This window comes from Streptomyces sp. NBC_00490 (assembly GCF_036013645.1).
In the GTDB taxonomy this organism is placed as follows: Bacteria; Actinomycetota; Actinomycetes; order Streptomycetales; family Streptomycetaceae; genus Streptomyces; species Streptomyces canus_F.
Window position 1 is genome coordinate 3580460 of sequence record NZ_CP107869.1, and the last position, 56050, is coordinate 3636509.

The 56050-nt window shown below is 70.7% G+C and carries 60 protein-coding genes and 1 tRNA gene (2 of these 61 cut by a window edge); 31 read left to right on the plus strand and 30 right to left on the minus strand.

Annotation, left to right across the window (positions count from 1 at the left end; all coding sequences use genetic code 11):
• Positions 1-544 carry the start of an ATP-binding protein gene (locus tag OG381_RS16165; RefSeq protein WP_327716804.1) on the minus strand. The gene continues 1529 nt to the left of window position 1, outside the view, so only the first 544 of its 2073 coding nucleotides appear in the window; the start codon lies at positions 542-544; the stop codon falls past the left edge of the window.
• 105 nt (positions 545-649) lie between these two features.
• Positions 650-1294, minus strand: a complete 645-nt coding sequence (locus tag OG381_RS16170; RefSeq protein WP_327716805.1) for a phosphotransferase — start codon at positions 1292-1294, stop codon at positions 650-652.
• Between the two features lie 299 nt (positions 1295-1593).
• On the opposite strand from OG381_RS16170, the gene OG381_RS16175 reads away from it, so the two are divergent.
• The 7 genes from OG381_RS16175 to OG381_RS16205 all read left to right on the plus strand — a co-directional run bounded on the left by OG381_RS16175 (position 1594) and on the right by OG381_RS16205 (position 8640).
• Complete coding sequence (locus OG381_RS16175) at positions 1594-2829, plus strand: prenyltransferase/squalene oxidase repeat-containing protein (RefSeq protein WP_327716806.1); 1236 nt, start codon at positions 1594-1596, stop codon at positions 2827-2829.
• 23 nt (positions 2830-2852) lie between these two features.
• Positions 2853-3497, plus strand: coding sequence for an SCO2322 family protein (locus tag OG381_RS16180; RefSeq protein WP_327722472.1), 645 nt, complete (start codon positions 2853-2855; stop codon positions 3495-3497).
• Positions 3487-4578 carry an energy-coupling factor transporter transmembrane component T gene (locus tag OG381_RS16185; RefSeq protein ID WP_327716807.1) on the plus strand — a complete coding sequence of 364 codons (1092 nt, stop codon included), beginning with the start codon at positions 3487-3489 and terminating at the stop codon, positions 4576-4578. The genes OG381_RS16180 and OG381_RS16185 overlap by 11 nt, the downstream gene beginning before the upstream one ends.
• Positions 4575-6320 carry an ABC transporter ATP-binding protein gene (locus OG381_RS16190; RefSeq protein WP_327716808.1) on the plus strand — a complete coding sequence of 582 codons (1746 nt, stop codon included), beginning with the start codon at positions 4575-4577 and terminating at the stop codon, positions 6318-6320. Before OG381_RS16185 ends, OG381_RS16190 begins: the two co-directional genes overlap by 4 nt.
• A complete protein-coding gene (locus OG381_RS16195; RefSeq protein ID WP_327716809.1) occupies positions 6317-7120 on the plus strand; it encodes an ECF transporter S component in 804 nt (267 codons plus the stop codon). The genes OG381_RS16190 and OG381_RS16195 overlap by 4 nt, the downstream gene beginning before the upstream one ends.
• Positions 7121-7428: 308 nt before the next feature.
• On the plus strand, positions 7429-7848 hold the full coding sequence (locus OG381_RS16200) for a transglycosylase SLT domain-containing protein (RefSeq protein WP_307031552.1): 420 nt from the start codon (positions 7429-7431) through the stop codon (positions 7846-7848).
• Positions 7849-7947: 99 nt separating this feature from the next.
• Entirely contained in the window at positions 7948-8640 is a 693-nt protein-coding gene (locus OG381_RS16205; RefSeq protein WP_327716810.1) for a YoaK family protein, read from the plus strand.
• Between the two features lie 27 nt (positions 8641-8667).
• Here OG381_RS16205 and OG381_RS16210 read toward each other — a convergent pair whose 3' ends face one another.
• From OG381_RS16210 to OG381_RS16230, 5 genes are all read right to left on the minus strand, one after another.
• Positions 8668-8940, minus strand: coding sequence for a hypothetical protein (locus OG381_RS16210; RefSeq protein ID WP_327716811.1), 273 nt, complete (start codon positions 8938-8940; stop codon positions 8668-8670).
• Between the two features lie 440 nt (positions 8941-9380).
• Positions 9381-9851 carry a pyridoxamine 5'-phosphate oxidase family protein gene (locus tag OG381_RS16215; RefSeq protein ID WP_327716812.1) on the minus strand — a complete coding sequence of 157 codons (471 nt, stop codon included), beginning with the start codon at positions 9849-9851 and terminating at the stop codon, positions 9381-9383.
• The gene (locus OG381_RS16220) at positions 9848-10300 is read right to left on the minus strand and encodes a hypothetical protein (RefSeq protein WP_327716813.1); all 453 of its coding nucleotides are present in this window, start codon (positions 10298-10300) and stop codon (positions 9848-9850) included. The genes OG381_RS16215 and OG381_RS16220 overlap by 4 nt, the downstream gene beginning before the upstream one ends.
• A 67-nt stretch (positions 10301-10367) precedes the next feature.
• Positions 10368-10787 carry a hypothetical protein gene (locus OG381_RS16225; protein WP_327716814.1) on the minus strand — a complete coding sequence of 140 codons (420 nt, stop codon included), beginning with the start codon at positions 10785-10787 and terminating at the stop codon, positions 10368-10370.
• Positions 10788-10807: 20 nt separating this feature from the next.
• On the minus strand, positions 10808-11185 hold the full coding sequence (locus OG381_RS16230; RefSeq protein ID WP_327716815.1) for an ATP-binding protein: 378 nt from the start codon (positions 11183-11185) through the stop codon (positions 10808-10810).
• A gap of 131 nt (positions 11186-11316) precedes the next feature.
• On the opposite strand from OG381_RS16230, the gene OG381_RS16235 reads away from it, so the two are divergent.
• Entirely contained in the window at positions 11317-12144 is an 828-nt protein-coding gene (locus tag OG381_RS16235; protein WP_327716816.1) for a helix-turn-helix domain-containing protein, read from the plus strand.
• Complete coding sequence (locus tag OG381_RS16240) at positions 12125-12382, plus strand: DUF397 domain-containing protein (protein WP_327716817.1); 258 nt, start codon at positions 12125-12127, stop codon at positions 12380-12382. Before OG381_RS16235 ends, OG381_RS16240 begins: the two co-directional genes overlap by 20 nt.
• On the opposite strand, the gene OG381_RS16245 is transcribed toward OG381_RS16240, so the two are convergent.
• Both OG381_RS16245 and OG381_RS16250 read right to left on the minus strand, forming a co-directional pair.
• Entirely contained in the window at positions 12366-12608 is a 243-nt protein-coding gene (locus tag OG381_RS16245) for a hypothetical protein (RefSeq protein ID WP_327716818.1), read from the minus strand. The genes OG381_RS16240 and OG381_RS16245 overlap by 17 nt on opposite strands.
• A 38-nt stretch (positions 12609-12646) precedes the next feature.
• Positions 12647-13816: a steroid 3-ketoacyl-CoA thiolase gene (locus tag OG381_RS16250; RefSeq protein WP_266893136.1), complete on the minus strand. Its 1170-nt coding sequence runs from the start codon at positions 13814-13816 to the stop codon at positions 12647-12649.
• Between the two features lie 328 nt (positions 13817-14144).
• On the opposite strand from OG381_RS16250, the gene OG381_RS16255 reads away from it, so the two are divergent.
• Complete coding sequence (locus OG381_RS16255) at positions 14145-15380, plus strand: cytochrome P450 (protein WP_327716819.1); 1236 nt, start codon at positions 14145-14147, stop codon at positions 15378-15380.
• An 85-nt stretch (positions 15381-15465) separates the two neighbouring features.
• On the opposite strand, the gene OG381_RS16260 is transcribed toward OG381_RS16255, so the two are convergent.
• Positions 15466-17505 carry a bifunctional glycosyltransferase 87/phosphatase PAP2 family protein gene (locus OG381_RS16260; protein ID WP_327716820.1) on the minus strand — a complete coding sequence of 680 codons (2040 nt, stop codon included), beginning with the start codon at positions 17503-17505 and terminating at the stop codon, positions 15466-15468.
• A gap of 283 nt (positions 17506-17788) precedes the next feature.
• On the opposite strand from OG381_RS16260, the gene OG381_RS16265 reads away from it, so the two are divergent.
• Both OG381_RS16265 and OG381_RS16270 read left to right on the plus strand, forming a co-directional pair.
• Positions 17789-18931 carry a DUF2330 domain-containing protein gene (locus tag OG381_RS16265; protein WP_327716821.1) on the plus strand — a complete coding sequence of 381 codons (1143 nt, stop codon included), beginning with the start codon at positions 17789-17791 and terminating at the stop codon, positions 18929-18931.
• Positions 18932-18953: 22 nt separating this feature from the next.
• Positions 18954-19625, plus strand: coding sequence for an O-methyltransferase (locus tag OG381_RS16270; protein WP_327716822.1), 672 nt, complete (start codon positions 18954-18956; stop codon positions 19623-19625).
• Positions 19626-19648: 23 nt separating this feature from the next.
• Here OG381_RS16270 and OG381_RS16275 read toward each other — a convergent pair whose 3' ends face one another.
• Complete coding sequence (locus tag OG381_RS16275; protein ID WP_327716823.1) at positions 19649-20041, minus strand: hypothetical protein; 393 nt, start codon at positions 20039-20041, stop codon at positions 19649-19651.
• A gap of 104 nt (positions 20042-20145) precedes the next feature.
• On the opposite strand from OG381_RS16275, the gene OG381_RS16280 reads away from it, so the two are divergent.
• Entirely contained in the window at positions 20146-20571 is a 426-nt protein-coding gene (locus OG381_RS16280) for a J-domain-containing protein (protein WP_327716824.1), read from the plus strand.
• Here the strand turns inward: OG381_RS16280 and OG381_RS16285 are convergent.
• Together OG381_RS16285 and OG381_RS16290 are read right to left on the minus strand one after the other, a co-directional pair.
• Positions 20557-21162 (minus strand): hypothetical protein, encoded by a 606-nt coding sequence (locus OG381_RS16285; protein WP_327716825.1) that lies wholly within the window; start codon positions 21160-21162, stop codon positions 20557-20559. The two genes, OG381_RS16280 and OG381_RS16285, sit on opposite strands and share 15 nt — an antisense overlap.
• A gap of 5 nt (positions 21163-21167) precedes the next feature.
• Positions 21168-21878, minus strand: coding sequence for a hypothetical protein (locus OG381_RS16290; protein WP_327716826.1), 711 nt, complete (start codon positions 21876-21878; stop codon positions 21168-21170).
• A gap of 77 nt (positions 21879-21955) precedes the next feature.
• Here OG381_RS16290 and OG381_RS16295 point away from each other — a divergent pair, with 77 nt between their 5' ends.
• The gene (locus OG381_RS16295) at positions 21956-22456 is read left to right on the plus strand and encodes a GNAT family N-acetyltransferase (protein ID WP_327716827.1); all 501 of its coding nucleotides are present in this window, start codon (positions 21956-21958) and stop codon (positions 22454-22456) included.
• Between the two features lie 9 nt (positions 22457-22465).
• Here the strand turns inward: OG381_RS16295 and OG381_RS16300 are convergent, their stop codons facing one another.
• Positions 22466-24547 (minus strand): MDR family MFS transporter, encoded by a 2082-nt coding sequence (locus OG381_RS16300; protein WP_327716828.1) that lies wholly within the window; start codon positions 24545-24547, stop codon positions 22466-22468.
• A gap of 160 nt (positions 24548-24707) precedes the next feature.
• Here OG381_RS16300 and OG381_RS16305 point away from each other — a divergent pair, with 160 nt between their 5' ends.
• Positions 24708-25652 (plus strand): peptidoglycan-binding domain-containing protein, encoded by a 945-nt coding sequence (locus OG381_RS16305; RefSeq protein ID WP_327716829.1) that lies wholly within the window; start codon positions 24708-24710, stop codon positions 25650-25652.
• A 485-nt stretch (positions 25653-26137) separates the two neighbouring features.
• On the opposite strand, the gene OG381_RS16310 is transcribed toward OG381_RS16305, so the two are convergent.
• The gene (locus OG381_RS16310; protein WP_327716830.1) at positions 26138-26806 is read right to left on the minus strand and encodes an HAD-IA family hydrolase; all 669 of its coding nucleotides are present in this window, start codon (positions 26804-26806) and stop codon (positions 26138-26140) included.
• A 163-nt stretch (positions 26807-26969) separates the two neighbouring features.
• Positions 26970-27551: a TMEM165/GDT1 family protein gene (locus tag OG381_RS16315; RefSeq protein ID WP_327716831.1), complete on the minus strand. Its 582-nt coding sequence runs from the start codon at positions 27549-27551 to the stop codon at positions 26970-26972.
• A 347-nt stretch (positions 27552-27898) separates the two neighbouring features.
• On the opposite strand from OG381_RS16315, the gene OG381_RS16320 reads away from it, so the two are divergent.
• The 6 genes from OG381_RS16320 to OG381_RS16345 all read left to right on the plus strand — a co-directional run bounded on the left by OG381_RS16320 (position 27899) and on the right by OG381_RS16345 (position 34131).
• The gene (locus OG381_RS16320; protein ID WP_327716832.1) at positions 27899-28543 is read left to right on the plus strand and encodes an HNH endonuclease family protein; all 645 of its coding nucleotides are present in this window, start codon (positions 27899-27901) and stop codon (positions 28541-28543) included.
• 71 nt (positions 28544-28614) lie between these two features.
• Complete coding sequence (locus OG381_RS16325; protein ID WP_327716833.1) at positions 28615-30258, plus strand: alkaline phosphatase D family protein; 1644 nt, start codon at positions 28615-28617, stop codon at positions 30256-30258.
• A gap of 143 nt (positions 30259-30401) precedes the next feature.
• Positions 30402-30806 (plus strand): hypothetical protein, encoded by a 405-nt coding sequence (locus OG381_RS16330; RefSeq protein WP_327716834.1) that lies wholly within the window; start codon positions 30402-30404, stop codon positions 30804-30806.
• Positions 30807-30915: 109 nt separating this feature from the next.
• Positions 30916-32805 carry an FAD/NAD(P)-binding protein gene (locus OG381_RS16335; protein ID WP_327716835.1) on the plus strand — a complete coding sequence of 630 codons (1890 nt, stop codon included), beginning with the start codon at positions 30916-30918 and terminating at the stop codon, positions 32803-32805.
• An 86-nt stretch (positions 32806-32891) separates the two neighbouring features.
• Positions 32892-33344 (plus strand): DoxX family protein, encoded by a 453-nt coding sequence (locus OG381_RS16340; protein ID WP_327716836.1) that lies wholly within the window; start codon positions 32892-32894, stop codon positions 33342-33344.
• Between the two features lie 184 nt (positions 33345-33528).
• On the plus strand, positions 33529-34131 hold the full coding sequence (locus OG381_RS16345) for a DedA family protein (RefSeq protein ID WP_443062031.1): 603 nt from the start codon (positions 33529-33531) through the stop codon (positions 34129-34131).
• Between the two features lie 228 nt (positions 34132-34359).
• On the opposite strand, the gene OG381_RS16350 is transcribed toward OG381_RS16345, so the two are convergent.
• Positions 34360-34590, minus strand: a complete 231-nt coding sequence (locus tag OG381_RS16350) for a DUF2277 domain-containing protein (RefSeq protein WP_307031490.1) — start codon at positions 34588-34590, stop codon at positions 34360-34362.
• Positions 34591-34649: 59 nt separating this feature from the next.
• Between OG381_RS16350 and OG381_RS16355 the strand changes: the two genes are divergently transcribed.
• A complete protein-coding gene (locus OG381_RS16355; protein WP_327716838.1) occupies positions 34650-35405 on the plus strand; it encodes an MBL fold metallo-hydrolase in 756 nt (251 codons plus the stop codon).
• Between the two features lie 67 nt (positions 35406-35472).
• A complete protein-coding gene (locus tag OG381_RS16360; protein ID WP_327716839.1) occupies positions 35473-36378 on the plus strand; it encodes a ketopantoate reductase family protein in 906 nt (301 codons plus the stop codon).
• 43 nt (positions 36379-36421) lie between these two features.
• Here OG381_RS16360 and OG381_RS16365 read toward each other — a convergent pair whose 3' ends face one another.
• Entirely contained in the window at positions 36422-36613 is a 192-nt protein-coding gene (locus OG381_RS16365) for a hypothetical protein (protein WP_327716840.1), read from the minus strand.
• 115 nt (positions 36614-36728) lie between these two features.
• Between OG381_RS16365 and OG381_RS16370 the strand changes: the two genes are divergently transcribed.
• Entirely contained in the window at positions 36729-37058 is a 330-nt protein-coding gene (locus OG381_RS16370; protein ID WP_307031483.1) for a hypothetical protein, read from the plus strand.
• 48 nt (positions 37059-37106) lie between these two features.
• Here the strand turns inward: OG381_RS16370 and OG381_RS16375 are convergent.
• Positions 37107-37178 (minus strand) — tRNA-Val (locus tag OG381_RS16375).
• Between the two features lie 216 nt (positions 37179-37394).
• Here OG381_RS16375 and OG381_RS16380 point away from each other — a divergent pair.
• The 4 genes from OG381_RS16380 (at position 37395) to OG381_RS16395 (ending at position 40551) form a co-directional block, all read left to right on the plus strand.
• The gene (locus OG381_RS16380) at positions 37395-38162 is read left to right on the plus strand and encodes a DUF4097 family beta strand repeat-containing protein (protein ID WP_327716841.1); all 768 of its coding nucleotides are present in this window, start codon (positions 37395-37397) and stop codon (positions 38160-38162) included.
• Between the two features lie 74 nt (positions 38163-38236).
• Positions 38237-39607: a hypothetical protein gene (locus OG381_RS16385; protein ID WP_327716842.1), complete on the plus strand. Its 1371-nt coding sequence runs from the start codon at positions 38237-38239 to the stop codon at positions 39605-39607.
• A gap of 41 nt (positions 39608-39648) precedes the next feature.
• Entirely contained in the window at positions 39649-39870 is a 222-nt protein-coding gene (locus OG381_RS16390; RefSeq protein ID WP_046259209.1) for an FmdB family zinc ribbon protein, read from the plus strand.
• 51 nt (positions 39871-39921) lie between these two features.
• Positions 39922-40551, plus strand: a complete 630-nt coding sequence (locus OG381_RS16395) for a DedA family protein (RefSeq protein WP_327716843.1) — start codon at positions 39922-39924, stop codon at positions 40549-40551.
• Here the strand turns inward: OG381_RS16395 and OG381_RS16400 are convergent.
• The 3 genes from OG381_RS16400 to OG381_RS16410 are packed head-to-tail and all read right to left on the minus strand — an operon-like array spanning position 40526 to position 45051.
• Positions 40526-41338 (minus strand): HAD family hydrolase, encoded by an 813-nt coding sequence (locus OG381_RS16400; RefSeq protein ID WP_327716844.1) that lies wholly within the window; start codon positions 41336-41338, stop codon positions 40526-40528. The genes OG381_RS16395 and OG381_RS16400 overlap by 26 nt on opposite strands.
• Entirely contained in the window at positions 41338-43848 is a 2511-nt protein-coding gene (locus OG381_RS16405) for a phosphoribosyltransferase (RefSeq protein WP_327716845.1), read from the minus strand. The genes OG381_RS16400 and OG381_RS16405 overlap by 1 nt, the downstream gene beginning before the upstream one ends.
• A 36-nt stretch (positions 43849-43884) precedes the next feature.
• A complete protein-coding gene (locus tag OG381_RS16410) occupies positions 43885-45051 on the minus strand; it encodes an HpcH/HpaI aldolase/citrate lyase family protein (RefSeq protein ID WP_327716846.1) in 1167 nt (388 codons plus the stop codon).
• Between the two features lie 196 nt (positions 45052-45247).
• Between OG381_RS16410 and OG381_RS16415 the strand changes: the two genes are divergently transcribed.
• Positions 45248-46036, plus strand: a complete 789-nt coding sequence (locus OG381_RS16415) for a TerD family protein (protein ID WP_327716847.1) — start codon at positions 45248-45250, stop codon at positions 46034-46036.
• 109 nt (positions 46037-46145) lie between these two features.
• Here OG381_RS16415 and OG381_RS16420 read toward each other — a convergent pair whose 3' ends face one another.
• The 6 genes from OG381_RS16420 to OG381_RS16445 form a co-directional block, all read right to left on the minus strand.
• Positions 46146-46883, minus strand: a complete 738-nt coding sequence (locus tag OG381_RS16420; RefSeq protein WP_327716848.1) for a TerD family protein — start codon at positions 46881-46883, stop codon at positions 46146-46148.
• A 92-nt stretch (positions 46884-46975) separates the two neighbouring features.
• Complete coding sequence (locus tag OG381_RS16425; RefSeq protein ID WP_327716849.1) at positions 46976-48124, minus strand: DUF475 domain-containing protein; 1149 nt, start codon at positions 48122-48124, stop codon at positions 46976-46978.
• 127 nt (positions 48125-48251) lie between these two features.
• Entirely contained in the window at positions 48252-48827 is a 576-nt protein-coding gene (locus OG381_RS16430; RefSeq protein ID WP_327716850.1) for a TerD family protein, read from the minus strand.
• A 101-nt stretch (positions 48828-48928) separates the two neighbouring features.
• A complete protein-coding gene (locus tag OG381_RS16435; protein ID WP_327716851.1) occupies positions 48929-49504 on the minus strand; it encodes a calcium homeostasis/redox stress adaptation protein in 576 nt (191 codons plus the stop codon).
• Between the two features lie 113 nt (positions 49505-49617).
• Positions 49618-50076 carry a peroxiredoxin gene (locus tag OG381_RS16440; protein ID WP_307031459.1) on the minus strand — a complete coding sequence of 153 codons (459 nt, stop codon included), beginning with the start codon at positions 50074-50076 and terminating at the stop codon, positions 49618-49620.
• Between the two features lie 117 nt (positions 50077-50193).
• A complete protein-coding gene (locus OG381_RS16445) occupies positions 50194-50631 on the minus strand; it encodes a DUF3052 domain-containing protein (RefSeq protein WP_046259140.1) in 438 nt (145 codons plus the stop codon).
• Between the two features lie 363 nt (positions 50632-50994).
• Between OG381_RS16445 and aceE the strand changes: the two genes are divergently transcribed.
• Positions 50995-53727 carry a pyruvate dehydrogenase (acetyl-transferring), homodimeric type gene (gene aceE / locus OG381_RS16450; RefSeq protein WP_327716852.1) on the plus strand — a complete coding sequence of 911 codons (2733 nt, stop codon included), beginning with the start codon at positions 50995-50997 and terminating at the stop codon, positions 53725-53727.
• Between the two features lie 72 nt (positions 53728-53799).
• A complete protein-coding gene (locus OG381_RS16455; RefSeq protein ID WP_327716853.1) occupies positions 53800-54540 on the plus strand; it encodes a potassium channel family protein in 741 nt (246 codons plus the stop codon).
• Positions 54541-54590: 50 nt separating this feature from the next.
• On the opposite strand, the gene OG381_RS16460 is transcribed toward OG381_RS16455, so the two are convergent.
• Positions 54591-54905 (minus strand): small hydrophobic protein, encoded by a 315-nt coding sequence (locus OG381_RS16460; RefSeq protein WP_327716855.1) that lies wholly within the window; start codon positions 54903-54905, stop codon positions 54591-54593.
• 283 nt (positions 54906-55188) lie between these two features.
• On the minus strand, positions 55189-56050 hold the 3' portion of the coding sequence (locus OG381_RS16465) for an MFS transporter (protein WP_443062032.1). Its footprint extends 626 nt past the window's final position; only the last 862 of its 1488 coding nucleotides appear in the window; the start codon falls outside the window, past its right edge — the gene reads right to left on this strand; the stop codon is at positions 55189-55191.

The following is a 56050-nucleotide window of genomic DNA, read 5'->3' on the forward strand; positions in this document are numbered from 1 at the left end:
CGGTGGCGGCCCGCTGGGCGAACAGGGTCGTGGCGTCGGGCTTCCGCAGCGGGGCGACCTCCAGCGTCCGCTCCCCCGGCATGTCCAGCGGCTCACGGCTGGTGACGAGGACGCGCACCCCCGGAGCGACGGCGAGCAGGTCCGCGATCAGTGCCGCGCACTCCGCCAGCAGGTGCTCGCAGGTGTCGAGGACGAGCAGCAGCCGCTTGTCCCGCGCCCAGGCGCAGAGTGCCTGGGCCACCGGCCCGGCGGTCTGATCGGCCAGCCGCAGCGCCTCCATCACGGCCAGCGGCACCTGCCCCTCGGCCCGCAGCGGCGACAGCTCCACCAGCCAGACCCCGTCGGGATACGCCGCCCCGGCCCGCTCCGCCGCCCGCAGCGCGAGCCGTGTCTTGCCCACCCCGCCCACCCCGACCAGGGTCACCGGGCGGCGCTCGCCGGAGGGCTCCAACTTTTCCGCGAGCCAGCCGAGTTCGTGCTGCCGCCCGACGAAGCCGCGGGAATCGGGCGGCAGGTTCCCGGGGAGGGTCTTCTCGCTGGGCACGGGCAACAGTGTGACCGTGGCGCCACACGCCCACACCGTCCGACCGAACCGGACGGACTGATCACCTGAAGTGGCCGCACCGAGCCACTCGACGACCGAACCCGATCAGATCAGCGACCGGATCAAGTCCTCCGCCGTCCCGAGGAGTTCGACCTCCCGCCGGCTCATCGTCGGATTGACCGCCCGCCGGCGCCGCGCCTGCGCCAGCCCGTCGTCGGTCAGGGACGAGGCGTCGGCGAGCAGCGCGGCCAGCATCGCGCGCGCCGGTTCGGCGAACGTCTCCTCCCCCACCGCGACCTGGGCGAGGATCACCGCCGACATGCCCCAGTCGAGACCGGGGTCGCCCTCCTCGGCGTTGGCCCAGTCGATGACGTAGGGCCCGGCGGGGGTGAGCATGACGTTGTCCGGGTGCAGATCGAGGTGGACGACACGGCCGGGCAGGGCGTGCAGCCGCCGCAGGAGACGGGCCAGTACGGCCCCTGTCTCCTCCGCGTCGATCCGTCCGGCGGCGAAGGCCCCCAGCATCGTCGGCCCGTGCAGGCGCTCCATCACCAGCTCGGTGGACGAGCAGTCCTCCACGCGCACCCGCGGCACCGGATACCCGTGCCCGCGCACCCGCTCCATGACGGCCGCCTCGGCGAGCGCGTCGCCGTAGGTGTCCCGGGCCCGCCGCAGCACCCACGCCTCGTCGATCTCGTACACGTCCGAGGCCCGCCCCGAGCCGATCAGTCTCCCCGTGATGATCCCCATGCCGGGAACCTACCGGGCCCGCAACCGCCCCTCGGGGGCTTTCCTACGGGCCGGTAGAGTGGCCGGGTCGTCATCACACCCGTACGGGGGGAAGCCGGTGCAATTCCGGCGCTGACCCGCAACCGTGAGCCGTCTCCGCCAGGGGGGCGGCGAGCCGGATCGCCCCGTGTCGGTACTTGTGACCGGCTCACGTGCACCGGCAACCGGCCGGTGCGCGGCACCGTCGAGGTATACGGAGCCGAGCCGCCGGGGTGTCCCGTGCTGCCCGGCTCCCCCGCAGGGAGAGGCACCCGCCGATCATGAACGTCCGCCGCAGGGCCGCGGTCCTGGCCGCCACCGCAGTGATCGGTACGGCCGCCCCGGCCGTCGCCACGAGTCCCTCTCCGTCGCCGTCGGTGGCGATACCGGAGGGGTTGTACGGGGGTGGGGATCCGACGTACGACGGGGTGTGGCGGCAGTCGTTGGCGCTGCTGGCACTGAACAAGCAGGGCGTCATCCCCGCCGAGAAGGCGGAGGACTGGCTGGTCGGCCAGCAGTGCGCGAGCGGCGCCTTCCCGGCGTTCCGCGCGGACACCGGCAAAGCCTGCGACGCCAAGGTGATGGTCGACACCAACAGCACGGCCGCAGCCGTCCAGGCCCTCGCCACGACGTCCAGCAGCCACGAGGACGGGGTGCGCAAGGCGCTCGCCTGGCTCAAGTCCGTACAGAACAAGGACGGCGGCTGGGGCTACACGGCGGGCGGGGCGAGCGACGCGAACTCCACGTCCGCCGTCATCGGCGCGATCCAGGCCGCGAGCATGGCAGGCACCGGGTCGCTGAAGACGTTCGAGAAGGACGGCAAGTCCCCGTTCGACGCCCTCCTGAAGCTCGCTCTGCCCTGCTCCCGTGACGGCGCCTTCGCCTACCAGCCCGACAAGAAGGGCAAGCTCACCGCCAACGCGGACGCCACGGCGGCAGCCGTTCTCAGCGGCTTCGGCGGACAGCCGCAGGTCTTCCTCCTCGGCAGCGACCAGGCCACCGCGTCCTGCGAGAAGCCGGGAGACTTCAAGCAGGCGGTCCACAACGGCGCCTCGTACCTCGCCAGGACCATGGCCAAGGACAAGTACCTCAAGTCCGTCCTGCCCGGCGCGGAGGACCAGCCGGATTACGGCAACACGGCCGACGCCGTCGTCGCCCTCTCCGCCGCCGAATTCAACGACGAGGCCGCCGTGTCCGTCCACTGGCTGGAGTCCAACGCCCTGAAGTGGGCCGCGCAGAGCGGTCCGGCTGCCTACGCCCAGCTCATCTTCGCTGCCCGGGCCGGCGGCGTGGACCCGCGCGAGTTCGGCGGCAAGAACCTGGTCGCCCTGCTGAACGCGACCGGTCCGAAGCCCGAGCACGTGCCCACGGTGAAGGAAGAGCCCCTGCTGGAGGCGAACACCGACGACAACGACAACGGCGCCCTCACCGTCGCCTGGACCGTCGGCGGTGGTCTTCTCCTCGGCGCCCTCATCGGCTCCGCCCTGATGTTCCGCGGCCGGAAGCGCGGCCAGTGATCCGCCGTCGCGCCGCCGCCCTGATGCTGGCCGCGTTCCTCCTCCTCGGGTTCGCGACCCAGGCCGCCCACGCCGCCGGCTACCGCTACTGGTCCTTCTGGGACCGCACGGGCACGACCTGGACGTACGCCACCCAGGGCCCCGCCACCTCCGTCCCCGCCGACGGCGACGTGCAGGGGTTCCGTTTCGCCGTCAGTGAGGACTCCGCGGACGCGACGAAGCCGCGTGGCACGGCGTCCTTCGCGACGATCTGCGCGCAGACCCCGGCGGCGGAGGGCAGGAAGCGGGTGGCGCTGGTCATCGACTCCGGTACGGCACAGGACGCGCCCTCCGGCGAGACTCCGCCCGCGACCCGCACGGCCTGCGCGGTGGTGTCGCAGGACGCGACGACGGCCGAGGCTTTGGCGACGGTGGCGAAGCCGTTGCGGTACGGCACGAACGCGCTGCTGTGTGCCATCGCCGGATATCCGGAGGCGGGGTGCGGGGAGCAGGTGGCCGGAGGGAAGGAGCCGACGTCCCCGCAGAAGACGGCCGCACAGAAGCCGTCCGCAGAGAAGAAGGACTCCGGCGGCGGCCCCTCCGTGGGCCTGTTCGCGGGGGCGGCCGCCGTGGCGGCCCTGGGCGCGGCGGCGGTGTGGCAGGCGAGGCGGCGCGGGAATGCGCGCTGACCTCGCGCGGCCGCGGAACCTGCACGCCGCCGCCTGGTGGCTCTGGGCCCTCTCCCTCGGTGTCGCGGCCACCCGCACCACCAACCCCCTCCTGCACGCCCTCCTCATCGCCACGTCCGCCTACGTCGTGGTGACCTGCCGCCCCGACGCCCCCTGGTCCCGCTCCTACTCCGCCTTCGTCAAGCTCGCCCTCGCCGTCCTCCTCGTCCGCCTCGCCTTCGCCGTCACCCTCGGCTCCCCTCTCCCCGGCACCCATGTGATCGTCACCCTTCCCGAACTTCCCCTCCCCGACTGGGCGCAGGGCATCCGGCTGGGCGGCGAGGTCACCGGCGAGACACTCCTCTTCGCGTTCTACGACGGGCTGAAGCTGGCGACCCTCCTCATCTGCGTGGGCGCGGCGAACGCCCTCGCGAACCCGAGCCGGCTCCTCAAGTCCCTGCCGGGCGCCCTCTACGAGATCGGCGTGGCGGTCGTCGTCGCCCTCACCTTCGCGCCGCACTTCATCGCCGACGTCCAGCGCGTGCGCGCCGCCCGCCGGTTGCGCGGCCGTCCGGACAAGGGCATGCGGGGCCTGCTGCACGTGGGACTCCCGGTCCTGGAGGGCGCCCTCGAGCGGTCCGTCGCCCTCGCCGCCGCGATGGACGCGCGCGGGTACGGCCGTACCGCCGACGTCCCGACCCGTGTCCGGCGTACGACGACCGCGCTCACCCTCGGCGGTCTGCTCGGCATCTGCGCGGGAACGTACGGTCTGCTCACCGCCGAAGGCGGCACGTACGGTCTGCCCGTGCTCCTCGGCGGAGCGGCCGCCGCCCTCGCGGGTCTGCGCCTCGGCGGACGGCGTACCCCGCGCACCCGCTACCGGCCGGACCGCTGGAACGCGCGCGCGTTCCTCGTCGCCGGTTCCGGCGCGGTGGCGGCGGTGGCACTGTTCCTCGCGTCCGCGACGGACCCCGCCGCCCTGCACCCCGGTGTGATCCCGCCGGTCGCCCCCACCCTGCCCCTCTGGCCCGCGGCGGCGATCCTCGTCGGACTGCTCCCGGCCTTCATCGCCCCGAACGTCCCCCACAAGGAGCCGTCGTGATCCGCTTCGAGGATGTCTCCGTGACGTACGACGGGGTGGCCGAACCGACCGTCCGGGGCGTCGATTTCGAGGTCCCCGAGGGTGAACTCGTCCTGCTCGTCGGGCCGTCCGGCTCCGGCAAGTCGACCGTCCTCAACTCCGTCTGCGGTCTCGTCCCGCACTTCACCGGCGGCACCCTGCGCGGCCGGGTCACGGTGGCCGGCCGTGACACCCGTACGCACAAGCCGCGTGAACTCGCCGACGTGGTGGGGACGGTGGGCCAGGACCCGCTGTCCCACTTCGTGACGGACACGGTCGAGGACGAACTCGCCTACGGCATGGAGTCGTTGGGCCTCGCGCCGGACGTGATGCGGCGCCGGGTGGAGGAGACCCTGGACCTCCTGGGTCTGACCGACCTCCGTGACCGGCCCATCGCCACCCTCTCCGGCGGCCAGCAGCAGCGCGTGGCGATCGGCTCGGTCCTCACCCCGCACCCGAAGGTCCTCGTCCTCGACGAACCGACCTCCGCGCTGGACCCGGCCGCCGCGGAGGAGGTCCTCGCGGTCATCCAGCGTCTGGTCCACGACCTCGGGACGACGGTCCTGATGGCCGAGCACCGCCTGGAGCGGGTCATCCAGTACGCCGACCAGGTCGCCCTCCTGCCGGGCCAGGGAGCGCCCCCGGTGCTGGGCGACCCGGCCGAGATCATGGCAGTGTCCCCGGTGTACCCGCCGGTGGTGGACCTGGGGAGGCTGGCGGGCTGGTCCCCACTGCCCTTGACGGTGAGGGATGCGCGCCGGAGGGCAGGAGACCTGCGCGAACGTCTGAACGCGGGGTCGGCCGACGCCGCCAAGGGGCGCGGGGAACGGCGCGATCAGCCACAGACAGGTCGCACCCGCCAACACTCCACACCCCCCACCCCAGTGGGCGCCCCCACCCGCCGCCGCTGGTTCACCCGCACCACCTCCACCCCACTCCCCCCGTCCCCCCACACCGCCGAAGTGCACGACGTCTCGGTCCGCCGCGCTCACGTCGAGGCCCTCCGCCACATCACCCTCACCGTCACCCCCGGCGAGACCATCGCCCTCATGGGCCGCAACGGCGCCGGCAAGTCCACGCTGCTCAACACCCTCGTCGGCCTCGTCGAACCCTCCTCCGGTTCCGTCCGGGCAGGCGGAGCCGTACCGCACCGCACGGCTCCCAAGGACCTCATACGCCGCGTGGGCCTCGTACCGCAGGAGCCCCGCGACCTCCTCTACACCGACACGGTCGCCGCCGAATGCACCGCCGCCGACGCCGACGCGGGCGCCGCCCCCGGCACCTGCCGGAGCCTCGTCTCCGAGCTCCTCCCGGGCGTGAGCGACGACACCCATCCGCGCGACCTCTCCGAGGGCCAGCGGCTCGCGCTCGCCCTGGCCGTCGTGCTCACCGCCCGCCCTCCCCTGCTCCTCCTGGACGAGCCGACCCGCGGACTGGACTACGCGGCGAAGGCCCGGCTGGCCACCCTCCTCAGCGCGCTCGCCGCCGAGGGCCACGCCATCGTGCTGGCCACGCACGACGTGGAACTGGCCGCCGAGATCGCCCACCGGGTCGTCCTGCTCGCCGACGGCGAGGTGATCGCGGACGGCCCCGCGGCGGACGTCATCGTCGCCTCCCCCTCCTTCGCCCCCCAGGTCAGCAAGATCCTGGCCCCACAGAAGTGGCTCACGGTGACACAGGTACGGGAGGCACTCGAGGCGGGCGTCGAGGGGGGCCTCGCGTGAAGACCGTGAAGGCCGTCCGTCTCGGCCCCTTCTCCCTCGCCGCCCTCGGCCTCGCCGGGGCGGTTGGTGTCGTCGCCTTCGGGTGGCCGTTTCTCGCGCCGCCTACCTCGCAGGTCGGGACGCATACGCAGGACGCGCCGTGGTTGTTCGCGGGGTTGTTGCTGCTGCTGGTGGCCGTGGTCGGGGCGGCGATCTCGGAGGCGGGGCTGGGGCCGAAGGCGGTGGCGATGATGGGCGTGCTGGCCGCGACCGGCGCCGCGCTGCGGCCGATCGGTGCCGGGACCGCCGGGATCGAGCCGATGTTCTTCCTGATGGTGCTGAGCGGCCGGGTGCTCGGCCCCGGGTTCGGGTTCGCGCTCGGCTCGACGACGATGTTCGCCTCGGCGCTGCTGACGGGTGGGGTGGGCCCGTGGATGCCGTTCCAGATGATGGCGATGGGCTGGTTCACGATGGGCGCGGGTCTGCTGCCGGCCCGGGTCCGCGGCCGGGCGGAGCTGCGGCTGCTCGCCCTGTACGGCTTCCTGGCGGCCTTCGCCTACGGCACGGCGATGAACCTCGCGGGCTGGCCCTTCATGGGCGCGCTGGCGTCGAACATCGCCTTCGTCCCCGGGGACCCGGTCCCCGAGAACCTGGCCCGTTTCCTCGCCTACTGCATGGCCACATCCCTCGGCTGGGACCTGGGCCGGGCGGTGTGCACGGTCGTCCTGACGTTCCTGCTCGGTCCGGCCGTGCTCAGGGCGCTACGCAGAGCCACCCGGCGCGCGGCCTTCGAGAGCGCGGTCACATTCGAACCTCGTTGAGCGGTGAAGCACCCCACATGACCCACATCACGAACTAACCGCCTTAGTAGTACATTTCGGACGCCATGTCCACGCCATAACGGCCTCTGACCTGCGCTTTGAGAGCCAGATCACACCACCCCCTCCCGCCACACATACGACCACAACTAGCAAAAGGGGTCATTGCGGACGGGCTCCGAGCCTGTTTATCTGGACAACGTCGCACGGCGCCGACCCGCCCCACGGGCCTCGGCGCCAACGCATGTCAGAGCCGCTCAACACGGTCACGACACACCCGCGACTCCCTGTCCCCGAAGAAAAGGTTCTCCGTGTCCGTCTCCCGCATCGTTCGCCGCATCGCTTCCCCGAAGAAGGCCATCACCACCGTCGCGATGGCCGCCGCCACCGCCGGTCTGGTGCTGACCGCGGCGCCCGCTCAGGCGGCCACGACCTCCTCGGCCGCCGAGGCCAAGTCCATCGCGCACCAGATGATCCCGAACGCCGCCCAGTACAACGCGTTCAGCAAGATCGTCGAGCACGAGAGCGGCTGGGACGTCGACGCCACCAACGCCTCCTCCGGCGCCTACGGCCTGGTCCAGGCCCTGCCGGGCTCCAAGATGGCCTCCGCCGGCTCGGACTGGAAGACCAGCGCCGAGACCCAGATCGAGTGGGGCCTGAAGTACATGAACGAGCGCTACGGCAGCCCGACCGGCGCCTGGGCGTTCTGGCAGGCCAACGGCTGGTACTGAGCCGGCTGACAGCAGACTGACGTACGAAGGCGGCGGCCCCCTCCAACGAGGGGGCCGCCGCCTTCGTCGTTCCGGGAGCGCTCATGGTCCACTGGGCCGGTGAGCGCAGAGACTGAGGAGCCCACGGAGTCCGCCCCCGAGGACCGCGGGCTCCGCCTGGTACCGGTACTGCTCGCGCTGACCCTGGTCAGCGGTCTGATCGACGCCGTCAGCTATCTCGGCCTCGGGCACGTCTTCACCGCGAACATGACCGGCAACGTGGTGGTGCTGGGCTTCGCCGCGGCCGGCGCCCCCGGCTTCTCGGTACCGCACACCGTGACCTCGCTCGCCTCGTTCCTGGTGGGCGCGGTGGTGGGCGGCCGGACCGCCGTACGTCTCGGCCGTGGCTCCCGCCGCAGATGGGCCCGGCTCACCCTCGCCGCGGAGGCGGCCCTGCTGGGCGCGTCCGCGGTGGTCGCCTTCGTCGCGCCCGACGACACGGCCACCGTCTACACCCTCATCGCGGTCACGGCCTTCGCGATGGGCCTGCGCAACGCCACGGTCCGCAGACTCGGCGTCCCCGACATCACGACCACCGTCCTCACCATGACCCTGACCGGCCTCGCCGCGGACTCCCGCGCGGGCGGCGGACCGGGGACCCGCTCTCCCCGCCGTTCGGCCGCGGTCGTCGCGATGGTCGTGGGCGCCGCACTCGGGGCGTGGCTGGTGCTCCACCACGGACTGGGCATCCCGCTGCTGGTCACGGCCGTACTGGTGGGGGTACTGGCGGTGGTGGCGTCGGGGCGGGAGTAGGGAGGGGCCGTCGCGTTCGGGACCGGCTCAGCGCCACTGCGGCGGAATGTTCGCCAGCTGCCGCAACAGGTCCCAGCCCTCGCTCTTGCGCTTGCGCTCCGCCGACGGACTGCGCCACGGGGCGCCCTGCCCCACCCAGTAACCGCGGTAGCCCCGCACACTCAGGACGCTGCTGTCCCCGACGTCGGACTCGTTGCCGCAGCACGAGCAGATCTCCGCCGTGGGCCAGCCGTCCTCCCAGAACACCTCGTAGCCGTCATGGCCACAGACCCGGCAGACGGTCTCCGTCTCGTTCTCCATGCGAAGACGATATGCGGGAGCCAACGTCCGGGCGACGATGTCTGGTTGAGGCGGAATCCCGGGTGACAGAGCATTCGTACGATGTCCCGCGGACTCCTCCCGTACGACCTCACCTGGCCCGACGTCGCCCCTTGGGCACCCCCGAGCCCCCGCCCTTCCGCAGCGACCCGGCCCACGCCAAGTCCGGCCGTGAGCGCTACGGCACCGGACCGGACCTCCCCGCCCTCCTCGACACATGCCTCACCGAAGCCAGGACCGGGCGCCCGATCCGGTACTCCCCCTCACGGCCAGGGGTGCCCGCTCCGCGTTCCTCACCCTGACCTTCGTCCTGGCCCGGGCCGGTGTCTCCCTGGACCAGGTCGGCCCCGTACGCCGGATCCGCCGCCGCGCCGACGATCCCGAGGGCGCCCTGGCACTCGCCGACCTGCCGGCCGTCCTCATCACGGCCGCAGCGGGTCGACAGGCACCCGGTGATCCGGCTTGCCGTCCTTCGCCAGCATCGAGTGACCGTCGGCCACCGCGCGGTACAGCCTGATCCCGGAGTCGCCCCGCACGTCGTCGAGGGTCCAGACCCGCCCCCCGTGCTCCACGGAACGCCGGGAGAAGACCTCCAGCGCACGCGCGGCCGCCGCTTCGTCCACGACCTCCCCGGCCGCACCCGCCACGTACACCGCCTGCCCGGTACTGATCGGCACCGACGAGTCGAAGACCGAGATCCCCACCTCGGGCCGTACCGCGATGTTCCGTGAATGGGTGACCTCCGGCGAGGACACCCAGAAGAACTCCCGGTACCCCTCGTGCGCGAAGTAGACGGGCGACGCCCACGGCCGCCCGTCCGCGTCGGCGGTGGCCAGCACCATGTACCGGTTCCCGTCGACGATCCCCCGCGCGATCTCACCGCGCCCCGTCACCGAGTCCTCCGGTAGACAAGTCCGAAGTCCCGTTCCCACGGCTCCGATTCACCCTTGGACAGCTCCCAGGCTCCCCGGATGACATCGCCTTCCACCCGCCCGAAGAACCGCTGCCGGAAGGACAGCGCCGAGAAGTCCGGCGTCTCACGCAGCAGCCGCCACTCCTCGCCGTCGAAGGTCATCGCATACGTCCGTACGACACCGCGTGTGTCGAAGTAGTGGTACGTGTACGCCCCCGACTCCGGATCGACGGCGATGATCGCCATGCTGTCCGGTGCCCCCTCGACCGGGATCTCGGTCCGCTGCACCAGGAACCGCCCGTCCAGATCCCACGCGAACACACACCGCGCGGGCGGCCCGTCCGCCCCGGGAAGATCGGCCTCCACCGCCCACTCCCCGACCAGCACGCCCAGCCGATCCAACGCTTCCCGCCCCGCCGATCCGCCCATCGCGGACACCTCCTCGTCGCCTCTACCGACAGTGATGACCGCGGCGGCGGAGGAAACTCATCGCCGGTCAGCCCGGGGATGCGGATCGGTCGTCGTTCTCGATCCGATCGCGCGCGAGCTTCCGCACTTCGCTCCAGTCGTCCGCCAGGAGCCTCTCCAGCACGGATCGTGGGGTCCGCCGGTGGCGGGCGACCTGCAATCTGACGGGCTCGTGCGAATCGGCCGCCATGCCCTCCAGGATGTCGGGAGTCAGTTTGCGCTTCATGGCCACCATGCTTCTCACAGCGAAGTCGGGGTCGCTGGCCAGCGCGCGAAGGATCTCCAGCGGAACCGTCTTGTTGTGCGCCACCCAGAACCGAGCATCCGGATAGCGCTCGACGATCTCCGTCCAGACCTCCAGGGAGGCCGACTCCAAACCCGCCCGTCTCTGTTCATCGAGGTCGTCGCTGTAGCGCAGAGCGATGAACTCCTCCGCCGACCGGATCACTCCCCCACCCACCCCGCCCTTCAACCCACAGTCGCGGACGCCCCGCACTCGAACCACACGACCTTCCCACCCCCGGGCACTCCCGTCACACCCCATTTATCCACGACCGCCTCCAGGAGCAGCAGCCCACGCCCCCCTTCCGCGTCCGGCGACAACTCACCGCTCGGTAGCGGCCGTTGAACACACTCATCCGCCACCTCCACCCGCACGCCGGCCACCTGACGCAGCACCACCACCTCACACCGCCGGCCCGGGACATGCCGTACGACATTGGCGACCAGCTCCGTCACCCCGAGCTCCACGGCGTAGGTCAGCTCGTCCAGTTCCCAGTCGGTGAGCAGCGAGCGGACGATACGGCGGATGTACCGGACCGAGTGTTCGCCCACGGTGAGGCGCATGCGGTACTACTGGGTGGAGAGGGGACCCAGGAGGATGGGGGGAAAGTATGCGTTCACGGTACGAGCCTGAACTGGCGCGACTACGCTGGGCTACAGGCCGAACACAACCAGCTCTGCAGTGGGGGCAGTTCGTGACGCACATCAACGTCCTCGACCCGGGGGCCTCACCGCTCGATTACTACGGCTTCGAGTTGCGGCGACTGCGGGAGGCGGCTGGGCTGACGCAGAAGCAGCTCGGGGACATCCTCAACTACACCGGCTCACTGGTTGGCCAGATCGAGACCGCGCGGAAGATTCCGACACCGGAGTTCAGCGAACGGGCGGATGCGGCGCTGGGGTCGGACGGGCTGCTGTCGCGACTGGTCGACCTGGTGCTGCGTAGCCAACTTCCGGCCTGGTTCCAGCAGGTGGCCGAGCTTGAGGCGCGAGCCATCGAGATGTGCACCTTCCATACGCACCTGATTCATGGCCTTCTACAGACCAAGGCATACGCCCGCGCCGTGCTCGGTGCACTGGACCGGACCAACCTCGACGACCGCACTGCCGTACGACTCGCCCGCCAGCGCATCTTCGACAAGGCGGAACCGCTGGTCCTCTGGGCTGTCATCAGCGAAGCCGCGCTCTATCAGGAAATGGGCGATCGCGACACCATGCGAGGCCAACTGGCACAACTGTTGTCCTTCGAGGACAACCCTCGGCTCAACATCCAGATCCTGCCGTTCACAGCCGGGGCACACGCGGGCCTGCAAGGCTCGTTCGACATCTTCCGCTTCGCGAGCGACCCGACCATCGTCTACACCGAGGGCTATGGCACCGGGCATCCGACCGCGAATCCGGACACCGTCAAGGACTGCGCGCTCCGTTACGATCATCTACGGGCCGCCGCTCTATCCCTCAAGGACTCGGCGGAGTTGATCCGGCGCGTGATGGAGGACCGCTATGGAGAGCAAATGGCGTAAGTCGAGCTACAGCGGCGACCAGGGCGGCTCGTGTGTCGAGTGCGCGACCACCGGCCAACTCGCCTGGCGCAAGTCCACGCACAGCAGCGACCAGGGCGGCAACTGCGTAGAAATCGCCGAAGCACCCCCCACCATCGCCATCCGCGACTCAAAGAACCCGACGGGACCGATCCTCACCATCGCCCCCGCCGCCTTCCACCACTTCGTCTCCTGGAGCGGCGCTACACCTGTGGTGTGACCACACCCCCCGCCTTCGCCGCCTGGTGCGCTCTCCACTCCTTACGGAAGAGATACGCACGCAGGACGGCGATCGCCAGGAACAGCAGCCCGAAGCCGCCCCTGCCCAAGCCCCCTACCTGGACGAACCAGTAGAAGCACGCGCCGGCCATGGTGAGGCAGAGGCCGATGACCAGCGGTTCGCGGAGGTAGAAGGGCAGGACGCGGAGGATGAGGTTGAGAAACATCGGGCAAGTTGATCAGGCCACGTCAACCTCTGTCGAGCCTATATCCGCTGGATGATCGTGCCGGTGGCGAGGCCACCCCCCGCACACATCGTCACCAGTGCGAACTCCTTGTCCACGCGCTCCAGTTCATGAAGCGCGGTGGCGATGAGCCGGGCCCCGGTCGCGCCCACCGGGTGCCCGAGCGCGATCGCGCCGCCGTTGACGTTCACCTTCTCCAGGTCCTGCTCGAAGACCTGCGCCCAGCTCAACACCACGGACGCGAAGGCCTCGTTGATCTCGACGAGGTCGATGTCCTTGAGGGACATCCCGGCCTTCCCGAGCACCGCCTTGGTCGCGTCGATCGGCCCGTCGAGGTGGAAGTGCGGGTCGGCGCCGACCAGCGCCTGGGCGACGATCCGGGCGCGCGGACGCAGCTTCAGTGCCCTCGCCATCCGCTTCGAGGCCCACATGATGGCCGCCGCGCCGTCGCTGATCTGGGACGAGTTGCCCGCCGTGTGGATGGCGGTGGGCATGACGGACTTCAGGCCGGCCAGCGCCTCCATGGAGGTGTCGCGCAGCCCCTCGTCCCGGTCGACCAGCCGCCACATGCCCTGCCCGGCGTGCTGTTCGTCCTCGGTCGTCGGCACCTGAACGGCGAACGTCTCGCGTTTGAATCGCTCCTCGCTCCAGGCGACAGCGGCCCGCTCCTGCGAGATGAGGCCCAGCGAGTCGACGTTCTCCCTCGTCAGTCCCCGATGGCGGGCGATCCGTTCCGCCGCCTCGAACTGGTTGGGGAGGTCGACGTTCCACTCGTCGGGGAACGGCTTGCCCGGCCCGTGCTTGGACCCCGAACCGAGCGGCACCCGTGACATCGCCTCGACGCCGCAGGAGATGCCGACGTCGATGACGCCCGCCGCGATCAGGTTCGCCGTCATGTGCGAGGCCTGCTGCGAGGAGCCGCACTGACAGTCGACGGTCGTCGCCGCCGTCTCGTACGGCAGGCCCATCGTCAGCCAGGCCGTGCGCGCGGGGTTCATGGACTGCTCGCCGGCGTGGGTCACCGTGCCGCCGACGATCTGCTCGACGCAGTCGGCGGGGATGCCGGTGCGACCGAGAAGCTCACGGTAGGTCTCGCCCAACAGGTAGGCGGGGTGGAGGTTGGCGAGCGCGCCGCCGCGCCTGCCGATGGGGGTGCGTACGGCTTCGACGATCACGGGTTCCGCGGCCATGGGGAGTTCCTCTCCTCCTCAAGAGCCTGTGTCATGTTCCCGGCCGGGCGCCCGCCGCCTGGCACGCACGCTCGCACGCACCAGACGCCGCGCGCTGATCCGGCCGGAAACATGACACAGGCTCTCACCCGCGCGGCGCGGGGGCGTCCCGGCCCGGCCCGCCACGCGGAACTAGTACGTGTTCTAGTTCCACAGGCAGTCTGCTTATACCGAGTCCGTCCCCGCAAGAGTCGTGCACACCTCTTGCTACTTCTAGAACCGGTTACTACGTTCACGGCACGACCTGATGGACCGTCAGAAGACTGCCGGAACACGGCTGGAGCTGCCCATGACCTGTCCAGCGCTCCCCGACGGGTTCGACCTCACCGACCCCGACCTGCTGCAACAGCGCGTACCACTCCCGGAGTTCGCCGAGCTGCGCCGGACGGAACCGGTCCACTGGATCGCCCAGTCGGACAATGTCGCCGGTTTCCAGGACGAGGGCTACTGGGCCGTCACCCGCCACGAAGACGTCAAGTTCGTCTCCACGCACCCCGAGCTCTTCTCCTCCATGCTCAACACGGCGATCATCCGCTTCAACGAGCGCATCGAGCGCGACGCCATCGACGCCCAGCGGCTCATCATCCTCAACATGGACCCGCCGGAGCACACCCGTGTCCGCCAGATCGTCCAGCGCGGCTTCACCCCGCGCTCGATCCGGGCCCTGGAGGACACCCTGCGCGCCCGGGCGCAGGGCATCGTCCAGAGCGCCCTCGCCCAGGAGGGCTCCTTCGACTTCGTCACCCAGGTCGCCTGCGAACTCCCCCTCCAGGCCATCGCCGAGCTCATCGGCATCCCGCAGGAGGACCGCCTCAAGATCTTCGAGTGGTCGAACCGGATGATCTCGTACGACGATCCCGAGTACGCGATCACCGAGGAGGTCGGCCAGGAGGCGGCGATGGAGGTCATCGCCTACGCCATGAACATGGCCGCCGACCGCAAGAAGTGCCCGGCGAAGGACATCGTGACCACGCTGGTGGCGGCGGAGGACGAGGGCAACCTGGGCTCGGACGAGTTCGGCATGTTCGTCCTCGCGCTCGCGGTCGCGGGCAACGAGACCACCCGCAACGCGATCAGCCACGGCATGCACGCCTTCCTGACCCACCCCGACCAGTGGGAGCTGTTCAAGCGCGAGCGCCCGGCGACCACCGCGGAGGAGATCGTCCGCTGGGCGACCCCGGTGGTCAGCTTCCAGCGCACGGCCACGCAGGACACGGAACTCGGCGGCAAGAAGATCAAACAGGGCGACCGGGTCGGCATCTTCTACGCCTCGGCCAACCACGACCCGGACGTCTTCGAGAACCCGGACGCCTTCGACATCACCCGCGACCCCAACCCCCACCTCGGCTTCGGAGGCGGCGGCCCGCACTTCTGCCTCGGCAAGTCCCTGGCCGTCATGGAGATCAACCTGATCTTCAACGCCATCGCCGACGCCATGCCCGGCCTCCATCTGACCGGCGACCCGCGCCGGTTGCGGTCCGCGTGGATCAACGGCGTGAAGGAACTCCAGGTGAGCGTGGGCTGACCGCACCCACCCCTACTCGGGCCGACGGCTTCCCGGCGCCGTCGGCCCGTTCAGAGACCCGGGGGAGGCAGCGAGCACCCCATCCCTACGTCCCGCTCCTGCCTCCCCCGAGGCCCGTCGCCACGGGTTCGTGCTTGACGTCCGCCGCCACCGCCACCGTCGTACGCGCCCTCGGCCCCTGGAAGAGATACGCCAGCCCGAAGCCGCCGCCCACCACCAGCGCGCCGCCCACCGCGTCCAGGACCCAGTGGTTGCCGGTCGCCACGATCGCCGTGACCGTGAACAGCGGGTGCAGCAGGCCCAGGGCCTTGAGCCACCACTTCGGGGCGACGATCGCGATGACCAGACCGCACCACAGCGACCAGCCGAAGTGCAGCGACGGCATCGCGGCGTACTGGTTCGTCAGCGCGGTCAGGGTGCCGTAGTCCGGCTTGGAGAAGTCCTGGACGCCGTGGACCGTGTCGATGATGCCCAGCGACGGCATGAGCCGGGGCGGGGCCAGCGGGTAGAGCCAGAAGCCGACCAGGGCCAGCAGCGTCGCGAAGCCCAGCGACGCGCGGGCCCAGCGGTAGTCCACCGGGCGCCGCCAGTACAGGACCGCCAGCACCGACAGCGGCACCACGAAGTGGAAGGACGTGTAGTAGAAGTCGAAGAAGTCGCGCAGCCAGGCGATCCTGACCACCGCGTGGTTGGCCCAGTGCTCGATGTCGAGGTGGAGCCAACGCTCCAGATCGAGGATCTGCTGCCCATGTGCCTCCGCCCGCGCCCGGCCCTGCGAGTTGCTGCCGCCCGTCGCCGCCAGCCGCACCTTCTGGTAGGCCGCGTACGTCACCCGGATCAGCAGGAGTTCGAGGAGCAGGTTCGGGCGGGTCAGCACCCGCTTCAGGAACGGCAGCAGCGGCACCCGCCGGAAGCGGGTCGGAACCGGCTCGGCGTACTCCGCGGGGATCGCGGTCTGGTAGTACGGCGAGGTGCGGGACAGGAACGGGATCACGGTCGCCGCCGCGAGGGCCGCCAGCAGCACGATGTTGTCGCGCAACGGGTACAGCGACGACATGTTCGGCAGCATCATCTTCGTCGGCAGGGTCATCACCAGCACCACCGCCACCGGCCACACATACCGGTCCGACGCCCGCTTCCCGACCCGCCCGACCACCGCGAGCAGCACCCACAGCAGCTGGTGCTGCCAGGTCGTCGGCGAGATCAGGATCGCGGCGCAGCCCGTGATCGCGACCGCGAGCAGCAACTGCCCGTCGTGGGCGTAGCGCACCGCCCGGCGCAGCGCCAGCACCGCCACCGCCGCGCCCAGCACGAGGAACAGCGCGATCTCCGGCGGCCCCGACAGGCCCGCCCGCAGCAGCGCGCCGTGCAGCGACTGGTTGGCGAGACCGTCCGCCGCGCCGCCGAGCCCCGTGCCCGCCACGTGGTGGACCCAGTAGGTGTACGAGTCGTGCGGCATCGCCAGCCACGCGAGCGCCGTGCACGCGGCGAACGTCACGCCGGCCGACACCCCGGCCAGCCGCCGGCCCGTGAACCACAGCAGCGGCGCGAACAGCAGCACCGTCGGCTGGAGCGCGGCGGCCACGCCGATCAGTAGGCCGCCCGCTCGTTGGCCGCGGACGACGAAGCAGCCCAGCAACACCAGGAGCACCGGCATGATGCTCGTCTGGCCGAGGTACAGCGTGTTGCGGACCGGCAGCGACAGCATCAGCAGGCTGATCGCGACGGGCGCGGCCAGCAGCGACGTACGTCTGTTCACCGGATGAGGAAGCGCCCGCGCGGCGACGAGGCCGAGCGCGGCGACCAGGAGCAGCGTGCCGAAGGTCCAGCCCCAGCCGAGCGCCTGCTCGGCGGCACGTGTCAACGGCTTCAGGACAAGTCCCCCGAAGGGGGTACCGGTGAACAGGGTCGAGTCGTACAGCGAGCCCTTCACATGCAGGACGCCGTCCGGGCCGACCCAGGTCTCCAGATCGGTCAGCCGCTCCCCGTCGGGGGTGCTCAGGACGACGGCCACCTGCCGGACGGCCAGTATCGCGGCGATCAGCCACAGTCCCAGGCGGGCCACGCGCACGCGTGCCCGTACCGTCTCGGCGTCCGTCGCTCCGCTGTGTTCCGCATTCGCCACGCCTCGTAGGCCTCCCGCCCCGTTTTCCCACGCATTGGATGCGTGAGGGCTGCTTTGCGAACCTTATTCAGGGCTCGCGTCACCCCCGGAGAGAGACGCAGGCTGCCCCCGCCTCACCTGACGTCCGTCATGCTTTTGTCCGAATGACGATAGTCCGCGGCCGGGCGCTCCGCCTCGTCGGCCGCGACGTGGATCACTTACGGTGCCGGACGGAACGGAACCGTATGCTCCCGCCGTACTACCGTCTGAAGCCGTCGACGGTACGGCGGAGGGGTCTGGGGAAATGGTCGGTTTCCTACGAGGGCGGGCGCGTCGGCGCGTGCTCGCGGTCGTTCTGGCGTTACTCGCCACCCAGATCGGCTCGCTCGTCGCCCCCGCCTACGCGTGCGGCTGCGGCGCCCTGATCCCGGACACCGCCCGGCGCGTCGGCGTGTCGCGCGAGGTGTCCGTCGTGCGCTGGGACGGCACCCAGGAACAGATCGTGATGCGGCTGACGGTGAACGGCGACAGCGACCGGGCCGCCTGGGTCATGCCGGTGCCCCACCGGGCGACCGTCGAGCTCGGCGATCCGGCCCTCTTCGACGAACTGGACGCGGCCACCGCGCCGGTGCACCGCACGCGCCACCACTTCTGGCCCCAGGACGGCGACTGGCCGCTCGTCTCCGGCGACGGCGGCCCCGACACCGGGGCCCCACCGCCGGGCGCCGGGGTCGGCGCCGAGCCGCCCGTGAGCGTGGTCGGCCGCCAGAAGCTCGGCCCCTTCGACGTGGCCCGGCTGACCGCGACCGACCCGGACGCCCTGGGCGACTGGCTGGACAGCAACGGCTTCGCCCTCCCGCCCCGCCTCAGCACCGCACTCGAGCCCTACGTCCAGGACCGCTGGGAGTACGTGGCGGTGCGACTGGCCCCCGAGACCTCCGGCGCCGCCCTCAGCGGCGCCCTGGATCCGCTCCACCTCACCTTCTCCGCCGACAGGCCGGTCTACCCGATGCGGCTGTCCCGCCTCGCGCGGACCCCGCAGTCGCTGGGCCTGTACGTCCTGGCCCCGCACCGCATGGAGCCCGCCTCCGAGATCGGCGGGGAGCGGCCCCGGGTCACCTTCGCCGGCCGGGTGAGCGCGAAGTCCGGCCCGCTCGCCGAGCTGGCGCGGGGCACACCGTTCCTGACCTCCGTGGGCCAGGAGTTCCCCACCCCGGCCCTGATCGACGGCGACCACGTGCTGCGCCGGACGGCGTCCGACACCACGTTCCAGCAGGTGATCTACGAGGACCGGCTGCGGACGGTGGCCGGGGCCCCGGCATGGCTGCTGACGGTCGTCGGCGGTCTCGCGCTGGCCGTCACGGCCGCGGTCCTGCTCGCCGTACGGCGCTCCCGGCGCCCGGTGATCCCGCCCAAGCCGCTGCAACCACCCTCACCGGTCAACTAGCCACCCGAAAGGCACAGTTCGCATGAGCGAGTCGAAGATCTGGGACGACGTCGACGACTACTTCACCACCCACCTCACGCCCGACGACGAAGTGCTGGCCGCGGCCCTGCGCGACAGCGAGGCGGCCGGGCTCCCGCGGATCGCCGTCGCCGCCCCGCAGGCCAAGCTCCTCCAGCTGTTCGCCCAGATCCAGGGCGCCCGGAACATTCTGGAGATCGGCACCCTCGGCGGCTACAGCACCATCTGGCTGGCCCGCGCGCTGCCCGCCGACGGCCGGCTGGTCTCGCTGGAGTACAGCCCCCGGCACGCCGAGGTCGCGACCCGCAACATCGCGCGGGCCGGCCTCGACAAGCTCGTCGAGATCCGGGTCGGCCCGGCCCTGGAGTCGCTGCCCCGCCTCGCCGACGAGGCCCCGGCCCCTTTCGACCTCGTCTTCATCGACGCCGACAAGGACAACAACCCGCACTACGTGGAGTGGGCCCTGAAGCTGACCCGCCCGGGCAGCCTGATCATCGTCGACAACGTCGTCCGCGGGGGCCGCGTCGCCGACTCCGGCAGCACGGATCCGGACGTCACCGGGACCCGGGCCGCGATCGAACTGATCGGCTCCCACCCGAGGTTGAGCGGCACCGCGATCCAGACGGTGGGCAGCAAGGGCTACGACGGCTTCGCGCTGGCGCGGGTGCTGCCGTAGCCCACTGCGGGGCCCTGAGAAAATCAAGCCTCGTGGTAGAAACCCACGTTGACGGTACGGGGGGCGGTGCGGTCCCGGATGACGATCTCGCCGTTGCCGCCCCTGGGCAGCGGGATGCTCCCGCCGTAGACGAGCGGCTGCGCGTACTGGCCGACCACCAGGTGCACCTCGGAGGACGGTTCGGGCTGCGAGCCCTGGAGCCAGGTGACCTGCCAGGCGCCCTCGGGGCCGCACAGGAACTCCAGATGGACCCGGGAGACGAACAGCCAGTCGTCGGGCGTCGAGAGGCGGCACACGGACTTGTCGCGGCCCACCCGCAGCACGGCGCCCGGATCACTGGGCGCGTCGGCCATCTGCATGCCGGCCGTGGCACCCTCCTCCGCCGCGGATACGGCGGCCATGGTGAGTTCGAGCACGTGCGCTCCCTTGTGCAGTTGCTGAAATGTCCCTGTGCAAGTGTGCTTGCACAGCGGCCGCATGATAAATCGCCCGGCCATTCCGCGTCCGGCACAATGGACTCATGACCGAGCGAAAGCCACCCGGCGTCCCGTTCGAGTCCTGGGTCGACAGGCAGATCCAAGACGCGCAGGGCCGCGGCGACTTCGACCGACTCCCCGGCGTGGGCGAGCCCCTGCCCGCCGATCTCGACAGCCCGTACGACGAACTCTGGTGGATCAGGCGCAAGATGGCCCGCGAGGGTCTCGCCGTGCTGCCGCCCGCACTGGCCCTGCGCAAGGAGGCCGAGGACACCCTCACCGCCGCGTTCGCGGCGCCCTCCGAGCGGATCGTCCGGAAACTGATCACGGACGTCAACGTCAAGATCCGCGAGATGATGTTCAGGCCGCCGCCCGGCCCCCCGCTCGGAAAAAAGCCGTACGACGTCGAGGACGTCGTACGGCAGTGGCGGGAACGCCGCGCGGCGGCGGGCAGGTCAGAGGTGCAGTAGCCGGTCCGCCAGCTCGCGGTAGTCGCGCAGGGCGAGGCGGAGCTGCTCGGTGTCGCCGGCGTTCCCGTGCTTGTCCTCGCCGTCCTGCCAGGACGTGCGCAGGGTGCGGCGGCGGTGGGTCAGGGCGTCCGTGACGCGGGAGGCCAGCTCCTCCATCACGTGGTCGGCCTCCTCGACGGCGTTCCGGGGCTCGTCGACGAACCCGGCGACCGCGTGCTGGAGCTGCAGCGAGAGCTTGTCGCACTCGTCGTGCGGAAGCAGTCGGCCGCGCTGCGCACCCTCGCCCTTGGCCGTCGTCGCGGCCGTGTCCCGGCCCTTGGTCGCCGTCTCGTGCCCGGCGGGACCGGCGACGAGGGGCGAGCGTGAGCCGTCGCCCGTGTCGGTCCGCTCGGCACCGGAGGTGGTGTCGCGCGTGTCGTGGCCCGCCACGAGAGGGGCGCTCTCCTGGCCCTGGGGGCCCTTGGAGCGGTCGCCCTGGGGAAGGTTCGACTGGCCGCCCGTCACAGAGGCGCGCCCTGCGAGGCCCTCGCCCGTCGTCTTCTCGCCGCGCCGTGCGCCGTCGGCGCCCTGGCCGGTGGTCGCGTCCGTCATGTCACTCAACTCCCCTTCGCGTGACGCCGGGTGGATCCCCACGGCAGATGGCCGCGGCTCTCGGTGCGGGCGGGTCGGTTCCCGCCGTCGGATGCCTCGTGCTCGGGTGTGGTCTCCACCCGCTCGGCCGTCCGGGTCGACTCGTGGTGCCGGCCGTCGTGGCCCACCAGGTCCTCGAACAGGGACCGGGCCTCGACCATGGCCTCGCGCATCTCCTCGGTGCCCGCCCGGGCGCCGTCCTGCGTCTCGTCCCCGCGCAGATGGGCGGCTTGGTGCACACGCCGGTAGCCGTGCACATGGTGCCCGTGGTGCACGGACAGTGCGGCGAGCTGCTCCTCGTACTGCCCGCCGTCCGGGAACCCCTTGGCCCCGGCGAGGTCGGCGAGCAGCCGGTCCGCCTCGGCCACGGCCTCCCGCGGCGAGTCGACGAAGCGCTCCTGGGCCGCCGTCCAGCGGGCCTCGTACTGCTGGCGCTGCGCCGGCTCCAGCGGCCGCTCGCGCAGCGAACCATGCCGCTCGACACGGGCGGCGAGCTCCCGCTCGGCGGCCTGTGGGTCGCCGTCGTGCTGGGCCAGGGCACGGTCGTACTCGGGCCCGAAGCGCCGCTTCAGACTCCGGCCGCGCTGCGGCCCCCGAGCACGCCGGGCAAGAACGGCCGCCACGGCAATGACGGCCACAACGATCACGATCAGAGCGATGATCAGGCCAGTTGACATGGCTACCGGGTAGCCCCGAAGTGGCTCCTCAAACCGCCGGTTATTCACTTGCGGTCGCCCTGGCACACCTCCGGAGAATGGCCCGCATGACTTCCTGGACCGTGGCCCCCGAGCCCTACGACTCCCCCGTCGCCTCAGCGCTCTGGCGGGCGTACTACACGGAGGTCAGCGACCGCTACTACCTCCTGCACGAGGGGCGGCGCACCGAGCCGGCGGAGCTGGAGCGGGAGGTCACCGGCGCGGACTGGTCCGCACTCACCCCGCCGAAAGGGCGGCTGCTGGTGGCCCGGTACGACGGCGAGCCCGCCGGTACCGCGGGTGTGCGCCTCCTGGACGCGGACACCGCCGAGCTGAAGCGGGTGTACGTCCGCGAGGAGCTGCGCGGCAAGGGCGGCGGCCCGGTCCTCGTCCGCGCCGCCGAGGACACCGCCCGCGAACTGGGCGCCGCCCGCATGATCCTCGACACCCGCGACGACCTCACCGAGGCACGCGCGCTGTACGCGCGCCTCGGCTACGAGGAGACCGAGCCGTACAACGACGACCCGTACGCGGAGCACTGGTTCGCCAAGGGGCTGTAGCGCGGGCGGTCATTCGAGGCGTGCCGTCGAGCCGTTGTGGGGCTGTTCGCGCTCCGAGCCGCAGAGTTCGTTGGTGAGCTCCTTCACGAGGCGCTCCAGGTCCGTCGGGCGGTCCGGGCCCCACCAGTCGCCGAGGAGCTCCGCCAGGGACTCCTCGCGGGCCCCGGCGAGGCGGTCGGCGACCTCGTGGCCGGTGTCGGTCAGGACGAGGTCGATGCCGTCGCGCCGGGCCAGGCGCCGCTCCTCGACCTGGCGGGCGGCGTCCACGATGACGTGCAGCGGAACGGAGCTGCGTGCGGCGAGGAGGGCCGGCTCCACCCAGCCGTACCTCTTGATCCGCAGCAGCAGCCAGCTCGAGCCCGGCAGCAGGTCGTACCCCGCCCGTTCGGTGATCGTCCGGTAGATCTCCCGCCGCCCCTCCCGCGTACCGAGCACCGACAGCGCCCGGCACACCTCGTCGTACGACGAGCGCTCCACCGGGTTGCTGGCGAGCGTCTCGGTGAGGTCCGGCGCCGTGACCGAGCCGCGCAGCCGGTCCTCCTTGAGGAACCAGGCCAGCACGAAGCCGACGAGCGCGACCGGCGCGGCGTACAGGAAGACGTCGGTGATGGACGAGGCGTACGCGTGCACCGCGGGCGGCTGGAGCGCGCCCGGCAGCTCCGTGATCCCTCGCGGGTCGGACTCCAGCCCGTCCACCGAGGCGCCCGGCGGGAGTTCGGCGCCGCGGAAGGCGGCGGTGAGTTTGTCGCCGAGGCGGTTCGCGAAGACCGTGCCGAAGATGGCGACGCCGAAAGAGGCTCCGATGGACCGGAAGAAGGTCGCGCCGGAGGTGGCGACGCCCAGATCCTCGTACGAGACCGCGTTCTGCACGATGAGGACCAGCACCTGCATCACCAGGCCCAGGCCCAGACCGAACACGAAGAAGTACGTGCTCATCTCCCAGGCCGAGCTGTTCTCGTCCAGCCGGTGGAGCAGGAGCAGACCGATGGTGGTGACCCCGGTGCCCACGACCGGGAACACCTTCCAGCGTCCGGTACGGCTGACGATCTGCCCGGACGCGGTCGACGACAGCAGCAGCCCGGCCACCATCGGCAGCATGTGCACACCGGACATGGTCGGGCTGACGCCCTGCACCACCTGGAGGAACGTCGGCAGGTACGTCATCGCGCCGAACATCGCGAAGCCCACGATGAAGCTGATGACCGCGGAGAGCGTGAACGTGCGGATGCGGAAGAGCTTGAGCGGCAGGACGGGTTCGGCCGCCTTCCGTTCCACGGCGACGAAGGCCACGGTGAGCACGACGCCGAGCAGCGCCAGGCCGATGATCTGCGGCGAGCCCCAGCCCCAGGTGGTGCCGCCGAGGGACGCCACCAGGACCAGACAGGTCGCGACGGAGGCGATCAGGAACGTGCCGAGGTAGTCGATGACGTGCCGTGTCGCCTTGCTCGGGATGCGGAGCACGGTGGCGATGACGGCGAGGGCGACGACGCCCACGGGGAGGTTGATGTAGAAGACCCAGCGCCAGCTGAGGTGCTCGGTGAACAGTCCGCCGAGGAGCGGGCCGAGGACGCTGGTCGCCCCGAAGACCGCGCCGAACAGTCCCTGGTACCGCCCGCGTTCGCGCGGCGAGACGATGTCGCCGACGATCGCCATCGACAGCACCATGAGCCCGCCGCCGCCGAGGCCCTGGAGGGCCCGGAACGCGATCAGCTGCGGCATGTTCTGCGCCATGCCGCACAGCGCCGAGCCGATGAGGAAAATCACGATCGCGGTCTGGAACAGCTTCTTCCGGCCGTACTGGTCGCCGAGCTTGCCCCACAGCGGGGTCGCGGCGGTCGAGGCGAGCAGATACGCGGTGACCACCCAGGACAGGTGCTCCAGGCCGCCGAGGTCGCTGACGATCGTGGGCAGCGCCGTGGAGACGATGGTCTGGTCCAGGGCGGCGAGCAGCATGCCGAGGAGCAGGGCGCCGATCGACACGAGGACGTTGCCGGACACGTGGGGGTCCTGCGTCTGGCCGGGTGTTCCGTCCCCGGCTGGGTTCCGTGGGTCTCGCACATCACCCGTCATACCGTCCGCATCCGCGGCCATGAAGACCTCCCGAAGGTCTCGTTACATCTCCATCGTGGTTGGTGTGACCGTTTATGGCCTGTTGAGTCCTGGTGGAAGCCGGTATTCCGGGGGCTTATGGGACGGGAGTGTGGAGGGAGTCTGCATAATCTCTGGAGTTCGCGAGGGGAGGGACGAACACATGGCGGAATCACACGGCCATCTGTGCCCGGAGTGCGGGGCACCGAGAGGGACCGACAACACGCCGTCGTGCGGCTGCACGCAGCGGGCGTCCGACGCCCTGCGCGACGCGCGTACGGCGGAGGCGGCCGCGGCGGAGGATTTCGATCCGTTGCGCATACGTCCCTATGTGGAGCTGGAGGGGGAGGCGCCGGCCGGGTCGGCGACCGAAGCGGCGACCGGGGCGGCCGACATGACGATGCCGTTGCGCGCGGTGCCGGGCCCGGTGCCCAGCACGAGGGACCTGAGCCTGTTCGAGGGAGCGGGACGGGAAGGCGAGGGTGTCGACGACTTCGACGACGAACCGCGCCGACGCCCCCGCAGCACGGTGCTGCTGGGCGCGGCGGGCGGGCTCGTCGCGGTGATCGCTGCGGCCGGGCTGGCGAGCGGGATGTTCTCGTACGACACACCCACCCGGGACGGGGCGTTGCCGCAGGAGGTACGGGCGAGCGTCCCGGACGCGTCACCGACGACGGAAGCGGCGTCCCAGTCCCCCACCACGACGGCCCCCCGCCCCACCGCGGTACCCCCACCGCCGTCCGCCTCCATCACCCGGTCGCCATCCCCGACCCCGACCCCGACAACCGCCTCCCCGACCCCGTCCCGCTCCGCGACCTCCCCGACCACCTCCCCCGCCACCCCACCCACAGCCGACGACGCCTCCGACGCCCGCGAAAGCACACCCCCCGTGCTCCGCCGCGGCTCCGAAGGCGACGAGGTCCTCGAACTGGAACGCCGCCTCACCCAACTGGGCCTCTACACCCGCAAGGCGAGCGGCCACTACAACGAGGGCGTCGAGGACGCGGTGACCCGATACCAGTGGGCACGCGGAATCCAGACGGACGAGCAGGGGGTGTACGACCTGCCGACGCGGGAGCGACTGGAATCGGAAACACAGGAGCCGTGAACGTCTGACGGCGAGTGGGGGTGCGGGGTGCCTGCGGCGGCCTGTGGCGGCTTCGGTGGGGGTTCGCGTTGCGCACTACGGTCGGGTTGTGGGTCGGTGCCGCACCGGGGGGTGTCCGTCCTCGGTCGGGCGGTGCTGTGGGTTGGGGATGTGCGGTTGGTTGGTCGCCCGACGCTGCGGGCGGACACCCCCCGGTACGTCCCCTTCTCGCCGTTGCGCGAGCGCGGGCCCGTCCCGCCGGGGGTCCCAGGAGACGGCGACTGCCTCCGGGGACGAGGGGCGACCCCCGCAGGCGACTGCGCCTCTCGACGCCGGTCCAGGCATTTCAGCCCGTCCGGCGTTTGAGGACGAGGCCCCTTCAGGGCCGACGGGGGTCTGGGGGCGCAGCCCCCAGGGACCGGGGTCGAAGGGGCAGAGCCCCTGGAGGATGGGACGGGTAGGGGCGGCGGGGGCGAAAACAGCCGAGGGCAGCCCCGCGCGTCGGCCTAGCTGACGTACAGCCGTATCGTCCCGTCCGCCGTGGGCGACACACGGACCTGGGTCAGGTCGCGGACGACGACGTCCGGGTCGTAGACGTCGGCCCGCGAGCCGACACCGACCACCCGCATCCCGGCGGCGCGCCCCGCCGCGATCCCCGCCCCGGAGTCCTCGAAGACGATGCAGTCCTCCGGCGCCAGCCCGAGTTCCGCGGCCCCCTTCAGAAAGCCCTCCGGATCCGGCTTGCTCGCGCCGACGGACTCCGCGGTGATCCGGATGTCCGGCAGCGCCAGACCGGCCGCAGACATCCGCGCCGTGGAGAGGGCGACATCCGCCGAGGTCACCAGCGCATGCGGGACTCCCCGCAGGGACGCCAGAAACTCCGACGCCCCCGGTACCTCGACCACGCCCTCCATGTCCGCCGTCTCCTCGGCGAGCATCACCGCGTTGTCCGCATGGTTCTGCTCCATCGGCCGATCCGGCAGCAGCAACGCCATCGACGCGTACCCCTGCCGCCCGTGCACGACCTTCATGACCTCGTCCCCGTCCAGCCCGTGCCGCGCCGCCCACCGCCGCCAGCAGCGCTCGACGACGACATCGGAGTTCACAAGGGTGCCGTCCATGTCGAGCAGGAGGGCGCGGGCGGTCAGCACGGTGGGCACGGCGGTGGCCGTCATCGGCAGCTCCAAGGCGCGGGGACCGGGGGTGACCCGGAGGGACAAGGCGGCCCCCACCCGCCGGTCAGGGAGAACGAGCGGGGAGCCACTTTGTTTTCCTACGGTACAAAACATGGCCCGCTTTGCGCCAGCGCATGCCGCAACTGTTCACCGGCCGTTCAGTTCACGCGGTGACCGCCTCCCACAGGCTCCACAGCCCGAGCCCGAGCATGAGAAGCGCCGCCACCTTCGTGATCAACCGCAACGGCACCCGCTTCATCAGCGCCTTTCCACCGACGATGCCGAGCCCGGCCACCGCCCAGAGCGCGAGCACCGCGCCGAGACCGACGGAGAGCGGGTCGTCGTAGCGGGCGGCCAGGTTCGCCGTCATGATCTGCGTGAGGTCGCCGAACTCCGCGACCAGGATGAGCATGAAGCCGGCGCCCGCGACCTTCCAGAAGGACTGGTTCTCCGGGCGCCGGATCTCCTCCTCGCCCTCGTCCTTCTTCATCAGCAGTACCGCGGCACCGCCCAGGAAGAGGACACCCGTGAGGGCGTGGACGAGCTGCTGCGGCAGGAGCGTGAGCACGCTGCCCGCCGCCACGGCCAGCGCCACATGGAGGGCGAAGGCCGCCGCCACGCCCGCGAAGACGTACGACGCGCGATAGCGGGTGCCCAGGACCAGACCCGCCAGCGCGGTCTTGTCCGGCAGCTCTGCGAGGAAGACGACGCCGAAGACGACGGCCGTCACGGTGAAGCTGATCAAGGTTCCTCAATCGGTCGGGGCTGCCCCACCGAGAGTGATACCGCGAAAACGACACCTCGGCACGGCAGCACACAGTCAGTGCACTACTGGCCGAAGGTCTCGCTGGCCGGTCACGGATGACCTGCCTCCGGGCGCCGGCTCAGACGAGCTGAGCAGTATGTCGACGGTCCGGCGAAGAGCTACTCCCCTTCAACTCCGTCAATCATACGAGATCGTTTCGCCGTAAACCTTGTCGTGTCATGTACGCGTCACTAGCTTCTAACCCAACGCATACCTCCCCGCAACGCGGAGCCGCGAGAGTTCCCTCGCTCGCGCTTCAACACCCCCACCCCTCAAAGGGAGTTCGCATGGCGAAGTTCTACGCGCGTCGACGGCTCAGCATACTCGCGGCTCTCACCGGTCTCATAGCCTCGGTCGGGCTCTTCAACGGTCCGACCGCTTCCGCCGCCCTCCCCACGCCGGTCAGCGCGGCCACCGCCCGCACCTACCTCGCCTCGCTCACCGTGGCCACCGAGAACCGCACCGGCTACAACCGCGACCTGTTCCCGACGTGGATCACCATCAGCGGCACCTGCAACACCCGCGAGTACATCCTCAAGCGGGACGGTTCGAACGTCGTCACCAACTCCGCCTGCACCGCCACCAGCGGCAGCTGGTACTCCCCGTACGACGGCGCCACCTGGACCGCCGCCTCCGACCTCGACATCGACCATCTGGTCCCGCTCGCCGAGGCCTGGGACTCCGGCGCGAGCGCCTGGACCACCGCCCAGCGCCAGGGCTTCGCCAACGACGTCACCCGCCCCCAGCTCATCGCCGTCACGGACAACGTGAACCAGGCGAAGAGCGACCAGGACCCGGCCACCTGGATGCCGTCGGTCACCTCCTACCGCTGCACCTACGTCCGCGCCTGGGTCCAGGTGAAGTACTACTACGACCTGTCCGTGGACTCCGCGGAGAAGAGCGCGCTCACCGGCTACCTGGCCAACTGCTGACGATTCAGTGACGGAACCTCCCCGCCGGCCTCCGTCGTTCCGTACCGTACGGGGCGACGGAGGAGGATCACGTGGCCGAACTTCGGTTGGGACCGCTGCTCAGGTATGCCGACGGCTCGTCCGCGACCGTATGGGTCGAGGCGAGCCGTCCGTGCGCCGCCGAGGTGCGCTGCGCGGACGGGGCGGGCGGTGAGGCCCAGACCTTTCAGGTCTGCGGTCATCACTACGCCCTGGTGCCGGTCACCGGTCTGACGCCGGGGACCTCGTCGCCGTACGAGGTCCTGCTCGACGGAGTACGCGTGTGGCCGCTGCCCGACTCCCCGTTCCCGGAGTCCGTCATCCGCACACCGGCCGAAGGGGACACCGTCCGCGTCGCCTTCGGGTCCTGCCGCTGGGCCGCTCCGCCGCACGGCGAGCCGGACCCCGTCGGCCAGGACGCCCTGGACACCCTGGCGGCCCGGATCGCGACCGACCCGGACGGTGAACGGCCCGACGTGCTGCTCCTGCTGGGCGATCAGGTCTACGCCGACGAGACCTCCCCCGCGACCCGCCGCTGGCTCGCCGCGCGCCGGGATCTGAGCGATCCGCCGGGCAGCGAGGTCGCGGACTACGAGGAGTACACCCACCTCTACTACGAGTCCTGGCTCGATCCCGAGATCCGCTGGCTGCTGTCCACCGTCCCCAGTTGCATGATCTTCGACGACCACGACGTGATCGACGACTGGAACACCTCCGCCGCCTGGGTGGAGGACATGCGGGCCACCCCGTGGTGGCGGGAGCGGCTGCTGAGCGGGCTGATGTCGTACTGGGTGCATCAGCACCTCGGGAACCTCTCCCCGGCGGAGCTCGACTCCGACCCGCTCTACGCCGCCGTACGCGAAACCCCGGACGGCACCGATGAGTTGCGGGCCTTCGCCTGCAAGGCCGACGTCGATCCGGCCTCCGTGCGCTGGAGTTACCGGCGGGACTTCGGGCGCGTGCGGCTGGTGATGGTCGACAGCCGGGCGGCGCGCGTCCTCGACGAGGAGAACCGGTCGATGCTCGCCTCCGGCGAGGAGCGCTGGGTGCGCGAGCAGGTGCTGGACGGGCCGGGGTCCTACGACCATCTTCTGATCGGGACCTCGCTGCCCTGGCTGCTGCCGCATCTGGTGCACGACGCCGAGGCGTGGAACGCGGCGCTGTGCCGGGGTGAACGCGGGGCGCGCTGGGCGCGGTTCGGGGAGGATCTGCGGCGACGGGCGGACCTGGAGCACTGGGCGGCCTTCCCGGAGTCCTTCGAGTCGCTGGTGGAGCTCATCGCGGAGGCGGGGTCGGGCCCGGACGCGCCGGCGACGGTGTGTGTGCTGTCGGGCGACGTCCATCACGCGTACATCGCCGAGCCGAGGTGGCCGGAGGGGAGCGGGCCCGATGCGCGGGTGCTGCAGCTGACCTGCTCCCCCGTCCACAACTCCATCCCGTTGTCGATACGCCTCGGCTTCCGCTTCGGGTGGAGCGCGGTGGGCCGCTTTCTGGGGCGCCGGTTCGCCGGACACGGCGCCTGTCCCCAGCCGTCGGTGGACTGGCGGCGGACAGGCGGGCCCTGGTTCGGCAACCAGCTCATGACGCTGACGCTGCGCGGGCGTTTTGCGGGACTGCGGCTGGAGCAGGCGCGGGCCGTGCGGGGCGGGAAGGCGCGGCTGGCCGTGGTGTCGGAGTCGGTGCTGAGCGAGAAGTGACCGGGCTGTGCACAAGTGAGCCCTGAGCAGGGCGAGTTGAGCACCGTTGACTCTTCAGCGAGCCCGCCGTCGAACATATGCTCACTCGACCTCGGGCCCTCACGTACGGGCCCAACTGCCAACTGCTCGAAGGACAAGCCTTGTTGAAGAAGATCAGCATCTCGCTCGGCGCCGCCGGAGCGGGCGTCCTCCTCATGGCCGTACCGGCTCACGCCACCTGGTACCCGACGGGGTGGCCGCAGCACGCGTACACCTCCGACTACGCGGGCGAGGGTGCCTTCCAGGCCGACGGCGACTGGATCATGGCGAACGACATCGGCGAGGACCACAAGAGCACCGTCACCCGCTGGGAGACCAACTACGGCCGCGAGGGCGAGTGCAAGGCGACCGGCGGGGCGTTCACCGGCCGCGAGGAGTGCAACTACAACTTCGACGAGGACTACAAGGTCCGGATCAAGGTGTGTCTGCGCAACTACTCCGCCGACATCGGCTGGGAGAACTGTTCGACCTGGACCCCGTGGCTGAGCATCGCCACCGGCAACGCGTGATCCGGGGTACCTGACGCCCGGCCGGAGCGCGGCAGGCATGATGAGGCGGACCGTCCGCTTCCGGTGGACGGTCTGCCCAAGCGCCCCCACACGCCCGGGAGTCCCCGTTTTGTCCGCACCGACCACGGCCTGCGTGCCCGTCTCCGTCGCCGTGGTCGGCGCCGGACCGCGCGGGACCAGCGTCCTGGAACGCCTCTGCGCCTCCGCGCCGAAACTGCTCCCGCCCGGCGCCCGGCTCACCGTCCACGTGGTCGACCCGGCACCGCCCGGCGCCGGCCGCGTCTGGCGCACCGCACAGCCGGCGGAGCTCCTGATGAACACCGTGGCCTGTCAGGTGACCCTCTTCACCGACGAGAGCGTCGACTGCTCCGGGCCCGTCCGCCCCGGACCCAGCCTGCACGAGTGGGCGGCCGGCGAGCTGGGCCCGGACGAGTATCCGACCCGCGCCCACTACGGCCGCTATCTGGAGTGGGTGTTCGCCCGCACGGTGCGCGAGGCGCCGCCCGGCGTCCGCGTACGGACGCACACGGCCCGTGCGCTACGGCTCGAGGACGCCCCCGACGGCCGCCAGGTCCTCACCCTCGACGACGGCCGCGAACTGACCGGCCTGTCCGCCGTCGTCCTCGCCCAGGGCCATCTGCCGACCGCCCCCGACACGGCGCAGCGGACCGTCTCGTCGTACGCCGAGACCCACGGCCTGCTCCACATCCCGCCCGCCAACCCGGCCGACGTCGACCTCTCGCCCCTCGCCCCGGGCGAACCGGTGCTGTTGCGCGGTCTCGGCCTCAACTTCTTCGATCACACGGCCCTGTTGACGACCGGGCGCGGCGGCCGTTTCGTGCGCGATGGGGGCGGGCTGCGGTATGTCCCCTCCGGCCGCGAGCCGCTGCTGTACGCCGGGTCCCGGCGCGGTGTCCCCTACCAGGCCCGCGGCGACAACGCGAAGGGGCCGTACGGGCGTCACACCCCGCTCGTCCTGACGCCGGAGGTCATAGCGGGCTTCCGCAAGCGTGCCGACTCGGGTGAGGCGCCCGACTTCCTCGCCGAGATATGGCCGTTGGTGGCGAAGGAGGTGGAGACGGTCTACTACTCGGCGCTCGTACGGCGGCCGGACCTCGCCGACCGCTTCCTCACCGTCCCCCACGGCGACCCCCAAGAGGCGCTGATCCTCGACGAGTTCGGTGTCCCGGACGCCGACCGCTGGAGCTGGGACCGGATCTCCCGCCCGCATGCGGGACGCGGCTTCACCGACCCCGGCCGGTGGCGCGCGTGGCTGCTGGCCCATCTGCGCGAGGACGCCGCGCAGGCCGCTCTCGGCAACACGGACGGCCCGCTCAAGGCGGCCCTGGACGTGCTGCGCGATCTGCGCAACGAACTCCGGCTGACCGTCGACCACGGCGGCATCGCCGGTGCCTCCCGCCGGGACCACCTCGACCGCTGGTACACCCCCCTCAACGCCTTCCTGTCCATCGGGCCGCCCCGGCGCCGGATCGAGGAGCTGGTGGCGCTGATGGAGGCGGGTGTGGTGGAGGTGCTCGGGCCGCGCCTGGAGGTCCGGGCGCGGGACGGGGCCTGGGTGGCGCGCTCGCCCGACGTCCACGGGTCCGGCGTACGCGTGACGACGCTCATAGAGGCACGGCTTCCGGAACCGGATCTGCGACGCACGGCCGACTCGCTCCTCGCCCGGCTGCTGCGGACCGGACAGTGCCGGCCGCACTCGGTCGACGGTTACGAAACCGGCGGACTGGACGTGACACCTCGCCCATATCACCTGATTGACCGTCAAGGTGGCGTGCACGCAAGGCGGTTCGCGTTGGGGGTGCCGACGGAGGGGGTGCACTGGGTGACCGCGGCGGGCGCGCGTCCGGGTGTGGATTCGGTCACGCTTTCGGACGCCGACGCGGTGGCGAGAGCGGCTCTACGTGCGGCTACAGCAGGAACGGAAGGCCAAACGGAAGCAAAGCCGTGGCCAAATGTTGAACTTGTAAGCATCGATTAGTCCGACCTAACGTGGGGTGCTCGCTCGGTTCCGTCCCCCGACCGGTCCGCCCCAGGGACCGGCCCGACCGTAGGAGTACCCCCCACATGACCGGACGCCTCAACAGCGCCCAGCCGTACGTCCTCGGCCTGTTCCGCATCGTCGTCGGACTGCTCTTCACCTGCCACGGCGCCGTCGCGCTCTTCGGCGTGCTCGGTGGCGCGGACGGCAAGGGCGGCACCGTCGAGCTGGGCACCTGGCCCGGCTGGTACGCGGCCGCGATCGAGCTCGTCGGCGGCTCCCTGGTCCTGATCGGCCTGGGCACCCGCTTCGCCGCGTTCATCGCCTCCGGCGCGATGGCCTACGCCTACTTCAAGGTGCACCAGCCCAACGCCCTGTGGCCGATCGAGAACAGCGGCGAGGGCGCGGCGATGTTCTGCTGGTCCTTCCTGCTGCTGGTCTTCACCGGCTCCGGCGCCTTCGGACTCGACCGGCTGTTCCAGAAGCGCTCGACCGCCGCCGAGCGGCCGGCCTCGGACCAGGCACCCGTGACCGTCTGAGCCACACCCGCACCGACGGCGCCCGTCCCCGCACAGGGGGCGGGCGCCGCGACGTGTCGGCCGGGTGAACATGCTGTGGCGAACACACGCGCCCCCCATGAATCTCCTGTCACACCCCCGGCGTACGCTGTAAGGCTGTTACGGGGGAAAACGGGGAGTGACGGTGTTCGAGAGTCTCGGGAATATGGGCGTGCTGACCGGCAGCCCAGGAATCATCTACGCGATGGTGGCCGCGTCAGTGCTGCTGGACGTGTTCCTGCCGGTCCTGCCGAGCGGCGTCCTGGTCATCACGGCCGCCACGGCCGCGGCGGCGGGCACCGGAGCGGCGACCGGCAAGGTCCCCGGCGAGGTTCCCGACCTGCTGCTGCTCACCCTGGTCGCCGCGACGGCGTCGGTGCTCGGCGACATGGTCGCGTACCGGCTGGCCTGGCGCGGCGGCGCCCGCCTGGACCGGGCCATCGCCCGCTCCCGCCGCCTCACCTCCGCGCAGGAACGTCTCGGCTCCGCCCTCGCCGACGGCGGCGGCCCCCTGGTCGTCCTCGCCCGCTTCGCCCCGGCCGGCCGCTCGGTCGTCTCCTTCGTCGCGGGCGCCGCCCACCGCCGGGTCCGGGAGTTCCTGCCCTGGTCCGCCCTCGCGGGCCTGGCCTGGGCGGCGTACAGCGTCGCCCTCGGCTACTACGGCGCCCAGTGGCTGGGCACGACATGGCTGGCGACCGGCGTCTCGGTACTGGCCCTGTTCGCCGCGGGAGCCGCGGCGGGGTTCGTGATGCGCCGCCGCCCGGCGTGAGGGATTGCCCAGGGCACGGGCCGGCAGAGCAGGAGGGACGGATTCGCCGTCGGCGGGTGCAGGCGCGTTGTGGCTGGTCGCGCCCCGCGGCGGAGCCGCAAGTCGATGCAGCCCCGCGCCCCTAGGGGCGTCAGCGTTGACCCAGCCCCCAGTGACCTGCGGTTTTGCCGGCGGGCGTGGGACGGATCCGCCAATTGCCGAACCCGGCCCGACCCTCCGGGTCCCCCGCTAACCGGCGCGTTGTGCTGGGGTGCCTCGGACCTCGAGGTCGGACAGTAGCTCGGCCGTGGCCTCGGCCACCGCGGCGACCGCCCGCTCGAAGACCTCCTTGTTGTGTGCGGCCGGTGCCCGGAAGCCGGACACCTTCCGTACGTACTGGAGGGCGGCGGCGCGGATCTCGTCCTCCGTCGCCTCCTCGGGCAACGCGGGCGGGCGAAGAGTCTTGATGCTGCGGCACATACCTCCAGTCTCGCCCCCGGCGGGGAATAGCGCCGGGCGTCCGCGGAATTGTGTCGGGCATGACCACAGTGGAGATCCTGTACGTCGGTGGCCCGACCGCCGTTGTGTCTCTCGGGGGCGTGCGTCTCCTCACCGACCCGACCTTCGACGCGCCCGGCGAGTACCCCGTCGGCTCCCGTGCGCTGGTGAAGACGGCGGGCCCGGCGCTCGCGGCGGCGGACCTCGGCCCGGTGGACGCCGTGCTGCTCTCCCACGACCAGCACCCCGACAACCTGGACACCGCGGGCCGCGCCCACCTCGCCGGTGTCCCCCTCGTCCTGTCGACCGCCGCCGCCCACGGCCGCCTGGGCGCCCCCGTCCGCGCCCTGCCCGCCTGGGAGAGCGTCGAGGTGGGCGGCGTACGCGTCACCGCCGTCCCCGCCCTGCACGGACCCGAGGGCTCCGAGCCCCTCGTCGGCGAGGTCACCGGGTTCGTGCTGTCCGGGGAGGGCCTGCCCAAGGTGTACGTCAGTGGCGACAACGCCTCTCTGGACCGGGTCCGGGAGATCGCCGACCGCGAGGGCCCCTTCGACGTGGCCCTGCTGTTCGCGGGCGCGGCACGCACTCCCCTCGTACCGGACGCGACGCTGACGCTGACCAGCGGGCAGGCGGCCGAGGCGGCGGCGATCCTGGGCGCCCGGCATGTCGTACCGCTGCACTTCGAGCACTGGGGTCACTTCACCCAGGACGGACCGACGCTGACGAAGGCCTTCGCGGAGGCCGGGCTGACGGACCGGCTGCACCTGATGGCGCCCGGGGAGTCCGTACGCCTGTGACGTCTGCGATGATCCGTTCCGAGGCGGCCACCGTTCAAGGGGCCGACCGACGAAGGGACTTCGTGTGATGACGCACGACAAGAATCTGACCGTGGCCGTGCTGGGCCCGGGCGGCATCGGCGGCCTGCTCGCCGGACTGCTGTCGCGGGCCGGGCACCGGGTGGTCTGCCTGGCCGGGAACGAGACGGCGGCGGCCCTGCGGGCGTCCGGGATCCGGGTCCGCAGTGGCCCGTTCGGGGACTTCACGGCCGAGGTGGAGGCGGACACCGAGCTGCGGGTGCCGGTGGACGCCTGCTTGGTGGCGGTGAAGCATACGGCGCTCGAGGCCGCCCTGGACCGGGTCCCGCCCGCCGCGCTGGGCGACGCGCTCCTGGTGCCGTTCCTGAACGGTGTGGAGCATCCGGCGGCGCTGCGGGCCCGCTATCGCGAGGACGTGGTGGCCCCGGCGGTGATCCGCGTGGAGTCGACGCGGGTGGCACCCGGGGAGATCGTGCACGGCAGCCCGTTCGCGGAGATCGACCTGACCGGCGCCGGGGTGGCGAAGGAGCGGCTGGAGACGCTGGCGGACGCGCTGGGCTCCGCCGGTCCGACCACCCGGGTGCTGCCGGACGAGACGGCGGCGCTGTGGGCCAAGATGTCGTTCCTGGCCCCGTTCGCCCTCCTCACCACGCGGTACGCCCTCCCCTTGGGCGAGGTACGCACCCGCCACCGCGAGGAGCTGACGGCACTGGTCGAGGAGACGGCCGCGGTGAGCCGCGCGTCGGGCGCCCCGACGGACCCGGCCCAGGCCCTCGCCCGCTACGACGCGTTCCCCCCGCAGACCAAGTCGTCGATGCAGCGCGACGCCGAGGCGGGCCGCCCCCTCGAACTGGACGCGATCGGCGGCGCACTGCTCCGCGCGGCGGACCGACACGGGGTACCGGTGCCGGTGGCGACCCGCCTGGTAGGGGAGTTGAGGGACGCGGCTCACTGACGCCCCAGGGGCGCGGGGCCGTTTCACGGCGGCGCTGAGATCGTCAGTCGCCGTCGCCGCCGGAGGACGAGCCCCCGCCCTGCTTCTTCCCCGAGCTCTGCACCACCTTGCCCAGGCCTACCGTCACGGCCGCCACGACGCGGACCCAGGTCGGCCCGCCGCGTTCCGCCCACACCACGCACACACACCCGAAGACGGCGAGACCCAGAACGCCCACCAGCACCAGAACCGTCATGTCCCCACCCCTGCGTTCGTACGATTCCGGTGATCTTCTCAGATCCCCCTTCCCGAACACATGAACTACCCCAAGAAACTCGCACCCCTAAATCGAACAGGCGTAGCATTGCGCTGTGGCTACGACCTATGACTTTCCGAGTGACCTCCTCGCCGGTCAGGAGGAGCTGCATCAGGTCCGGGCCGAGCTGTCGGCCCTGCTCAAGCGGCTGCCCTGGTCGGTCGAGCCCCTGGACGGCTTCAGCGACACCGCGGGCTGGCGCAAGGTGGAACGCCCCGCCTCCCCGGGCTGGACACCCGACGAACAGGCCGAGGTCGAGAAGCTCAGGCAGCGCGAACACGAACTCGTCGTCTTCGTCACCGGCCACCGCTTCTGGGCGGAGGTCGCCGGCGAGGAGCGCGTGGACGCCCGCATGAGGCTGAAGCACGCGCGGGAGGACAGCTGACAAAAGAGGAAGACCCCGGCCGTGATCGGCCGGGGTCTTCCTCCCGTGTGGGCGCGGACGGTTTCGAACCGCCGACATCCTGCTTGTAAGGCAGGCGCTCTACCCCTGAGCTACGCACCCGGGTCCCGAACACGCGCGCTCAGGACGAGTCGACAGACTACCTTGCCCGGGGCCCCGTCCTGCAAACGCGTATCGCGGCGTACCGCGGGAGCCGGATCCCGGGGTCGAACCGGGGGTTTACCCCACCCCGGATCCGGGAGCGTCCCGGATCCCGCGACGGCCCCCCGCTCCGTACGGTCGAAGAGCCTCATCATTCTGGCTCAGGGGGAGATCCCAATGGCACGCACCGCCACCGCTCGCATGGTCCTCGCCGCAGGCGCCGTCGCTCTCATCGCGGGCGTCAGCGCCTGTGGAGCCTCCGCCGGGGACGACAAGGATCCGGACCAGCGGTCGTTCGCGCTGGAGGGGAAGACGCTGACCATCGACTCCGACGACTCGGCGCTGGAGATCGTCGCCGCCGACGACAACAAGGCGGGCCGGATCGAGGTCACCCGCTGGTTCCAGGGCACGGTCGCCCTCGGCAAGGACCCGAAGGTCACCTGGTCGATGACGGACGACACGCTGAAGCTGCGGATGAAGTGCACCGGCGTGGTCGCCGACTGCGCGGCCAAGCACCGCATCGAGGTCCCGCGCGGTGTCTCCGTGAAGGTCGAGGACGGGGACGGGAGTGTGCGGGCCAGGGGCTTCGAGGACGCGCTGAGCATTCGTACGGGCGACGGATCGGTGCATGTCACCGATTCCAGCGGGCCGCTCGACCTGAAGACCGGCGACGGGTCCGTGCGCGCCGACGTCACCTCGCGCGACGTGCGCTCCCGGACCGGCGACGGCTCGGTCCACCTCGAACTGGGCGCCGTCCCGGACCGCGTGGAGTCCAGCAGCGGCGACGGCTCCGTGACCATCGACGTCCCCGAGGCCACGTACAAGGTGACGACCCAGACCGGCGACGGCGGGGTGGACGTCACCGTGCCGCGGGCCGACTCCAGCTCGCACGTCATCACCGCCCGTACCGGCGACGGCAAAGTCACGGTCCGGACCGCGAACTAACGGGCCCGTGTGTTCGTCCTTAACCGGTGGGAGAATGACACCGGGCCAGGACGGACACAGCACGGGAGAGGGATGTGACGGCGACACCAGCGCAGCCGTACTCGCCGTCGAAGCCGCGCGCACATCATGCGCTGCGCGACACGCTCACTCTCATCGCGCTGCCGCTGGCCGCGGCCCTCGCGCTGCCGGCCGCGTTCGCCGGCGGCGGCACCCGGCGCTGGTTCGGGGGGCGTTCCGAGAGCCAGCGGGCCGAGGCGCAGGCCGCGAAGGACGCCGCCGCGGCCGCGTTCTACGAGCTCGACACCGCCCAGCGCGATCTGCGGATCTCGATAGAGACGATCACCGCGGTCGACGACTCCCCCGCCGCCCGGCGCGCGGTCGCCGACTTCGAGGCGATCAGCAGACGGATCGACGAGGCCAGTCACCAGTACATCGAGGCCGTCGACGCGCACGACCTGGACCGGGACGACCTGGAGGCGTCGGTCGCCGTCCACGCGCGCACCGAGCTCACCAGGGCCAAGGACGAGCTGGCCAACGTCAAGCGGGAGCTGGACCGCTTCGGCGACAGCCTCGGTCCGCTCCTCGGCAAGGCCGAGACCCAGCTGGTCCGCCTCGCTCCCGCCGTCGAACGGGCCAGACAGGGACTGCTGGCCGCCTCCAACGCCCTTGACGCCGTACGGCAGTCGGGGCTGAAGGCCGACGACCTCGCCGCCCGGCTCGCCGCCCTCGGCCCCGAGCTGACCAAGCTGAACCAGGGCGCCGGTCAGCACGGCGTCCCGGACACCCTGGAGCGTGCCGAGCGCGTCGCCCGGGAGGCCGAGGCGGTCCGGGTCGAGTCCGAGCGGCTGCCCGAGAAGGCCGCCGAGATCGACCACCGGCTCGTCTCCCTGCGCACCCGCGCCCAGGCCCTCACCACCCGCGCGGGCCAGGTCGATCCGGTCCTGAGCGAGCTGCGGCGGCGCTTCACCGCGGCCTGCTGGCAGGACCTCCAGCAGGTCCCGGACCAGGCCACGGAGAACGTGCGCCAGGCCGAGCGCAAGCTCACGGAGGCCCGCGCCGCCCGTGACGAGCAGCGCTGGCCGGACGCGACCGCCCTGCTGTCGACCGTACGGGCCCTGCTGAACAGCACCGACGAGTCCGTCTCCGCGGCGGGCGACCGGCTGCGACGGCTGAACGCCGTGCAGAAGGACCCCCAGCAGGAGATCGACCGCACCCGCTTCGCGATCCGTGACGCCCAGCGGCTGGCCATGACGGGCCGGAACACCCCCGATCCGCGTCACGCACGCCCCCTGGACGACTCCGTGGCCCGGCTGGAGCGGGCGATCGGCACGCTGGAGGGCCGCCACCCCGACTACTGGCACTTCCTCACGGAGACGGAGGCGGTGCGGCAGACGGTGGCGCGGGTGGTGGCGCAGATCCGGGAGGAGCGCGGCGCGGGGCACTGACGGCTCTGCAGCCGTCGGCCGCCGCCGGTTAACCTGTGCGTATGCCTCGCTACGAGTACCGCTGCCGGACCTGCGGCGACACGTTCGAACTGAGCCGTCCGATGGCGGAGTCCGCCGCCCCCGCGGACTGCCCGGCCGGCCACGACGACACGGTGAAGCTCCTGTCGACGGTGGCCGTCGGCGGCTCGGCCTCCGCACCGGCCCAGGCCCCCCGCTCCGGCGGAGGCGGCGGCGGTTGCTGCGGCGGGGGCTGCTGCGGCTGACGGACAGCGGCTTCAGGAAACCTTCAGCCGCGGTTTCCTACCGTGGGCGGCATGACAGCCGCCCCGCAGTGGATCAACGGACTCATGGACACGCTCGGCGCGCCCGGCGCCGGCCTGGCCATCGCCCTGGAGAACCTCTTCCCGCCCCTGCCGAGCGAGGTCATCCTGCCGCTCGCGGGGTTCGCGGCGAGCACCGGGCAGATGAGCCTGTGGGCCGCGCTGCTGTGGACGACCGCCGGTTCGGTGATCGGCGCGCTCGCCCTGTACGGCGTCGGCGCGCTGCTCGGCCGTGACCGGACGGTGGCGATCGCGGCGCGACTGCCGCTGGTGAAGACGAGCGACATCGAGAAGACCGAGGCCTGGTTCCTGCGGCACGGCACCAAGGCGGTCTTCTTCGGCCGGATGATTCCGATCTTCCGCAGCCTGATCTCGGTCCCGGCCGGCGTCGAGCGCATGCCCCTGCCCGTCTTCCTCGGCCTGACCACGCTGGGCAGCGCACTGTGGAACACGGCGTTCGTGATGGCGGGCTACACGCTGGGCGCCAACTGGACCCAGGTCACCGACGTGGTGTCCACGTACTCGAAGATCGTCCTCGTGCTGGCCGCCGCAGCGGTCGTGGCCTTCGTGGCCGTACGACTGCGGCGGCGGCCCGCGTCTAGCGAGGTGTCCGAGTCGTCCTGAGGAACTCCCGCAGGATCCGCTCCCCCGCCAGCACGCCCCGCTCCGGCAGCGCGCTGACCGTCGGGGCGGTGAAGGCCTCGTCGGCCAGCTCTCCGTGGCCCGGCCGCCAGCCCTGGTCCGCGGCGAGCAGCAGGTCGGCGTCGAGCAGGGAGTCACCGGCGGCCAGCGTCAGCTCCGCGCCGGTGCGGCGGGCGACCTCGTGCATGGCGGCGCTCTTGGTCAGCGGCTTCGGGACGGCGTAGATCTTGCGGCCCTGGAGCGAGACCGTCCAGCCGCGGTTCTCCGCCCACACCGCGAGTTCCTTCACCCAGTCCTCGGTCAGCAGTTCACGCTCGACGACGAGGTAGGCGAAGAGGTCCTCGGCGACCCGGTGCTTGCGTACCCACACGGGGTCGGCCGTCCGCAGCAGGTGCTCGCGCACCTCGTCCAGCGGCGCGCACTCGTCGGCCAGCCGGGCCTGCACGCGCGCGTGCCAGTCGGCGTCCGTCACACCGTCCACCAGCAGATGCCCGCCGTTGGCGCAGATCGCGTACTTCGGGGGCGGGCCCGGCAGGTTGATGCGCTGGTACTGCTTGCGGGTCCGCGTGGTCGTCGGCACGAACACGGCCGCGTCGCCGAGTTCGGCCAGCAGTCCGGCGGCCGTCTCCGTCATGTACGACAGCGGTCTGCTCTCGTGCACCTCGACGCAGAGCAGCCGGGGCGCCCGCGCGTCCGGCATGGTCAGCGCGAGGGCCGCGGAGGAGTAGATGAGCGTACGGTCGAGGTCGCTCGCCACCAGCACCGGCATCAGACGTTCACCGCCTTGCCGTCGGCGCCCGTCGCGCCCCGCGTGTACTTGGGGTGGATCAACCCCACGCAGGTGTACGGGAGTTCGGCGACCTCTTCCACCGGGACACCTCTCTGTTCGGCCAACAGGCGTACGTGGTCGAGGTCGGCGCCCGCGCCGGCCCGCGCCAGGATCTTCCAGGGCACCCGGCGCAGCAGCACCCGGGTGGTCTCGCCGACGCCGGGCTTGACGAGGTTCACGTCGTGGATGCCGTACTCCTCGCTGATCCGCTCGACGGCCGCCCAGCCCTCCCAGGTCGGGTCGCGGTCGCTCGACAGCAGCTCCTTGGTCTGGGCGTCCACCGCGTCCACGACCTCGGGGAAGGTGGCGACGACGGCGTCGATGAACTCCACCGAGACGTCGGCGCCGGCGAGTTCGCGGTAGAACTTCGCGCCGTGGAAGTCGTCCGGGCCGACGAGGTCCGCGCGCAGCACGGTGCGCGAGATCAGGCCGGAGACCGTGGAGTTGAGGCAGGCGGAGGGGATGAGGAAGTCCTCACGGGTGCCGTACGTCTTCACGCACGAGCCCGGGTCGGCCAGTACGGCGATCTCCGGGTCGAAGCCGGTGATGCCGTCGGACTCCTCGAACTCCTTGACGGCGTCCGCCAGTTCACGGGTGATCGCGCCCTTGCCGGTCCAGCCGTCGACGAACACGACGTCGGCAGGGTCGTGGTGGGCGGCCAGCCAGCGCAGCGCGTTCGCGTCGATGCCGCGGCCGCGCACGATCGACACGGCGTAGTGCGGCAGGTCCAGGCCGTGCCGGAACTGGGCCCAGCGGCGCATCAGGACCCCGACGGGGGTGCCGGCGCGGGCGAGGGAGACGAGGACCGGGCGGGGCGAGCGTTCCGCGAGGACGATCTCGGTGACCGCGCCGACCGCCTGCGCGAGCCGGGCCGCGGACCCGTCCAGCGCGGTGTGGAAGAGCCGCTGGTACTGCTCGCTCGGCTGGTACTCCACCGGCAGCGACTCCGCGTAGTGCGCGCCGCCGCTCTGGATGGCCTCCTCGCGCTCCTCGGTCGGCGCCTCCAGCGTCACGTCCGAGAGGTCCTGGAGCAGCCAGCCGACGTCTTCCGGGGCGTACGAGGAGAAGGCGGGGCCGCGCAGGGGCTCGGGCAGCATCGGGGGCCTTTCGGGGACGTACAGGGGCTCTGGGACGTACGACGGGACGACCGCCAGCAGCACCTGCGGGGTGTGCGCGTGCAGCTGCGCGAGCAGACCGTCGGGGGCGTGCAGCTCCGCCGTGTCGGCGGTGGAGTCGATGACGGCGACGATCGCGTCGAAGCCGGCGCCGGCGATGTTGTAGGCGTAGCGCTCGCCGGGGCCGTCGGCGGGGTTGTCGTGGGCCGGGAAGGCGATGCGGGTGCGGATCGCGTAGCCCGGGTCGTCCACCGCCAGGACGGGTGAACGGGTGGTGGTGGAGTAGCGGACCTCGGCGTCGGTGATCTGCTCCAGCTCGCGGGCGAGGCGGAGGGGGGCGTACATCAGCTCCTCGAAGCCGAGGACGTGGACGCGGCGGGCGCCTTGCGGCAGGGCCTCTGCCAGGCGGGCGGCCATCGCGGGGAGCGCGTCGTCCAGGCGTATTCGGTGGTGGGGGGTGAAGCCGTGGCGGCCGCCGTCGGGGAGGCCGGGGGGCCAGTGGAGGTCGACACGCTTGTATGCCGGGTGCGGGTCGGTGGGGGCTGGTCGCGCCCGCGCGGCGGTAGCCGCAGATTCAACACAGCCCCGCGCCCCTGGGGCGTTCGACTCAAACCTCGCCACCAAGTCCTGACCCTTTTCCAGCACCCCCTCAGGCAGCTTTACGGTCCCCGACGCCGCTGCCACCAAGTCCACCCTCGCGCCAATTTCCCGCGCGAACTCCTCCAGACGTCCCGCGTCCGCCTGCGAGCGCATGTCGACCAGGGCCACGACCACGTACCGGCTCCTCGGGTACCGGTCGTGGAGGTCTCTGATGGTGTTCAGGACCGTGTTGCCTGTGGAGAACTCGTCGTCGACGAGGACCAGCGGGCCGTTGCCGACCAGGAGGGCCGGGTCCTCCGGGAGCAGCAGGTGCGAGGTGGCGTGGGAGTGGGACTCCTCGAAGCCGCCCGCCGTGGCGACGCCGGGCACCGGGCGGCGGGTGGAGTGGAGGTAGGGGGCGAGGCCGACGCCGTCGGCGACGGAGTGGCCGAGGCCGGTCGCGGTCTCCGCGTAGCCGAGGACGACCGCGCGGGCCGCCTCCTCCGTGCCCAGGAGGTCCCTGACCCGGCGGCCGAGGGTGAGGCCGTGGCCGTACACCACGGACGGTGACTGCGGGACGTGCTTGCCGAGCACGTTGGAGACCAGCAGATGGGCCCGCTTGGGGTTGCGGCGCAGGGCGAGGCCCAGCAGGTCGGTCAGCGTGTCGTCGCCCAGGAGTTCGACCCCGAGCCGCTCGGCGACCCAGGTGCCGGACCAGATCCCGCCAGGCACCTCGTTGTTCACTGCGTTGTTCATGCGTCCCTTGTGTGTAACCGACCCAGCCACTGTGTCTCAGTCGGGGATTCCGGCGGCGAGCAGCTCCACGAAGCCGATGTCCTCGTTGGCCACCCCGAACACCTCGGCGCGCAGCATGGTGCGCTCGGCCCAGGCCCGGTGCGGCTTCACCTCGTTCATCTTGTTCGTGTACTGCGACCGCAGCACTCCCCCGCCGCCGCGCTCCGGGCGCAGGATGTCCGCGGCGTCACTGAACTCTTCGTGACTGACCACCGACAGTGCGTGCACGGGCAGCACGTGCGAGGGGTGGATACAAGTCTTACCCATCAGACCGTTGGCCTGGTCGAGTGAGATCTCGCGGAGCAGCCCGTCCATGGCGTGCTCGATGAGCGCCTCGCGCAGTTCCTCGGCCTGGCCCTCCAGGAAGGGGCTGCGGCGCAGCTGAGGCTTGAACATGCGCTCCTGGACGCGGAAGTACTCCCAGACCGGCCCGGTCACCGTGAAGCCGGTGCCGTCGGCCCGGCCCAGCATGTTCACCACGTCGGCGATCACGGAGGCGACGATCTGGACGTCCCAGGCGGTCATGTCGGGGGCGCGGCGCAGGCCGTAGGAGGAGCAGAAGTCGGTCACGCCGAGGCGGAGTGCCAGCACCCGGTCCCGGTACTTGTCGACCGCGCGGGCGATGCCCTCCAGGGTCTCGACCCGTGACTCGCGGTACATCAGGTCCGGCGACTCCAGCACCGGCATGGCGAACAGCCGCCGTCCGCTCGCCGCCTCGGCGCCGGAGAGGGCCTCCAGGAAGGTGATGCCGCGTTCCTCGGTGAACTTCGGCAGCACGAACCCGGACAGCAGCCGGACCGCGGGGCCGAGCCGGTGGACGAGGTCGGGGATCTGCTCGGGGTGGCGGACCCGGATGAAGAGCAGCGGAAGATCGGCCACCGCTCCCTCGGCGAGCTCCGTGAACTGTCGTACGAGGTTCTCCTCGGCCTCGACGACGTCCTCGTCGCCGATCGAGTCCTCCAGGCACAGCACCATCGAGACCACGCCACGCCCGACCTGTTTCAGGATGTCGTCGGCGAGCCGCGGCCTGGTGGCCGGGCTGTAGAGCGTGGCGCCCAGGGCCGCGGAGAGCAGCCGGGCCGAGGAGTCCGCGTCGAACTCGCACGGCTCCTGGTGAAAGAGGCGCTGACGCACCTCAGGGGCGATGTGCCCGAAATGACGCATATGACTCCCCCGTGGCGGCTGGGCCTTCTGTGAACACTTCACAGGTGGCCGGTAATAGTACGTACAAACCCATGTCAGGGGTTCCCATCGGGCATGAACTTCAGGTAACGCAGGCGCGCACGACGGGCTCGGATTTCCTTGCGGAACCCGCACCCCCGCGTTGTCGTGACCAGGACCGAGAAGGCAGGATGACCGCATGACGCACGCCATGCTGAAGGGGTCGAACGTCCCGCTCGAGGTCACCACGGTGCGCGCCGTGGTGCGCTGGACGCCCGGGCAGGGGGTCCCGGATGTCGACGCCTCGGCGCTGCTCCTCGGCCCCGACGGTCGTGTGCGCTCCGACGAGGACTTTGTCTTCTACAACCAGCCCCGGCACCCCTCCGGGAAGGTCTGGCGCCTCGGCAAGAAGCGGGTCGCCGAGGGCCTCACCGACACGATCCAGACAGATCTCAGCGGTGTCGAGTCCGGTGTCGGTCAGATTCTCCTGGTCGCATCGGCGGAGGACGTCACCTTCGACCGCGTGCAGGGCCTGCGCATCCTGCTGTACGACGCCTCGGTCGCCGACGGTGAGCCGCTGGCCTACTTCGACATCAAGCCGGAGACCGGCCGCGAGACCGCGCTGATCTGCGGGGAGCTGTACCGCCGCGGGGAGGGCTGGAAGTTCCGTGCCCTGGGCGAGGGCTACTCGGACGGTCTGAAGGGCCTGGCGGGCGACTACGGCATCTCGGTGGACGAGTCGGAGGCGGCGGCACAGGAGCCGGCCCCGGAGTTCTCCCAGCCCCTGCCCCCGGAGCAGCCCACGACAGTGGTCCCGCCCCAGCCGTCCTACGGCTACCCCCAGTCCCCGCCGCCGACCCAGTCGGCGTACGGCTACCCTCAGCCGACCAGCCAGCCCGCCTACGGCTACCCCCAGGCCCCGGTCACGGTCCCCCCGGACCCGGACTTCCGGCTCCCTCCGCAGGGCCCCCAGTTCATCGGGCGCTGACGAGCACACCCCAGGGGCGCGGGGAACTGCGCGATCAACCACGGACGACCGGCAGCCGCCGTCGGACCATGCGCCCCGAGCCCTCATGCGAAGCGGCCAGGACTCAGCGTCAGCGTTCCGCTTTCGTCTTGAAGCCCCGGCCCCACTGCAGCCCCCACCCGTACAGCCGGTCCAGCTCCGCCTGGAACCCGTAGACGAACTTCACCTCGCGCCGGACGACGATCTCGCCCTTGACGTTCTCGATCATCACGACGGCACAGGAGCGGGCCTGGGGGTGACGTTCGTCGAGGCCTATCTCGATGCGCGGTCCGTTGCTCGGATACAGCGTCACGATCGCGTGCGTACGGTCGAACGCCGGCGTCTGGTCGTAGATGTAGACGAACACCAGGATCCGCTTGATGGCGTCCTTGTGGTCGAGGTTGACGTAGATCGTCTCCCCGGACGCCGATCCGAACCGGTCGTCGCCGCTGAGTTTCACGTACGGCGCCGAGTTGACGTCCCCGAAGAACGCGCCGAGGGGCTGCACGACGCCCTTCGTCCCGTCGGCCAGCTCGTACAGGCATCCCAGGTCGAGGTCGACGTTGACCATGCTCTGGCTGTGCCCCATCACCTCCGGCGGCTTGAGCGCCCTGAAGGGGTGCCTGAGCAGGCTCTCGCGCTGTGAGCCGCCGAAGTCGGAGGTCCGCATCCGCCAGGCGAGGTTGATGCGCAGATGGCCCGTCTCCGCGCCCTGCTCCTTGAGGGAGACCCGGTCGTGGCGTTTGGTCAGCACGATCGAGTTGGTCGCCGCGTTGCCCGAGTCGAAGTCGGCCGCGCGTCCGCGCCGGAGTCCGTCAAAGAAGCCCATGTTCCCGCCCCCACGTTCACGTCAAAGACCGACGGGGCGGCGTCGAGGAGTCGACGCCGCCCCGCTCAGAGCGTTCCTCACCCGAGGCCGGGTCACACCCCGGACGAGACCTCAGTCTTCTCGTCCGAGCCCGCCGCTTTTCCCTCGGCTTCCGCCAGCCGCTTGTTGCGGCGCACCGAGGACCAGAAGGACCAGGCGATCAGGACGACACCGACGAGACCGGTGATGACCTCGTGGATCTGGTACTGGATGGTGATCATGAGGATCACGGCCAGCGCGCCGATCGCGTAGTGCGCGCCGTGCTCCAGGTAGACGTAGTCGTCGAGGGTGCCCTGGCGGACCAGGTACACGGTCAGCGAACGGACGTACATGGCTCCGATGCCCAGGCCCAGCGCCATCAGCACGATGTCGTTGGTGACGGCGAAGGCGCCGATCACTCCGTCGAAGGAGAAGGAGGCGTCGAGGACCTCGAGGTAGAGGAACATGAAGAACGCGGCCTTGCCGGCGAGCGCGACGGCCGAGCGCGGCTTGCCGGAGCGTGCCGCCTCTTCCTCCTCCTCGTGCTCGCGTTCCTCGTCCTCTTCGAGCTTGTCCTCGAAGTAGCCGGAGAGACCACCGACGATCATGTACGTGATCAGACCGGCGATACCGGAGAGCAGAACCGTCTCCGCCTTGTCGACATGCGCGCCGCCGTGCTGGTGGGCGTGGGTCGCGAAGGTCATGGCGGTGGCGAGCAGGACGACGAGCGCGATGCAGACCGACAGCATGTCGACCTTGCCGAGCTTGGCGAGCGGGCGCTCCAGCCAGGCGAGCCACTTGATGTCACGGTCCTCGAAGATGAAGTCGAGGAAGATCATCAGCAGGAACATGCCACCGAACGCGGCGATCGCCGGGTGGGCGTCGGTAACGAGCTGCTGGTACTGATCCTTGTCGTTGAGGGCGAGGTCGACCGCGTCGATCGGGCCGATCTTGGCACTGATGGCGACGATCACGACCGGGAACACCAGCCGCATGCCGAACACGGCGATGAGAACACCGACGGTGAGGAAGATCTTCTGCCAGAAGGCACTCATCTTCTTCAGGATTCCGGCGTTGACCACCGCGTTGTCGAAGGACAGCGAGATCTCGAGGATGGAGAGGATCGCCACGATGCCGAACCCGGTCCACCCCCCGTAGAAGACCGCCGCTACGAGGCCGAGCGCGGTGACCGCGAACGACCAGCCGAAGGTTTTCAGAACCACTGGCTACCCAATCCTGTATGTACGGGTCTCCCCCGCTGCCCTACTCGGCTTTTTACCGAACTTTGAAGCGGAGTCTAGTCGGCCCCCCTCCGCACCCCACCCGGCCCCGGTTTTTGCTCATATCGCGTTACGAGACGTTGACCCCGAAGTCGAGCGCGATACCCCGCAGGCCGGACGCGTACCCCTGGCCGACGGCGCGGAACTTCCACTCGCCCTGGTACCGGTAGAGCTCGCCGAAGATCATGGCGGTCTCGGTGGAGGCGTCCTCACTGAGGTCGTAGCGGGCGAGCTCCTGGCCGTCGGCCTGGTTCACCACGCGGATGAAGGCGTTGCTGACCTGCCCGAAGGTCTGGCCCCGGTTGTCGGCGTCGTGGATCGAGACCGGAAAGACGATCTTGTCGCACTGGGCCGGCACCTTGGAGAGGTCGATCAGGAGCGACTCGTCGTCACCGTCGCCCTCACCGGTGAGGTTGTCGCCGGTGTGCTCCACCGAGCCGTCGGGGCTCTTGAGCTGGTTGTAGAAGACGAACCACTCGTCCCCCATGACCCGTCCGCTGTTGCAGACCAGCGCGCTGGCATCGAGGTCGAAGGCGGCTCCGGTGGTGGAGCGCGCGTCCCAGCCGAGTCCGACCATCACCTGAGTGAGGTTGGGTGCGGCCTTGGACAGGGAGACATTGCCTCCCTTGGCGAGCGTGACGCCCATGATCCTGGTCCCTCCCCGTGTGCTGCTTCTAGGTGGCCTTGCGCGTCCGGCGCCGCACGCGGTCGGTGCGGCGCCGGACGGGGTGGTGCGGGTGGAACGGCTCAGACGTTCACGCCGAAGTCCTGCGCGATGCCGCGCAGGCCCGAGGCGTAGCCCTGGCCGATGGCGCGGAACTTCCACTCCGCTCCGTGCCGGTACAGCTCGCCGAAGACCATCGCGGTCTCGGTGGACGCGTCCTCGGAGAGGTCGTAGCGCGCGATCTCCGCCTCGCCGGCCTGGTTCACGACGCGGATGAACGCGTTGCGGACCTGGCCGAAGGACTGCTGGCGGTTCTCGGCGTCGTAGATCGAGACCGGGAAGACGATCTTCTCGATCTCGGCGGGGACGCCCGCGAGGTTGACCTTGATCTGCTCGTCGTCGCCCTCGCCCTCACCGGTGGTGTTGTCGCCGGTGTGCTCGACCGAGCCGTCGGGGCTCTTGAGGTTGTTGAAGAAGACGAAGTTCGCGTCGCTGCTCACCTTGCCGGAGCCGTCGATCAGCAGCGCGCTGGCGTCCAGGTCGAAGTCGGTGCCGGTCGTGGTGCGGATGTCCCACCCGAGACCGACGATGACCGCGGTCAGCCCGGGGGCCTCCTTGGTCAGCGATACGTTGCCGCCCTTGCTGAGGCTGACTCCCACGAGTCCTCCATTGGTGTCCAGGGGCGGGGAGCCCCGCCATGCGTTTGATACCGGATCAACGACTCGATCCTAGTGACGGGTTCCCGCCCTCCGCAGGGCTTGGAACCTAACAATCACAGGGTGTCGAGCGCCTTCACGTACTCGTTCAGGTCACGGGCGTCCGGAAGGGCGTTGACGACGGTCCAGCGGACCACGCCCTCCTTGTCGATGACGAAGGTGCCGCGGACCGCGCAGCCCTTGTCCTCGGCGAAGACGCCGTAGGCGCGCGAGACCTCGCCGTGCGGCCAGAAGTCGCTGAGCAGCGGGTAGTCCAGGCCTTCCTGCTCGGCGAAGACGCGCAGGGTGTGGATGGAGTCGTTGGAGACGGCGAGCAGCTGGGTGTCGCGGTCGGAGAACTGCGGCAGGTTGTCGCGCAGCTCGCAGAGCTCGCCGGTGCAGACCCCGGTGAAGGCGAAGGGGTAGAAGAGCAGGACGACGTTCTTGCTGCCGCGGAAGTCCGACAGCTTCACGGCCCTGCCGTGGTTGTCCTTGAGCTCGAAGTCGGGGGCCTTTTCCCCGGCCTGGATCGCCATCGTCGTGAATCCCTCTCGGGTGGACTGTTCGGGTGAGAACACCCTACGCAGCGATCACGACAGACTGACGGACGGGCTGAGTGGAACTCAGCCCGTCCGGTACTCACTGGCGGAGGATCACCGCTTGGACTTGGCTGCCTTCGGCGTCACCAGCCGGCTGCCGCTCCAGTCCTTGCCGACGCTGACGCTCTTGGAGGCGGAGAGCCCCGCCGTCGTCGCGGCTTCGGAGATGTCGCTGGGCTCGACGTAGCCGTCGCGGCCGGTCTTCGGCGTCAGCAGCAGGATCGAGCCGCCCTCCTCGATGTACGTGGTGGCGTCCACCAGTACGTCGGTGAGGTCGCCGTCGTCGTCGCGGAACCAAAGCACTACGGCATCGGCGACGTCGTCGTATTCCTCGTCCATCAGCTCGCTGCCGATGACTTCCTCAATGGACTCGCGGAGCTCCTGGTCGACGTCGTCGTCGTAGCCGATCTCCTGGACCACCTGCTCGGGCTGGAACCCCAGCCTTGCGGCAGGGTTCGTCCGCTCCTCCGCGTGGTCCGCGGTCGCGCTCACGGGTTGCCTCCTGATCATGTTTCGGGAATAACTCAGCCACGCGCGTGCGCGAAGCATTGGCCGTAGTCCACACGGGCGGGACGGATCGCGCAAGTACCCGGCCGTTCAGACCGCCGAAACGGTGACGTTCCTGGCGGTGTCACCGCAACTCCAGGCACACGATTGTGGTGATAAGTGACCTACACCACACCTTTCTGCCCGGTTTGCGGCATTGGGAACCCGAGTGAGAGTCGAGGAACCCGTGAAGAGACCGGGTTACCAATCAGTAGAGATGACGTTTGCTTTTCCGAGGTACACGATGGGGAGCGGTGCAGACCTCCCTCATACCCATGGAAAACAGCCCTCTGACAGCGAAGGAACAGCGTGGCTTCCGGATCCGATCGCAATCCGATCATCATTGGCGGCCTTCCGAGTCAGGTTCCTGACTTCGATCCCGAGGAAACCCAGGAGTGGCTCGACTCCCTCGACGCCGCCGTTGACGAGCGCGGCCGCGAGCGGGCCCGCTACCTGATGCTGCGGCTGATCGAGCGGGCCCGCGAGAAGCGCGTCGCCGTGCCCGAGATGCGCAGCACGGACTACGTCAACACCATCGCCACCAAGGACGAGCCGTTCTTCCCGGGCAACGAGGAGATCGAGCGCAAGATCCTCAACGCGACCCGCTGGAACGCCGCTGTCATGGTCTCCAGGGCCCAGCGCCCCGGTATCGGCGTCGGCGGCCACATCGCCACCTTCGCCTCCTCGGCCTCGCTCTACGACGTCGGCTTCAACCACTTCTTCCGCGGCAAGGACGAGGGGGACGGCGGCGACCAGGTCTTCTTCCAGGGCCACGCCTCCCCGGGCATCTACGCGCGCGCGTACCTCCTGGACCGGCTCAGCGAGCAGAACCTCGACGCCTTCCGCCAGGAGAAGTCGAAGGCGCCCCACGGCCTGTCCAGCTACCCGCACCCGCGCCTGATGCCGGACTTCTGGGAGTTCCCGACCGTGTCGATGGGCCTCGGCCCGATCGGCGCGATCTACCAGGCCCGGATGAACCGCTACATGCACGCGCGCGGGATCGCCGACACCTCCAAGTCGCATGTGTGGGCCTTCCTCGGCGACGGCGAGATGGACGAGCCCGAGTCGCTCGGCCAGCTGACGATCGCCGCCCGTGAGGGCCTGGACAACCTGACCTTCGTCGTCAACTGCAACCTCCAGCGCCTCGACGGCCCGGTGCGCGGCAACGGCAAGGTCATCCAGGAGCTGGAGTCGGTCTTCCGCGGCGCCGGCTGGAACGTCGTCAAGCTGGTCTGGGACCGCTCCTGGGACCCGCTGCTCGCACAGGACCGCGACGGTCTGCTGGTCAACCGGATGAACACCACGCCGGACGGCCAGTACCAGACGTACGCCACCGAGACCGGCGCGTACATCCGCGACCACTTCTTCGGCGACGACCAGCGGCTGCGCGCGATGGTCGAGAACATGACCGACGACCAGATCCTGCACCTGGGCCGCGGCGGTCACGACCACAAGAAGATCTTCGCGGCGTTCTCGGCGGCCAAGGCGCACAAGGGCCAGCCGACGGTGATCCTCGCCAAGACCGTCAAGGGCTGGACGCTCGGTCCCAACTTCGAGGGCCGCAACGCCACGCACCAGATGAAGAAGCTGACGGTCGACGACCTCAAGGGCTTCCGCGACCGGCTGCACATCCCGATCACCGACCAGGAGCTGGAGTCCGGCGCCCCGCCGTACTACCACCCGGGCCGGGACTCGGAGGAGATCCAGTACATGCACGACCGCCGCAACTCGCTCGGCGGTTACGTCCCCACCCGTGTCGTGCGCGCCAAGCCCCTCGCGCTGCCGGACGAGAAGACGTACGCGACCGTGAAGAAGGGTTCCGGTCAGCAGTCGATCGCCACCACCATGGCCTTCGTACGGCTGCTCAAGGACCTCATGCGGGACAAGGAGCTCGGCAAGCGGTTCGTACTGATCGCGCCGGACGAGTACCGCACCTTCGGTATGGACTCCTTCTTCCCGAGTGCGAAGATCTACAACCCGCTCGGCCAGCAGTACGAGTCCGTGGACCGCGATCTGCTCCTCGCCTACAAGGAGTCGCCGACCGGCCAGATGCTGCACGACGGCATCTCCGAGGCGGGCTGCACGGCCTCGCTGATCGCGGCGGGCTCGGCCTACGCCACGCACGGCGAGCCGCTCATCCCGGTCTACGTCTTCTACTCGATGTTCGGTTTCCAGCGCACCGGCGACCAGTTCTGGCAGATGGCCGACCAGCTGGCGCGCGGTTTCGTCCTGGGTGCGACCGCCGGACGTACGACGCTGACCGGTGAGGGTCTGCAGCACGCCGACGGCCACTCGCAGCTGCTCGCCTCGACCAACCCGGGCTGTGTCGCCTACGACCCGGCGTACGGCTTCGAGATCGCGCACATCGTGCAGGACGGTCTGCGGCGGATGTACGGCCCGGACAGCGAGGACGTCTTCTACTACCTCACCGTCTACAACGAGCCGATCCAGCACCCCGCCGAGCCCGAGAACGTGGACGTCGAGGGCATCCTCAAGGGCATCCACCGCTACCGCGAGGGCACGTCGGGCACCATCCCGGCGCAGGTCATCGCGTCCGGTGTCGCCGTGCCGTGGGCCATCGAGGCGCAGAAGATCCTCGCCGAGGAGTGGAACGTCAAGGCGGACGTCTGGTCGGCGACCTCCTGGAACGAGCTGCGGCGCGAGGCGGTCGACGTCGAGCGGCACAACCTGCTGCACCCCGAGGAGGAGCAGCGGGTGCCGTACGTGACGCGGAAGCTGTCGGGTGCGCAGGGTCCGTTCGTCGCCGTGTCCGACTGGATGCGGGCGGTGCCGGACCAGATCGCGCGCTGGGTGCCGGGGACCTACCAGTCGCTGGGCGCGGACGGGTTCGGCTTCGCGGACACCCGGGGCGCGGCGCGGCGGTTCTTCCACATCGACGCGCAGTCGATCGTGGTGGGCGTGCTGACCGAGCTGGCCCGGGAGGGCAAGGTCGACCGGTCCGTGCTGAAGCAGGCCATCGACCGGTACCAGCTGCTCGACGTGGCGGCGGCCGACCCGGGCGCCGCGGGCGGCGACGCGTAGGCAGCGGAGTGATGTGAAGGGCGGTGGGGCTCAGCGGCCCCACCGCCCTTACCTCTTCTTTACGATGCGGTCATGAAGGAACAATCGGCGCAGGTCCGTTGGGAACACCTGACCCAGCGGCCTCTGATGGCGCTCGCGGTGCTGTTCGCCGTCGCCTATGCCGTGCCGATCGTGGACGACACGGCCGGCCGGTCACTCACGAGGGTGTGCACGGCGGTGGAGTGGACGGTGTGGGGCGCGTTCGCCGTCGACTACCTCGTACGGCTGTCGCTCTCCCGGGACCGGCGGCGATTCGTCCGCAGCCACTGGCTGGACCTGTGTGCGGTGCTGCTGCCCATGCTCCAGCCGCTGCGGCTGCTGCGGCTCGTGGCGACGCTGCTGCTGGTGCAGCGGCGGGCGCGGATGGCCTCGCAGATCCGGCTGACGACGTATGTCGCGGGCGCGGTGGTCGGGCTGCTGATGTTCGGCTCGCTCGCGGTGCTCTCGGTGGAGCGGGACTCGCCGGACGGGAACATCCGGACGCTGGGTGACGCGGTGTGGTGGTCGTTCACCACGATGACGACCGTGGGGTACGGGGACCACGCACCGACCACCGGACTGGGCCGGATCATCGCGGTGGGGCTGATGCTCTCCGGCATCGCACTGCTCGGTGTCGTCACCGCGAACATCGCGGCCTGGTTCATCGCCCGCTTCGAGAAGGACGACGTGGAGGAGCGGCGGCAGACGGAGGCGATCGTGGCGCTGACCGAGGAAGTGCGGGCGCTGCGGGCCCAGGTGACCGCGTTGCAGGAGCAGCGGTCGGTCAGACACTGAGGTGGGCCCCCGGCCCATCCACCGGGGGCCCTCCCCTCACTCCCCCCGGCTCAGAACATGCCGCTTCCGGGGGTGGCCGCTCCGGCCAGCCAGATGATGGCCAGGAGCGTGTCTATGGCGCCCAGTACGACGGCGACCAGGGCCGTCACCGGGCGGGAGCCCGTCCAGCTGCGGCCCATACCGAGCCAGCCGGTCACGATCGCGATCGGACCGAGGATGATCCCCAGTACGAAGAATCCCGCGACCGCGCAGATGACACCGATGATTCCGAGCGTCGCGCGATCCGGCCCGGTCCGTGACCACGTCCGGCCACGTGAGCGGGGGTGCCTGCGCGTGCGCGTGCTGTTTCCGAAACCCGCCATCATCAACAACTCCCTGAACCCCTAGGCAGATTGGGTTCGAGAGGGCGAGTACCCCCGCTGCGGGGGTCAATCCTCCGGCCTTGCGGCGCGCCGCCCCCCTCCGGCAGCGCGCCGCAGCACCGGCCGCCCTCCGCGGCATATGCACTGCCGTGCGGAGGGCTTGACTAACTGTGACCTGCGGCGCGTACCGGGGGCGAGGAATCTTTAGCGTCTTCACCCTGATAGGCGAAGTCGCCTGAAATCCCGTCAGTTTCGACCCGCGGAAACTCCCGCGGGACAGGACCCGTCAGACGTGGCCCACTCCCGCGCCCGCCTCCGCGTTCTCGCCGCGCTTGGTGAGCAGGGCGACGAAGACGGCGACGGCGGCGACTCCGGCGGCGACCAGGGACGCCAGGCTCATGCCGGAGATGAAGGTGTCGTGCGCGACGTCGGTGATCTTCGCGGCGATCGCCTCCGGGGTGCCCTTGGCGACCGGCGGCATACCGACCTGGACCGCCTCGGAGGCCTGGGCCTCCTGGGCCGCGGTGAGCGGCGGCAGTCCCGCGTCCTTCCAGTTGCCGGCGAGGTCGCTGTCGACCTTCGACGCCATCACGGCGCCCAGGACGGCGGTGCCGAGGCTGCCGCCGATCTGCATCGCGGCCTGCTGGAGACCGCCGGCGACTCCGGAGAGCTCCAGCGGCGCGTTGCCCACGATGACCTCGGTCGCGCCGACCATCACCGGGGCGAGGCCGAGGCCCAGCAGGGCGAACCAGAGGGACATCACCGCACTGCCGGTGTCCGTCTCCAGCGTGGACATGCCGTACATGGCGATCGCGGTGGCCGCCATGCCGCCGGCCAGCGGGATGCGCGGGCCCAGCTTGGTGATCATCACGCCCGCGAGCGGGGAGCCGACGATCATCATGCCGGTGAGCGGGAGGAGGTGGAGGCCGGCGTCGATCGGGCTCATCCCGTGCACGTTCTGGAGGTAGAACGTCACGAAGAACAGGCCGCCCATGAAGGCGATGGCCATGAGGACCATCAGGACCACGCCCGCGGACAGCGCGACCGAGCGGAACAGGCCCAGCGGGATCAGCGGCTCCTTCACCTTGGTCTCCCAGAAGGCGAAGAGCGCGAAGCCCAGGACCGACGCGGCGATGAAGGTCCACGTC

Coding starts and splice junctions, on each gene's coding strand:
- OG381_RS16350 (WP_307031490.1), bottom strand. CDS start 34,590: ATGTGCCGCAGCATCAAGACTCTTCGCCCGCCCGCGTTGCCCGAGGAG.
- OG381_RS16170 (WP_327716805.1), bottom strand. CDS start 1,294: ATGGGGATCATCACGGGGAGACTGATCGGCTCGGGGCGGGCCTCGGAC.
- OG381_RS16455 (WP_327716853.1), top strand. CDS start 53,800: ATGAAGGAACAATCGGCGCAGGTCCGTTGGGAACACCTGACCCAGCGG.
- OG381_RS16295 (WP_327716827.1), top strand. CDS start 21,956: ATGGCCCGCATGACTTCCTGGACCGTGGCCCCCGAGCCCTACGACTCC.
- OG381_RS16430 (WP_327716850.1), bottom strand. CDS start 48,827: ATGGGCGTCACGCTCGCCAAGGGAGGCAATGTCTCCCTGTCCAAGGCC.
- OG381_RS16240 (WP_327716817.1), top strand. CDS start 12,125: ATGGAGAGCAAATGGCGTAAGTCGAGCTACAGCGGCGACCAGGGCGGC.
- OG381_RS16355 (WP_327716838.1), top strand. CDS start 34,650: ATGACCACAGTGGAGATCCTGTACGTCGGTGGCCCGACCGCCGTTGTG.
- OG381_RS16345 (WP_443062031.1), top strand. CDS start 33,529: ATGGGCGTGCTGACCGGCAGCCCAGGAATCATCTACGCGATGGTGGCC.
- OG381_RS16230 (WP_327716815.1), bottom strand. CDS start 11,185: ATGCGCCTCACCGTGGGCGAACACTCGGTCCGGTACATCCGCCGTATC.
- OG381_RS16395 (WP_327716843.1), top strand. CDS start 39,922: ATGACAGCCGCCCCGCAGTGGATCAACGGACTCATGGACACGCTCGGC.
- OG381_RS16420 (WP_327716848.1), bottom strand. CDS start 46,883: ATGGGCTTCTTTGACGGACTCCGGCGCGGACGCGCGGCCGACTTCGAC.
- OG381_RS16180 (WP_327722472.1), top strand. CDS start 2,853: ATGCTGGCCGCGTTCCTCCTCCTCGGGTTCGCGACCCAGGCCGCCCAC.
- OG381_RS16405 (WP_327716845.1), bottom strand. CDS start 43,848: ATGAACAACGCAGTGAACAACGAGGTGCCTGGCGGGATCTGGTCCGGC.
- OG381_RS16245 (WP_327716818.1), bottom strand. CDS start 12,608: ATGTTTCTCAACCTCATCCTCCGCGTCCTGCCCTTCTACCTCCGCGAA.
- OG381_RS16265 (WP_327716821.1), top strand. CDS start 17,789: ATGGTCGGTTTCCTACGAGGGCGGGCGCGTCGGCGCGTGCTCGCGGTC.
- OG381_RS16175 (WP_327716806.1), top strand. CDS start 1,594: ATGAACGTCCGCCGCAGGGCCGCGGTCCTGGCCGCCACCGCAGTGATC.
- OG381_RS16270 (WP_327716822.1), top strand. CDS start 18,954: ATGAGCGAGTCGAAGATCTGGGACGACGTCGACGACTACTTCACCACC.
- OG381_RS16415 (WP_327716847.1), top strand. CDS start 45,248: ATGACGCACGCCATGCTGAAGGGGTCGAACGTCCCGCTCGAGGTCACC.
- OG381_RS16250 (WP_266893136.1), bottom strand. CDS start 13,816: ATGGCCGCGGAACCCGTGATCGTCGAAGCCGTACGCACCCCCATCGGC.
- OG381_RS16210 (WP_327716811.1), bottom strand. CDS start 8,940: ATGGAGAACGAGACGGAGACCGTCTGCCGGGTCTGTGGCCATGACGGC.
- OG381_RS16340 (WP_327716836.1), top strand. CDS start 32,892: ATGACCGGACGCCTCAACAGCGCCCAGCCGTACGTCCTCGGCCTGTTC.
- OG381_RS16285 (WP_327716825.1), bottom strand. CDS start 21,162: ATGACGGACGCGACCACCGGCCAGGGCGCCGACGGCGCACGGCGCGGC.
- OG381_RS16440 (WP_307031459.1), bottom strand. CDS start 50,076: ATGGCGATCCAGGCCGGGGAAAAGGCCCCCGACTTCGAGCTCAAGGAC.
- OG381_RS16390 (WP_046259209.1), top strand. CDS start 39,649: ATGCCTCGCTACGAGTACCGCTGCCGGACCTGCGGCGACACGTTCGAA.
- OG381_RS16310 (WP_327716830.1), bottom strand. CDS start 26,806: ATGACGGCCACCGCCGTGCCCACCGTGCTGACCGCCCGCGCCCTCCTG.
- OG381_RS16280 (WP_327716824.1), top strand. CDS start 20,146: ATGACCGAGCGAAAGCCACCCGGCGTCCCGTTCGAGTCCTGGGTCGAC.
- OG381_RS16360 (WP_327716839.1), top strand. CDS start 35,473: ATGACGCACGACAAGAATCTGACCGTGGCCGTGCTGGGCCCGGGCGGC.
- OG381_RS16410 (WP_327716846.1), bottom strand. CDS start 45,051: ATGCGTCATTTCGGGCACATCGCCCCTGAGGTGCGTCAGCGCCTCTTT.
- OG381_RS16320 (WP_327716832.1), top strand. CDS start 27,899: ATGGCGAAGTTCTACGCGCGTCGACGGCTCAGCATACTCGCGGCTCTC.
- OG381_RS16185 (WP_327716807.1), top strand. CDS start 3,487: ATGCGCGCTGACCTCGCGCGGCCGCGGAACCTGCACGCCGCCGCCTGG.
- OG381_RS16305 (WP_327716829.1), top strand. CDS start 24,708: ATGGCGGAATCACACGGCCATCTGTGCCCGGAGTGCGGGGCACCGAGA.
- OG381_RS16400 (WP_327716844.1), bottom strand. CDS start 41,338: ATGCCGGTGCTGGTGGCGAGCGACCTCGACCGTACGCTCATCTACTCC.
- OG381_RS16255 (WP_327716819.1), top strand. CDS start 14,145: ATGACCTGTCCAGCGCTCCCCGACGGGTTCGACCTCACCGACCCCGAC.
- OG381_RS16380 (WP_327716841.1), top strand. CDS start 37,395: ATGGCACGCACCGCCACCGCTCGCATGGTCCTCGCCGCAGGCGCCGTC.
- OG381_RS16365 (WP_327716840.1), bottom strand. CDS start 36,613: ATGACGGTTCTGGTGCTGGTGGGCGTTCTGGGTCTCGCCGTCTTCGGG.
- OG381_RS16300 (WP_327716828.1), bottom strand. CDS start 24,547: ATGGCCGCGGATGCGGACGGTATGACGGGTGATGTGCGAGACCCACGG.
- OG381_RS16460 (WP_327716855.1), bottom strand. CDS start 54,905: ATGATGGCGGGTTTCGGAAACAGCACGCGCACGCGCAGGCACCCCCGC.
- OG381_RS16220 (WP_327716813.1), bottom strand. CDS start 10,300: ATGGGCGGATCGGCGGGGCGGGAAGCGTTGGATCGGCTGGGCGTGCTG.
- OG381_RS16290 (WP_327716826.1), bottom strand. CDS start 21,878: ATGTCAACTGGCCTGATCATCGCTCTGATCGTGATCGTTGTGGCCGTC.